The organism is Haladaptatus sp. ZSTT2, assembly GCF_037081775.1.
Lineage (GTDB): Archaea > Halobacteriota > Halobacteria > Halobacteriales > Halococcaceae > QDMS2.
Genome location: NZ_JBAMHQ010000002.1, coordinates 1 through 57671, shown reverse-complemented (window position 1 = coordinate 57671; position 57671 = coordinate 1). Strand labels below are relative to the sequence as shown.

The window sequence follows — 57671 nt, the reverse complement described above, 5'->3', positions numbered from 1 at the left end:
GCTTCGAGTTCGGCGAGCGTGTCTGCGCCGTATCCGGCGCGGTCGAGCGTTTCATCGAGTGCCCGTCCCTCTTCGCCGCCTGTGAGTGGGCTGAACGTGACGGGCAGGCCAAACGAATTCACGATTTCGCCGGTCTGTTCGTCGACGGCGACGAGGTGCTCGCGCGCCGCCACCTGCGGGTCATTTAGGGCTTCGGTCGTCGTCTGGACCGCAGAGACCGGCAACTCTTGGCCGAATTTCTCGACCCATTCGTCGAGCGAGCGCGTCTTGAACACCTCCTGGAGGCGTTTGTAGGCGTCACTCTCCCGCCCACTCGTGGCAAACTGTTCGTCGAGGAGTTCGGGGAGGTCAAGCGAGTCACACAACTCGACCCAGAACCCGCGTTCCATCGCCCCGAGCGTGAGATACCGGCCGTCACCGGTTTCGTAGGTGTTGTAACAGGGGTACTCGCCGCCGATGACGGGGTCGTAGTCGGTTGGCTCGTCGTCGCTCAACACCCACGGCAGGTGGACGCTGTTCCACGACGCGATGACGTCGAACATGGCGAGGTCGATGTACTGGCCGCCACCGCCGCGATTTCGCCCCCAGAGCGCGATGAGAACGGAGAGCGCGAGCATCGTCGCCCCGGCATAGTCTGCAACCGCCGTTTTCGGGGGTGTGGGGTCGTCGGGGTCGAGAAAGCCCGCCACGCCTTGGTAGTTCAAGTCGTGGCCGGGTTCGTTTCGCCGGGGGCCGGTTTGGCCGTAGCCGGACAGCGAGCAGTAGATGAGGTCTTCGTTCGCGGCTCGCAACGTCTCCGGGTCAACGCCGAGTTTCTTCGCCGTCCCGGGGCTGAACCCCTCGATGACGACGTCGGCTTCCGCAGCGACCGCCTGTACGAACGCCTGCCCGCGTTCGTCTTTGAGGTTTACGAGTATCGACTGCTTTCCCTCGTTCAACGCGGCATAGGTCTGTCTGTACTCTTCTGACTCGGGGTCACCGAGGTAGTCACCGCCGGGCGGTTCGATGCTCAACACCTCTGCACCGGCGTCTGCAAGCAGCTTCGTCGCGTACGGTCCGGGAAGCTTCAACGAGAGGTCTACGATGGTGATATCATCGAGCGGTTGCATGTGATTCCTCCCTCGCGTTGGAACGGCGTCTTCGCTGTGAATCGCCAAGCCTCACCACTCCTCGTGACTTCGTGTGCATCGTGCTACCACTCACTTTGGAATCTGCATAAGTGTTTGCTCCCCACCGAGGAATCTATTTGCGCATCCACACTAGTCCGGGCCGACGCAAAGAACTATCATCCAGACGCGCAAATTTCAGGCAGAGTCATGACAGACGTTCCCACGATACCGGATATCGGGGCATACACCTTCTACAAACAGGAGTGGGAGAGCTACGACCAGCTCGTGGATGCCTTTTCCCACGAAATCCCCGACACGTTCAATCTCGCCACCTACCTCGTTGACCGCTGGGCGGCCGACACGGGGAGCGTGGCGATTTTTGGCGACGGCACGACCCAATCGGCTCGCACGTACACCTACTGGCAACTCCAGAAGATAACGAATCGACTGGCGAACTATTTGCGCGACCAGGGCATCGAACGCGGCGACCGCGTCGGCGTCTATCTCCCGCAGAAACCGGAGACGGCAATGGCGCATCTCGCCTGCTGGAAGCTCGGCGCGATTTCGGTTCCGCTGAGTCCGCTGTTTGGCCCCGACGCCCTCGAATATCGGTTGGCCGACAGCGGGGCGAAAGCCTGCTTTGTCGATAGCGAGTGTATCGCGTCGTTGCGAGAGGTGAAGTCACAGCTCGACGCACTCGGCACGATTCTCACGGTTGGTGAGGACGACCGTGAAGCCGACGAACACGATTTTTGGGACGTCCAAGAGACGGCGTCTCACGAGTTCGAAACCGTCGAAACCGACGCAGACGAGAGTGCTACGATTCTCTATACGAGCGGGACGACCGGCGACCCGAAAGGCGTCGTCCACGCCCATCGCTTCCTGCTCGGGTCGCTCCCGAACTACCTCGTTGGCCTCTGTAATTTCGACGTCACTGAATCAGACGTGTTCTGGACGCCTGCCGACTGGGCGTGGATTGCGGGGCTGTTCGTGACGATGGCTCCGACGCTCTATCACGGCCGCCCACTTCTCGCCTACTATCGTGACGGGGGCTTCGACCCCATCGAAACCTTCGAACTCATTGAGCGCTACGGTATCTCTGCGACGTTCCTCCCGCCCACCGCGATTCGCATGATGATGCACGAGACGGACGCGGCCGCGGACTACGACCTGACGACCATCCGAAGCATTGCCTCGGGCGGCGAATCGCTCGGCCCCGATGTGAGCGAGTGGGCGGAGAACGTTTTCGACGGGGCGGTCGTGCAAGAAGTGTACGGCCAAACGGAGTTGATGTACATCGTCCAAGAGATGCAGAAGCTGTTCGCCCGCCGTGAGGAGTCGATGGGCAAACCCGGCCTCGGCCGCGGCGAAGTCGCGCTGATGGACCCCGACACGGGCGAACCAACCGTCGGCGTCGACGAGGTTGGAGAAATCGCCATCAAATACGAGAACGACCCCATTTGCTTCAAAGGCTACTGGAACAAACCAGAGAAAACGGCGGCGGTTCGCAAGAACGGCTGGCACTACACGAGCGACACGGCGACGCGCGATGCGGACGGCTACTACTACTTCGTCGGGCGCAAAGACGACGTCATCATCTCCGCGGGCCACCGCATCGGCCCGGATGAACTGGAGAACGCGATTGCCTCCCACGACGCCGTCGTGAACGTCGGCGTCATCGGCATCCCCGACGAAAAGCGCGGGACGATTCCGAAGGCGTTCGTCGAACTCGGGCCGGGCTACAAACCCTCAGAGGCGTTGAAAGAAGAACTCCAGGCGTACACCAAAGACCGCCTCGCCAAACACGAGTATCCGCGTGAAATCGAGTTTGTCGAGGCACTCCCACTCACCGTCACAGGCAAAGTGCGTCGGACGACGCTCAGAGATTTAGAAGGGATAGAGTAACGCTCACTCAAGCAAGAACCGTTCCGGCGACTCCAGAGCGTGTTTGACGGCGTTAAAAAATCGAGAGGCCATCGCGCCGTCGATCACGCGGTGGTCGATAGACAGCGAGAGATTGACAACATGGCGAGGGACGATGTCTCCCTCGACCACGCGGGGTTTTTGCGTAATCTGGGCGATGGCGAGAATCGCAACCTCCGGGTAGTTGATAATTGGCGTGCCGTGCTGGCTGCCGTACGGCCCGATGTTCGTGATGGTGAACGTTCCACCTTGCATCTCCTCGCGGCTGATTTTCCGGGTGCGTGCGCGCTCTACGACGTCTTCGACACCCGCCGCAATCTGTACCAAGCTCTTTTGGTCTACGTCTTTCAGCACCGGAACCAGCAGGCCGTCTTCTGCTTCGGTCGCAATCCCGATGTTGTACGCCTTTTTCAAAACGATCTCTTCTGCCTCCTCGTCGAGGGTTGCGTTTAGATACGGGAACTGTTTGAGAGCATTTCCGACCGCCATGATGACGAATGGCAGGTAGGTCAGGTTCACACCGCGCTCGGCCGCGGCGTCACGCAACGAGGCCCGGAGTTCGACTAACTCCGTCACGTCAACCTCTTCGACGGTCGTGACGTGGGGAATCGTGAACGCAGAGCGCACCATCTGGCGGCCGATGGAGCGACGAACGCCCCGGTATGGCACGCGCTCGTCGCTCGATTGTTCACCTTCGACTTTTTCAGACCTCGACGCGAACGCGCGGACGGCGTCTTTCGTGACGAACGCTTCACCCTGTCGCGTTTCGACCCGTGGCACGTCGTTGATGTCGATACCCATCTCGTGGGCGATACGGCGCGCGGTGGGCTGGGCGAGCGTTCGCTGTCGTTTTCCGTCTTTGGAAGTCGTTTTTTGCTCCTGTGCTGAGTGCTCGCGAGTTGCCAATTCGCGGGCTGTCGGTTCTGGCTCATTCGTTTCACTTTTCTCGGGCTCTGTCGTGGAGTCCGACACCGCGATTTGCTTCCCATCTTCGTCAGCTACCTCGAATACGACAAACACCGCGCCGACGGGGATGACACTCCCTTCTTCGAATCGCAACTCCGTAACCGTCCCATCGACGGGTGCAGGAATCTCGACGACGGCCTTGTCGGTCTCGACCTCTGCGATAACTTGGTCTTCTTCCACTCCATCTCCTGCATTGACATACCAGTTGAGCAGTTCGCCCTCTGCGACGCCCTCTCCGACGTCGGGGAAGCGAAACTCGTGGGCCGTCATGGGAACGCGACGACCTCTTTGATACCGTCGATGATTCGCGCCACGTTCACCATGTAGTACTTTTCGAGTTCGGGGAACGGGTAGGGGACGTCCCACCCAGTCACCCGTTTGACCGGGGCTTCGAGGTAGAGAAACGAGTGTTCCTGAATCGTCGTGGCAATCTCTCCGGCGAGGCCGCCGGTTCGGTGGGCTTCGTGAACCACCACGACTCTGCCGGTTTTCTCGGCTGAGGTGATGAGTGTGACTCGGTCGAGCGGCGAGAGCGTCCGCAGGTCAACCACTTCGACATCTACCTCTCCTTCCAGTTGTCTCGCCGCTTCGAGCGTTGGCCGGGTCATTGCTCCCCACGTGAACACGGACACGTCCGTCCCGTCGCGGCGAACCGATGCCTCGCCGAGTGGAATCTCGTAGGGTTCAGTGGGCACCGCTTCGCGGAACGAGCGATAGATTTTCTTTGGCTCTAAGAACACCACCGGGTCGGGTTCGCGGATAGAAGCGATGAGCAGTCCCTTCGCGTCCGCGGGCGTGCTCGGAACGACCACTTTCACCCCGGGGTAGTGGGTGAGCAAGGCTTCGGTCGATTCTGAATGGCTTTCTGGCGAGTGGATGCCCCCGCCGTAGGGCGCTCTAATGACGATCTCGGGGACGAAGCGCCCGCGAGTGCGCGACCGAAAGCGCGCGGCATGGCTGAACAATTGGTCGAGTGCGGGGTAGAGAAAGCCCATGAACTGGATTTCTGCAACCGGGCGAATCCCGAGGAAGCTCATGCCAATTGCCGTCCCGACAATCCCGCTCTCAGCGAGCGGCGTGTCGATGACGCGCTGCTCACCGAACTCGTCGTACAATCCCGCAGTGGCGCGGAACACGCCTTCGTTTACGCCCACGTCTTCGCCCATGACGACGACATGCTCATCGCGGGCCATCTCGTTGTGCAGGGCGCTGTTCACCGCTTCGACGAGCGTGAGTCGGTCTGTCTCACCCGCCATCAGAACCGCCACCCCACGTCGAACGCCTCGTCGCCGTACTGCTCGCGGAGGGCAGCCAACTCGTCTGCCTGTCGGCGCAACTCCGGCGTCAACTCGTGGAAAACGTGTTCGAACATCGACTCGGGTTCCTGGTGGAGGGCTTCTGCGGCCACGACGGCATCGTCGACGAGTGCTTCGTTCGCATTCTCAATGCTCTCGATGGCCTCGTCATCGAGCCGTCCCGTCTCGCGCAAAAACACCTCCAATCTACGTATCGGGTCTTTTTGCTCCCACTGTTCGACTTCGGCGGCGCTTCGGTACTTCGTCGGGTCGTCTGAGGTGCTGTGCCCGCCAAGCCGGTAGAGGAGCAGCTCGATAAGCGTTTGTCTGCTCTCGCCTTCTCGCGGCGACTTCGCTCGTCGCACGGCCTCCTCCGTTACCGTGTAGACGGCGAGTGGGTCCATTCCATCGACGTAGACGCCGTCGAATCCGTAGGCGATTGCCTTCTGTGCGACCGTTGCGCTCCCGGTCTGCCGGGAGAATGGAACCGAGATGGCGTACTGATTGTTGTTGCACACGAAAACGCTCGGCGTGTCGAACGCCCCCGCGAAATTGAGGCCTTCGTGAAAATCGCCTTCCGATGTGGCTCCGTCGCCGAAGTGACACAGGAACGCCGTGTCCTCCCAGCCGAGCAGTTGGGCGGCCATCGCCATGCCGGTCGCGTGCGGAATTTGGGTGGCGATGGGCGTCGGTGGCGCGACGGTGTTGTACTCCGCCGGGATGTGGTCACCCGGCTCTTTTCCCATCCAATGGAGAAACAGGTACTTCGGATCGATACCGCGGGCGAGCATCGTGCCGAACTCGCGGTAACACGGAATGAGCCAGTCGGTTTCGGCAAGGGCGTGGGCGGTTGCGACGTGGGCCTCTTGGCCGTAGCAGGACGCGAGCGTGCCAGAGCGGCCCTGCCGCTGTAAACTCACGCCGCGCCGGTCGGTGCGGCGCGTGAGCCGCATATCGGCGTACAGTTTCCGAAACTCCTCGTCGGTCAGGTTTGGAAGCAACTCGTCTGCGACCACGTTGCCGTTCTCGTCAAGCACGCGCACCGCATCGGGCGGGTCATCCGGCGCAGGGTACTGAAATAACTCGTGTTTGCCACTCATGCCAATCGTCTACCTAACGGTTCGCACACCTCTCCCATATACGTTTGCGCTCAGGTTGCCTGTCTGGCCGGTTTGGAGTTGGATTCGTTCTAATCCCAAAACTACAATATCGCTGGCTGTGCAGTGGTGACACGGAACACATCATGAAGTTCTCCGACCTCATCATCAGATACCTCATCGAGGAGGATGTCGACACGATTTTCACCCTCATGGCGGAGGACGTCATGGGCATTACAGCGACACTCAAAACCGACTGGTCCGACGATATCCGCGTGGTCGATGCGAGACACGAGCAACTGGCTATGTCGATGGCCGACGGCTACGCGCGGAGCGGGAGCGATATTGGCGTCTGCGTGGTCGGCCGCGGCCCAGCCATCGCCCAGACTGGCACCGCGCTCGGAACCGCCATGGTCAACGGATCGAAGCTGCTTGTCATCACGGGCGAGACGCCGACGACGACCCTTGGCGGTCTCAAGTATTTCGAGCAGGAAACGTTCCTCAGCACGCTCACCGAAGACGCCGTCTCCATCCGCAGCGAAGAAGCATTTCTCCCGACAATGCGCGACGTATTTCGGCGGCTTCGACGAAACAAGGGCCCTATCGTGGTCCAAGTGCCCTGGAACCTCATGGACGCAGAGGCTGACCTTTCGATTGACTGGGAACACGAACGTTTCGGCACCGACGCAGTAGCCCCGAATGCCGCGAGAGCCGAGCCATTGGCCAAACAAATCGACGCCGCTATCGAGCGCTATCTAGATTCGGATGCGACGCTCCCGCCTCTCATTCTCGCAGGTGAAGGGGCGGTTCAGTCAGACGCGATAGCCGCAATCGAGGCGTTTGCATCGCGCACAGGCGCGCTCCTCGCCACGACCTTACAAGCGCGGGGCTATTTTGGAGATCATCCCTACGCCGTTGGCTTTCCCGGCACGTTCGGGTCACCCCTCGCAAACGAAGTCATCGGCCAGAGCGACTTCATCCTCGCGCTCGGCTGTAGCCTCAACAACCACACCACAGACGTGGGTCGCCTCGTGGACGAAGCCACCATCGTTCACGTGAACGACGACCCAGCACACCTCGAACGCTACACGCCGGTTTCGCTCGCTATCGTCGGCGACGTTCGGACGACCGTCGAACGGCTCACGGCCGAGTTGGAGACACTCGACATCGACTTCTCGGAGAAATTTTGGACCGAATCGACGAAGCGCCGCATCGCAACCGCGACGCCGTGGGGCGACGTGACGTACGCCGACACCTCCGGTCGGATGGACCCGCGCGAACTCATCACGGAACTCGATGGAAGACTGCCCGAGGACCGCCTCGTCGTGACCGACGCCGGGCACTTCATGAACTGGGTCATCGACGGCATCACGATTCGTCACCCGGATGACTACATGTGGACACTCGACTTCGGAGCCATCGGCGTCGGATTCCCGATGGGCATCGGCGCCGCGTGGCGCGTCGACGACCGGACGACGGTGACGTTCGTCGGCGATGCCGGATTCATGATGTCGCTTCAAGCGCTCGACACAGCGGTTCAACAGGACATCTCGACTATCATCGTCATCATGAACGACGACGCGCTCGGCTCTGAGTACCAACAGCTCAAAAACCGCGGTCTCTCACCCGAGTCCGCCGTCGCAAAGACGCCTGACTTGGCGGCCCTCGCTCGTGACTTTGGAGCCGACGCCTACAGCGTTTCATCTGTTGGCGACCTCGATGCGATTGGTGACATCATCACAGACCGACCAAGCGGGCCGGTCGTCCTCGACTGCAAAATCGACCGCGATGTGAAACATCCCTTCTACGACTCTGACCACATGAACTGAGCCCGTTTTCTCTTCTTAGCGGTGCGACGGCGAGAGCAGCGACGAATCGACGGGTTCGTCGTACACCTCTGGATTGACCAGATTTCGGGGAATCTCGTCTGTGAACCGGCTGAGCACGGCTTCGCTCACGATGACGCCCTGTTCGGTCATCGTCTCGATGAGGACACCGGAGATGTGTGGGGTCAGGAAGCAATCGTCGAGTTCCAACAGCGGGTTGCCGTCGACGTGTGGCTCGCCTTCGAACACGTCGATAGCCGCACCTGCCAACTCGCCAGCCTCGAGCGCTGCCGCGAGTTCCGCGTCGTCGTAAATGCCCCCGCGGGTGGTGTTCACCAGATAGGCACTTTCTTTCATTTGCTCGAACTGCTCGGTTCCGAGCATTCCCCGGGTTTCAGGCGTTAGCGGGCAGTGCAGCGAGACGAAATCCGCCTCCACGAGCAGTTCATCGAGACTCACCAGCCTGACGCCGAGTTCTGCCGCTCGCTCTTCTGGCAGGTACGGGTCGTAGGTGATGATTTCTACGTCGAACGGTTCGACCAATTCGACGACTTTCGACCCGATCATGCCGAGGCCGATTGTCCCGAGCGTTTTTTCGTACAGGGTGTTGCCCATGCGCTCGATACGCCCGTCGAATCCACGTTCTCTGATGTGGTTGTTGAACGGCACCGACCGACTCGCACAGGCAATCAGCATGCCAAGGGTCGATTGGGCGACCGCGTTCCTAACTGGCTGGGGTGCGTTTACGACCGCGACGCCGTGGTCAGTACACGCGTCGATGTCGATGTGGTCGAGGCCCGCGCCAAACGCGGAAACGAGTTTGAGCTCAGGTAGTTCACGAATCGTCTCCTCGGTGACCTGCTGTTGGATGGCGATTAGCGCGTCCGCATCGGCCACGTTCGCCGGGTCGATTGCGTCGTTTCCCTGTGCCTCAAGGAACGTGACTTCGATGTCGTCGTTCTCGTAGAGCGTCCCGAGTCCCATATCGTACCCGCGCGAGGGAACTCTGAGGTCGTTCGACACGTAAACCGTAAACTGGCTCATGATACGTTCTCCTTTGCAGGGCCGGTGTAAAATGATTTCGCAGGGGTGGCTCGCACACAGACGAAATTGTTTTGTGGGTGTTAGCGCGTTATGATAGCAAATGCCACGCGACTACCTGAAGTCGGCGGCCGACCCCTCGCTTGAGATTCCTCATGATGTGACCACGTCCGTCCGCGATATCGTCGATACCGTCCGGCAGGACGACGATGCGGGGGTCAGGGCGCTGACCAAGAAATTCGACAACGTCGAACGCGAGCAACTTCGCGTCAGCGACGCCGAACTCGACGCCGCAGCGGACGCGCTCACCGAGGCAGAACGGCGCACTATCGACAACACCATCGAGAACGTGCGCGCGTTCCACGAAGAACAGTTCTCACACGTCGCGGGCTTCGAGCGAGAGTTCGAGGAGGGTATCACACTCGGCACGCGCCTTGTCCCGGTCGAGCGGGCGGGCGTATACGTTCCCGGCGGCCGCAAGCCCCTCGTGGCCGCACCGGCGATGACTGTGGTTCCGGCGGTGATTGCGGGCGTCGAACACGTCGTCGCGTGCGCGCCACCACAGGCTGATGGCTCCATCCAACCCGCCCAGCTCTACGCCATCGATCGCGCCGGAGCGGACGAAATCTTTGCGATTGGTGGGGCACAGGCGATTGCGGCGATGGCCTACGGCACGGAAACCGTCCCGTCAGTGGACATGGTCACCGGGCCAGGCAACGTGTTCGTCATCGAGGCGAAACGGCAGGTGTACGGGCACGTCGGCATCGACTTTCTCGCCGGGCCGACCGAGGTCGCCATCATCGCAGACGAGTCGGCCGACCCCGAACTGGTTGCCACTGACCTGCTCGCACAGGCAGAACACGACCCGCGCTCGCGGGCGATTCTTATTTCAACCGACCGGCATATCGCGGAGGCGTCGATGGCGGCTCTCGATGAGCAACTGCCCACCCTCCGCACCGAGGAGGTCGCACGCGCATCGTGGGACGAAAACGGTGAAGTCGTCGTGGTGGACGACCTCTCGGCGGCCACTGAGGTGGCAAACGACTACGCACCAGAACACCTGCAGGTGATGGTCGATGAACCACGTGCGCTCATCGACAACCTTCACAACTACGGGTCGCTGTTTCTCGGGCACCACGCACCCGTCGTCTTCGGTGACAAAGCCGTCGGGACGAACCATACGCTCCCGACCATCGAGGTGGCGAAATACAGCGGTGGTATCAATGTCACGACGTATCTAAAGGTGTTGACCCATCAGGAACTCACTGCCGAAGGGGCGGACCACATCGCGCCGTGGGCGGCAAAAATCTGTGAGATGGAGGGGACCCACGCCCACCAAATTTCGGCGGAAAAACGCATCACCTCCGAGGCTGGTCGTGACCTTGCTCGCGACCTTGAGTTGGTCACGGGTGGCGGCGTCTCGCTGTCACAGGAGGACTGACTCGTGTTAGAGGACACAACCGCGTTCGTCACCGGGGCGAGCCAGGGGATTGGCCAGCAAATCGCGCTCACCCTCGCAGAGAAGGGGGCGAGCGTCGCGCTCGCCGCACGCGGTGACGGCATCCACGAGACAGCAGCACAGTTCGACGACAACGCGCAGGCACTCCCCGTAGAGACGGACGTGACAGACGAGGCATCGGTGGCAGGCGCAATCGCCCAGACAGTCGAAACGTTCGGCGGCCTCGACTGTCTCGTCAACAACGCGGGGATTGCGGGCCCGACTGCACCAATCGAGGACGTCACCGTTGAAGACTGGGACCAGACCATGGCCGTAAACGTCCGAGGGATGTTCTTGTGTGCGAAACACGCGGTTCCCCACATCCGCGAGAGCGGTCGCGGGAGCGTCGTCAATATCTCTTCGATTAGCGGAAAACGCCCCCTCCCGAATCGCACGCCGTACACCGCCTCGAAGATGGCGGTCATTGGTCTCACCAGGACCCTTGCCTTCGAACTTGGAGACGACGACGTGACCGTAAACGCCGTCTGTCCGGGGGCGACCCGCGGGCCGCGCATCGACAGCGTCATTGAGAAACTGGCTGCACAGAACGACACGTCGTTCACACAGGCAAAGCGCGACGTGTTCACCGACGACACCGCGCTCGGACGACTCACCGATTCGGCCGACGTTGCAGACATGGTCGCGTATCTCGCAAGCGACCACGCGAGAAACGTAACTGGCCAAGACATCAACGTGGACGCCGGAACCGTCTGGTACTGACCGCACATTTCTCCGTTTCCGGCGACAAATTTATTGTGCCTCGGCTCGCGTTTAAATACCAAGAATGATGCACACGACAGTCATACCCGGGGTACGTCCTGCCTCCATGTCAAGTGGTGTCGATTCACAGGGGAGATTCGCGTGACCAACGCTGTCGCGCCATCGGCGGAGCCAGAGCAGGCCGTGTACGACCCCTCAGACGGGGCGCTCGTCGTCAACAACCTCACCAAACGATTCGGGGGCCTCACCGCGGTCGATGACCTCTCGTTTACCATCGGTGAGGAGGAAATCGTCGGCTTCATCGGCCCGAACGGTGCGGGCAAGTCAACGACGTTCAACTGTATTACCGGTACGTTCCCGCCTACGACCGGGACGGTGTGGTATCACGGCGAGAACATCACCGGGATGAAAAGTCACACGCTGGTTCAACGCGGCATCGCGCGGACCTTCCAGAAATTCCGGTCGCTCGAAGATCGAAATGTGGTTCAGAACGTCGCGCTTGCGCTCATGCCAGGTAATCTTGTCTCCTTGCACGGGCTTCGTGGGGAGACGCGCGAGCAGGCAGCGGCGCTCTGTGAGCAAGTCGGGCTTGGCGACCGACTTGACCAGATGCCAGACGAACTCCCCCACGCCGGCCTCTTACGGCTCGAACTCGCCCGTGCACTCGCAACCGACCCCGACTTACTGCTCATCGATGAGCCGTTTGCAGGGCTGACCGAACTCGAAGTGCAGAAGATTTCAGACCTGCTCGTCGAACAGCGAAAGTCGGGGCTGACGATGATCGTTGTTGACCACAACATGCGCGGCTTGCTCTCGCTCATCGACCGGGCCATCGTCATCAACTTCGGGAGCAAGCTCGCAGAGGGCACACCCGCAGAGATTCGTGAAAACAAGCTCGTCCAAGAGGCTTACCTCGGAGGCGAGCTATGAGTCTTGATACGCATTCGGGAAGCGACCCAACCGCTACCGAGTCAGCAACAGCGCTCCTCAAATGTGAGAACCTCGCCGTCTCCTACGGCAAAGTCAACGCGCTCAGGGGTGTCGATATCACGGTGAATCAGGGCGAAATCGTCGGCGTCATCGGGCCGAACGGCGCGGGGAAAACCACGCTCTCAGAGACGGTTACGGGTCTCCTTGGCTACTCCGGCTCGGTGACGTACGATGGCATGGAAATCTCGGATTTCGCTGCGCCCGACCTCGTCGCAGAGGGCATCATCCACTGTACCGAATCGCGCGACCTGTTTGGCTACATGTCCGTAGACGACAACCTCAGACTGGGTGCGTACCGGAATCGCTCGATGCTCAAAGACCGCCTCGCGTTCGTCTACGACCTGTTCCCCGCGCTCAAAGACCGCAAGAGCCAGCATGCGCGCACCATGAGCGGAGGCGAACAGCAGATGCTCGCGATTGGCCGTGCGCTCATGGGCGACCCCGACTTCCTCGTCTTAGACGAGCCAACCCTCGGGCTTGCCCCAGTCATTCTTAACAACATCAGCGACGGCATCGATCGGTTGCAAGAACAAGGACTCACGATGTTGCTCTGTGAGCAGAACGTGCGCTTTACCATCCGCCACGCAGACCGTATCTACCTCATGGAAAACGGCGATATCGTCCGAGAAGGAACCCCGGAAACCCTCAAAGATGACGAGTACATCCAGGAAGTCTATCTCGGCGCGTAAGGGTGCGTGTTCTCGCATTCAAATTTTCGCGGCTCCGCTGATTGTTCTCAGACCAGTGGTTTGATGAGACGAGTTCGAAAAAATTTGGCGCGCTAGTAGTTCCCGTGTGAAACATTCCCACAATGTTTATGTTTTATCACGGTGAACTTTGCTCCAATGTCTTTCATCGAGACGACCATTGTTATTGCCTTGCTCATCAGTGCGCTATATGCACTGTTGTCAGTCGGGTTCACGATGATTTTCGGCGTTGGGGGTGTGCTCAACGTCGCCCACGCCGCATTCCTCACACTGGGCGCGTATCTGATGCTGTATGGGATACAACTGTTCGGGCTTGGACCATGGACGGCCACGCTGTTCTCGCTTGCGCTGGTTGGGCTGTTCAGCGTCCTCGTCTATGCGGGGCCGGTAAAACTCATCGAAGACGACCCGATTATCGTGGTGATTGTCACGCTCCTCATCTTCCTCATTGTAGAGGAGTTCATCTTCGTCATAGAGGGCACGTCACCGAAGTCCCTCCCGGTGTTGGTCGCCGGGCGCGTCACCATCTCAAGCACGACCATCCAGTCGAATCAAGTGTTCATGTTCTTCCTCTCGTGGCTGACCATCATTGCGTTGCTCGTGTTCGTCAATCGCACGACGCTCGGGAAGGCCATTCAGGCAGTGAGCATGACCAAGCGCGGGGCGACGCTCGTCGGCATCAACCAGTTTCGCATTTCGACGACGACGTGGCTCATCGCGGGCGTGTTGGCCGGACTTGGAGGCATCTTCCTCGGCACCTTCCAGACCGCCGTGTACAACATGGGGTTAGGCCCGTTGATTATCGCCTTCTCGGTCGTCATCTTGGGTGGCCTTGGGTCGATAAAGGGCAGCATCATCGCCGCACACATCATCGGCTTCCTCGAAACGTTAACCACCTCGCTCGTGAGCCCGCGGCTAACCGGCCTTGCTCCGCTGCTGTTGTTGGTCATCGTCCTCGTCGTGAAACCAAACGGCCTCTTCGGCCGGGAAGAACTGGAGTGAGTATCCATGTCAACACCAACTGAAGCTGACACCGACCGCACCACTGTGGGGGCGCTCCTCACCAACCTCTCGCTTAGTCCGCGCCACTACGTCGCGCTCCTCGTTGTGCTCGGGCTGGCGTCCGCACCGCTCTGGCTAGGGACGCTCACGTTACTCCAGATGATGTCCGCGTTTTACTTCATCATGTTCGTCATCAGCTGGGATTTTGTCTCCGGCTACACCGACCAGGTGAGCTTCGGTCACACCTTCTTCTTCGCGATTGGCGGCTACACCTCCGTCATCCTCAATCTCGAACTCGGCCTCCCTCCGCTCGTCGGCATCGTGGTCGCCATCGTGCTCACCTCGATTGCGGGCGTGCTGTACGCAATACCAGCGCTCCGCATCGGCGGACACTACCTCGCGCTGTTCACGCTGATGCCACCGCTCATCCTCGGGCAGTTGTTCATCATGTTCTCTGACATCTTCGGCGGCACCCGCGGGCTCCCAACTCCTGACCCACTGCTTCAGGTTGGCGACTTCGCCACGACCGCGCTTGCAAACTACTTCCTTGCACTGGGCATTCTTCTGCTCATCTTCGCCATCTCGTTCGTCATCACGCGCTCTGACACGGGCAAGATTTTCAAGGCCATCCGCGAGGACAAGTACGTCGTCTCCGCGAGCGGCCTCAACCCCGCGAAGTTCAAAATCTTCGCCATGGTCGTGAGCGCCGCTCTCGCCGGGTTCGCGGGCGCGATGTTCGCCCACTCACCGGTGGGAAGTGCAACGCCCGGACAGCTGCTCGAACTCACCATCATCATCGACATCCTACTCGCCTCGATCCTCGGCGGCGTCGGCACGATTGTCGGCCCGGCAGTCGGTGGCTTCATCTTCTGGTGGGCCCGCCAACTGAGCGACAACATTGAGTGGATTGTGCCCGGCCTCGACGTGCCGTTTACGCGCATCAACCTCATCGTGTTCTACGTGCTCACCCTGCTCATCATGCTGTTCATCCCCCGCGGAATTTTCCCCGTCTTGCTCGACTTCGGGCGCTCGATTTGGGCGCGCATCACGGGCGAGTCGTCTGATTCTTCGCTCGACGGGTAGTCGCCCTTTTCTTGCTGTGTTCTCTGACCATCACGCTTATTTCACCACCTGTGTTAATCACTGGCAAGGTGACACAGAGATGCGCGATTCGTTCGACTGGGCGACTACTCCCATTCGCGGTGCCTCCGACATGCCGCGGTGGCGGAAGGGCCGGTGCTGATGCGAGATGACCCACCGCGCCCGGCTACCCTCCCACCGGGCTACGACGAAGAAGACCCGTACGAGGATGTAGACCTCTCTACGTACCCGGCATGGTGGCGCGAGAACATCGAAGAATTTCGTCGCCACGAGATGCGACCCTACCGCCCGCCACGGTTCGCAGACGGGGAGATCGTCCCACCGGCGCTCTTGGAACTCGAAGCGGAGTTGGGCGTCGAAATTCGTCTCCACGCCGTGAATCCGGAGGTGGGGAAAAACTGGGAGATTCTCGTAGACGGTGAACGCATTGGTGAGGTGGGACGGACGCGTGAGGGAGCGGGGTTCACACAGTACGCCATCGATGCGGCTGAATTCGCGGCGCTCGTGCGAGATGGTGTCGCGTAAAATAGTGGCGTATCCGGCTTAGGCGCGGACGTACACTTCGCCGTCTTCGACTTCAACGTCGTACGTCGGCACCGAGTAGCGGTCGTCGTCGATACATTTGCCGCCCTTGATGTCGAACTTCCAGGCGTGCCACGGACACGAGATAATCTCTCCTTCACGGGTCGAAACCCACGACCAGCCGTCGTCCCCGATTTCCGTGTCACCGACGACCCGCCCCTCACAGAGAGGACCTGCTTGATGCACACAGTAGTTCAAGACGCCATAATACTCGCCGTTAACGCGGAACACGGCAATCTCTTTGCCCCGAATCTCCGTGATGAGTCGGGAGCCGTCTGTCGCCAATTCTTCCTCGCTCGCGATGTGGTGTCGTTCGGCCATGTTATAACCCGAATAGCTCAACCGCTGTCTCGCCCATAATGTTCCGAATCGTCTGCCCGTCGAAGTGTGAGTAGATGCGCCCGAACAACTCCCCTGGGAGGTCGAAGTCCGGATGTGGATGGTCAGAGGAGAACAGAATGTTGTCTGGTCCGGCCATCTCGACGGCGTACGCCATGTGCGCCGGGTTCGCTGCGGTGTGTCCAAGGGGTTGGGTCGTGAAGTAGTAGCTCTCGTCTATGTACTCACTCGGCAGCTTTTTGACGTTCGGCAGTTCGTGAGAGGCTTCGAGATAGTGGTCGTCGAGTCGCCACTTCATGTAGGGAACCCACGCAATTCCGGCTTCTTGCATCACGACGTCGATGTCGAATCGTTCGGTCACCCCGCGGAAAATCATCGTTGTGATGTTCCACATGTGCGAGAACGGGTGGGCGATGGCGTGGTCTTCGCTGAACGTCTCGGCCCACTTTCGCTGGTTAGGGAAGTCGAAATGGTTGCTGTTCGACAGGCTGTGCATACAGACCGGGAGGTCGTGGTCTTCTGCGGCCTGATAGATTGGGTCGTACCATTCGTGACCCGGCGGCAGCGGAAGCCCCGTGGCCGGAAGTTGGATAGCAACGAAATCTTTCTCACCAGCGTGCCGGTCGATTTCCTCGGCTGCCTTGTCCGGCTTTTGTGGGGCGACGACGATAGACCCCTGAATCCCGTCGTTGTCGTCGAGGAACGTGTCGAGGAGCCACGAATTGTACGCTTGCGCAATCGACACCGCGTACTGGTCGTTGTTCACCGTGCCAAGGGCGGACGCCAGCGTCGGCCCGATGATGGCTTCGTTGATTCCGTACTCCTCCATGGATTCGTACTTGTGCTCCGGTCTTATGCATCTCGGTATGCCCAGTCCGCCATCTTCTGCAACCAGAATATCTGGGAACGGTGGCGAGGCTAGCGTCGTCGAAAACACGTTATTGTTCGGTAACAACGAGTCGTCGATTTGTTTTCGCATCAGATCGTTCTCCATGTACTCGAGAATTTCGTCGAACATCACCGCCCCGTCCGTGACGTGTGAGTCACAGTCGACCACGACGTCTAGCTGGTCGAGTGAGGTGACGCTGTCGGACTTTGTAGCTTGCGCCATACTGTGTGTGGCATTGTGTCACAATCTATTAAGCGTTCGGGCGAGGAGTTATCCGCGGTGCAGTGGCTCAAGGCGGTCGATTCCGGCGGATATCGCAAACTCGATTTCGATTGACTATAGCGTTGGAAACGAGGACGAAGGAAGCCAAAACGGTGTCTCTGGTCGCCACCGTGTGTCGAGGTCGAACCGGTCTATCGACTGACCCATTCTGGCCACTCGTAACTGCCTTCCGCGAATTTCGGCGGCCACGTGATGACCTGTGTTGGTTCGCCGTCGACTGTCCGCCACTGGTAGCCCGGAGGAATGACGTAGTCCTCTCCGTAGCGTGGGTCGTGGGGGAACTGTGGGTCGTCGTTGTCCGCGTCCTCGTCTGGGCCGAGGTAGTCTACGACACCTTGGGTGCCTTCGAACTCGTTTTCTTCGAGGGCAGTGATGACCGGGTCTACCTCGATGGTCCCCGCTTCGCGCACTGCCTGCACCCACGTCCAAATCGCGTCGTAGGTCGTGTAGCCGGTGTAGAACGGTGGGAGTTCGTCGAACATCTCCATGTGTTGTTCTTGGAACTGCGTCGTCAGTTCGGTCGGTTGGTAGGTGGCGACACAGCCCGGAATCATCCCTAAGAACGACTCTGCCCCCTCGACGTTTTTCCCGAAGTTGGGGTCGGTCGCACTGATTGCGACACCGCCAAGCCCGAAGTTGGGCTGCATTCTCGACCACTGGTTGATCATCGTGGCTCCGGTCTGTGACGACCACATCCACGTGAAGTCCACATCTGCCCGGCTTGCCTGTTCGAGCAGCGGACGGTAGTCTTCTGTCCCTGCAGCGAACTTCTCGTCAACCTCGATGGAGACGCCGTCGGGGATGTTCGCGCGGAACACTTCACCGTTTGCGGCGTACCCCTGGATGTCTTCTTGGAGGAGGGCAACGGACGTGATGCCTTCGTCCTGCGCGAGCTTTTCGTGGATTCTGGCCAAGTTCAGCCCTTGGGTCACGCCCGCCTGGTGCGAGCGGAAGATGTACTTGTACCGGTCGTAGTCGTCGTGGATGCGCTTTGAGAACTCCACGTCACCCGTGCCGCTGGTGATGAAGATTTGTTGGTTGCTTGCGATTTCGTCGAAAATCACTTGCATCGATTCAGACCCGATGATGCCGAAGGTTACATCGACTTCATCCTGCAGAATCAACTCACGATACTTCTCACGGGCGGTCGAAGCGTTGTACTCAGAATCCTTGATGATGACTTCGACATCAGCACCGAGGAGTCCACCGCCGTCGTTGATTTGCTTTTCGAGCAACAGCCCTGCTTGTTCGTACGACCGGCCAAGCGAGATGTTGCGAAGCGGTGCAAGCAAGCCGATTTTAATCGGCCCGGACATCGTCTGTCCGGTTGTCGTGCCGCCACCTCCGTCGGTACCACCATTACCACCATCCCCGTTGCCACCTCCGTTCCCATCGCCGTTGCCGGTACACCCGGCGAACGCCGCTGTGATGGCGCCGGCGCCTGTCGCCTTGAGGAATTTTCGCCGTCGAATCGGCCGTGATGCGTCTGCCGTTGCCCTTGTGGAAGTTGTATTTGACTCTTTCATTTCCGAGTCCCTGTGTAAAGTTACCACACACCACAATAACGTTTGTGTTTTTAGCGTCGCTGACAATTCAACGCAGTGGCTCTCTCCCGCTGTTATGCGCGCAACAGCGCTTGTCTCAGATTCTTCGTTACGCTTCTTTCGACTGGATGAGCACTTTGTGGTCGTAGGCAAGCACTGTATCGCCGGTCTGTTTCTGGACGTCGATTTTGAGCGTCACCAACCCACCGTCGAGTTTTTCTCTGGATTCTGTCTCTCCAACGGTACAGACCACCGTGAGCGTGTCGTCGATGAACACTGGGCCAGGGAACCGAACGCGGTCGAAACCATAGAGGCCAATTCCAGACTCGTCGGTGAGCCCAATCGAAGACAGCAATCCAAGCGCCATCGAGATGGTCAACCCAGCCGGGGCGATTCGTTTCCCGAAGTGCGTCTCGGCCGCGAACTCAGCATCCATGTGCAGGGGATGAAACTCCGCACCGACGCCTGCGAAGTTCACGATGTCCGCTTCTGTGACCGTCCGACCGTGGGATTCAAACGACTCTCCGTGCGACTGCTCGAAGTCCTCGAAATACTTTGAGGCCATACAGGCTGTCACTTGTTCACACAGCTATAAAGCTGTCACCCCCTGTCGCAAAAACGTCGCCCCAGCGCTCACTCGTAGTTGTAGTTCACTTCGATAACGTTCGCTGCTTCGCGAATGCGCTGTGACAGCTCCGTCGTGAGCCGGGTGTTGTCGATGCGTCTTGCCGGGCCGAAAACCGACACGGCTCCGATGACTTCGTCTTCGGTGTTCTGCACCGATGCGCCGACGGCTTTCATTCCTTTGAGCGCCTCATCTTCGTTCGTCGCGTAGCCCTGTTCGCGAACCCGCTCCAGTTCCTCGAAGAGACGTTCGCGGTCGGTAATCGTGTGATTGGTCTGGGCTGGCAAGCCCTGTTCTGCGATGATTTGTTCGACGCGCTCGCGGCTCATGTCGGCGAGGATTGCCTTCCCACAGGCGTTCGTGTGGAGGTACGTTCTGATACCCGCTCGCGTGATGAGTTTCGTCGGATGATTCCCTTCGACGATGTAGTAGATGACGCCGCGTCCTTGTTCTTCGATGATGAGCGTTGCGTGCTCACCGGTCTCTTGCGAGAGTTGATTCAACTCGCTTCTCGCGGCTTGGAACAGCTTGTTGTTGTTCCGTATGCGGGTTCCGTAGTTTAAAAATCGCATCGAGGGTCGATACGTTCCTCGGTCGTTGATGACCATGCCAAGCTCACACAACGTCTTTAGGTGGCCATGAAGCGTTCCTTTTGGCATATCGAGGGTTTCGGTTAGCTCGTTGAGCGACGCTTTTTCGAGTGCCACCAACTGGTCTATGACTTCGAACGACTTTTTTGTCGTCTTCACCGGAACTCCCGTGCTCATAGTTCACAGTACTCTCATCAACAACCATAACAGATTCGGTTATTCCAAACGCAACCTGTAGACCGCCCAACCTTCGATTGCTCCTCCCAATTTCTACGGGCGTAGGCTATCATCACCTATCGAATTGCGCGCTCTGGACCCGAAATCCGACCAACGTTCCACCATCTATTCGGATATGCCGAACATGACTGCGACTCCACGAGAGCCGGTAATCCGTGTGGTTGAACCTCTCCCACCCTCGACGCTGAATCGGCTGCTAGCTGGCAACAGCGTTCTCTTATCCACACTCCCACACGGAACTGTCTGGCTTTCGTGCTGCATTTTTCGGTGCACCTACTCGTGGTGTTCTCATCAGTCACCACGCCTCCCACTCAAGTCCACGTAGTCGGTCTACCATCTCTTGGAGGCTGTACGCTGGCATAGGCATTACAAACATACGCTTGTAATGATTGGGGGTTAATGCAATCAGAGGTTATACTAGAGACTCATATATTTATCTACATTTATCGATGCAATCGAACACTATGTTGCCATTTTTCACAACTTCAGCGAACTTGTTGGACGAATATCGTTTCTTCACTGGCGCGTTCGGAATACCCAAATTCACACTCGCAATACTCGCCGTTTGATCGTCCGACACTCTGTTGAAACCACGAACTTAAAATCTATTAAATATGGTAGAATCTTCTACCTAACAAAACATTTATCTTATTCACCAACCGGACAATATATCTTCGTATGGCCAATTTTCTTCGATATTAATCTACTATCGCATATTCATTCCTGTTTCTATCTACTACTGCTTTCAATCGAATAATTTTTCGACTTTAATATTCCTTTCCCAATTTTTCCTCTGTACATCTGCACCTAACAATATTCGCCCATTTACGGCTTTCAGAGGGTATTAAACGGATTCTCTCGTCCTCTCACAAACTGCCGGGCGAATTCGGAGGCCCTGACCATCTCTGAATCATTCAAATATTTTTCTATACTTGAATATTTATATTATGGTGGTCAGGTTACTTTGTTGGCGTCTCGCCCACATAGGCGAGACATGAATCTATTACGCAGGGGCGTCCTACTACAGGGTGTATCGTGTCTTCCTACGCAGACTCACTTGACACGCGGACGTCCGACTCGTGGCTCGGCTCCATCGCTGAGAACCCCATCGTCCAGACCTTGGGGGCCATGCTCGTCGTCTCGACGCTCACGTGGGCAAGCGTGCTCGTGGGGCTAAGCGGCCTGTTCATTCTCGCGCCCCCACTGTTGAACCCGCCGTGGGCGCTCGTTACGAGCGTTTACGCACACGCGGGGCCAGGCCACCTGCTGTCGAACGCAATCATCATCGTTCTCGCGGGCAGCTTCGTCGCCTGGTCTACGACCCGGCTCAGATTCCACCTCTTTTTCATCACCACTGGCGCGCTTGCGGGCGTTGCAGAGGTCTTGGTCGGTGGTGTTCTTGGCCAGCCCACGGCCGTGCTCGGCGCGAGTGGTGCGGCGTTCGCGCTCGTTGGGTACGTCATCGCGGGCAATCCTGCCTCCGCTGCCGCCCTCGCTCGACTTCGCGTCCCTCCGCGGGTGTTGTTGGTGGTCGTCGCCGTGGTGGCTGGCGCGCTCACCATCGCCTTCAGCGCCCCCGGCAGCGCGCTCATTGCCCATCTCACAGGTGCGATTTTGGGCTTGGTCGCCGGTCGATTCCAGGTGCTCCGTGTTCCGTCCCAACGTCGGTAAGACTCGCGTCTCCGGTGCAACCTTCCTCACCGAACTTCTCAATTGTGTCCTGCCAGTCGGGATGAACGCACTGCGTCGCTCGTAACGGACAAGACTGGAATGTGCCGATGGCAGCCACGGCGCTGCACTGTCCGGATTAACCTCTCGAAAAAATGAGATGCGGCCCACGAGGCCACTCAGCCCGTTCTGACAACCTTTCGTAATACCTTGTTATTAATTATTAGGATAATACACTGTTAATGTCGTCGACACTCATTCGTGATGCAAGTCTGCTGTTTCCGGGGTGGTTTCCGTTCGACGAACTCCCAGACGCGGGGGGTCTGTTTGACCATCTCACGTTCGACGACTTCGACGAAACGTGGACCGCGGACACGGTCACGCTCTCGACACAAGTCGAACTTGACGCTTCACTTACCTTCGACCTGTTCGGGTTCGACGTTGGCTTTGGCGCGCTCGATGCTGACGTGACGACGGCGACCCTCGAACTAATCCTTGCCTCAGAACCGGTCGTAACCGCAATAGGGACGCTCCTGCTTGGGGCGAGTCTCGCCACCGCCGAGGATGTTGCGGACGCCGCAAACGCCCTCGGTCTCGAAGCGATGACCGCTGCGGACATCGACGCAGCACACACTGCGTTCGAGACGAGCGGTGACGACCAGCCGTCTCTCGGTGACATTCGAGTCGAACTCTCGAACCTCACCGCGTCCATCGGGCTGCCCGAAGAGACGTTCCAAGTCGGCAAGCTGCTCGAAGCGAACGGCGAGGTCGTCGGCATCGAACCACACCCAGACGACCCGCGAGCCATGGTGGAACTGGGCGAGATTGAACTGTACGCCGACACGGCCGAAGGTGTCGGCATCGACCTCAAACACCCGGATTCGGTGTCGCTTCCGCCACTGCTTTTTCGTGATACACAAGTCGGCTTCGAACTGCGCGATCTCGTGGCTGACCTCTCTGCAACGAGCACGCCCGAACCGGTTGCGTCCCTGCCGGGCTACGATGCCTCGTGGCGCGGGCTGTACATCGGCGAACTCACCGTGTGGGGCCTCCAGACGTGGCTTCCGTTTTTCCCTGCCGACCTCGACTCTGACGCCGCAGACGGCACCAGCCTCACGTTCAGTGAGTGGCTCATCGACCACCGCGGCCTCGTCGGCGCGGTGACGCTATCGCTCCCCGAAAATCACCCGAGCCATGCAGATGCCGTGTGGAAACTCGATGAACTGACGCTCGCGTTCGACCGCGACTGGGTACCGGAAACCCTCGCTGCCACCGTCTCCCTCGCGCTCTCGGAACTGAGCGACGACCTCGCGGCCATCGGCAGCGACGGCGACGTAACGCTCGCGGTGGACCTTCGCTACGACCCAGCGCGCCCGCCCGCCGCCCGCTTCGGGTTCAACCTCGTCGCGCGGGCCACCGAAGACGGACCGCTGCTCGACCTCACGAGTGACGACCTCGGAAGTGCGCGCGGCGTTATTTACACCGCACTCGCGGGACTTGCCGTCGCTGGCGGCACCGGGGCGTCGCTGTTCGTTGGAGCGCTCGCCGCCCTCGAAGCCGCCGATATCCTCACCACCGACCGATTCGCCATCGAGAACCTCGACTTTTCGTACGACGCTGTGCAGATTGGCCAAACCGACTCGTGGAAGCACGTCCTCGCGGCGCACCTCGACCTCGCGGCAGAGTTCACTCTCGACGTAGACGCCGCGGATTTGAACACGCCTCTCGGCCTCAAAGGAAGCGGCGTCACCATCGAGTACGTCACGAACCACGCGGCTCTCGAAGCCGCGGGCGTCTCCACAGCCCCCGTCAGCGTCGATTGGAATTTAGACGACGTGGCGGTGAGCCTGCAGGCAGATGCGAACATCGGGAATGCCATCACCATCTCGACGGTCGAACTCAGGACCGAAGATTCGGACTTTCTCATCGAACTCGGCGTCGAGACAGAAGGCGCAGGCGACGTGGCAATCGCCGGGGTTCCAGACGCCATCATCATTGTCGTCGCGGCCGACGGCACCATCTCCATCCGACTCGGTGGCGGAATGCCGGTCACCCTTCTCGTCCCGGGCGTGCTCTACGCTCGCGGCGAACTCCAGACCGGTGCGGACGCCGTTTCGCTCCCGCCGGCGGGCGACGGGCGCTCGTGGGACGGCGCGATGGCAGGATCGTTGCGTGGCTTCCTCATCGGCAACGGCACCGCCACAACCCCCGCAGACCACACGAAACGCGAGAGCTACATGCTCGGATTGGACGTTGGCCTCCTCTCTGCGGCCCGCTCAGACGGTATGACGACGCTCGTCGTCACGATTGACGGCTCGTTCAACCCCGGCATCCCGCTCGGCACCTCCGGCATTGGCCTCTACGGGCTTGGGCTGGTGTACGCACAGAACGCCAAACCCGCGCTGCCTGCTCCAAACGACTACGCTGGTTGGTACATGGACGAGGCTCCGGCGTACACGACACACGCCTCGAAGTGGGTGCCCGCCCTCGACGAGTGGGGCTTTGGGGCCTCGACCATCATCGGCTCAGCGCCGGACGACGCCCGGTCCTGGAGCGCAAAGGTCGGCCTCATCATCCTGCTACCGGGACCAGTCATCATCCTCGCCGGGACGGGCGACGTGTTCTCGGAGAAACCTTCGATGGGCGGTGGGGACGAACCGCCGTTCGCAGCCGTCGTCGTCCTCGACTTAGAAGACGACGTGTTGACCATCGACCTCCGCGTCGCACTCGCCATCCCGGAAGGCGACGGTCCAGACCTCGTGACGGTCACGATTCCCGTCGAGATATTCGTCAACTTGGCCGACGCAAGCGACTTTCACCTCTACATGGGTCGCTACGCCCCGCCGGAGGCGCGCGTCATCGCGGAGGCGCTTGGGATGCTCGACCTCTCTGCGTATCTGATGCTCGATGGCTCGCCAATCACGGGACTCCCGACGGTTGACCCGCTTCCCGGACTCGCGCTCGCACTCGGCGGTGAGGCGAGCATCGACTGGGGCCTGAAATCGAGCGTCCTCAAAATTTATTGGTACGCAGAGGCGGGCTTCCACCTCGGCGTCTCGCTTGCCGACCCGCCGCTGTTGGTCGGCTTGGTCGAAATCGAGGGCGGCATCGTCGTCAAGGTGTTCGGCTTTGGCTTCGACCTCGGTGTGTTCGCCCGGCTGGCCGGGCGCGCGCCCACCCCGTTCGAACTGACGGGCGAAGTCGGGGTGAAAATCGACCTCCCGTGGCCGTTCGACGACATCAACACGAGCGTCTCGGTGACGTTCGGCCCCGGCGGCGACCTCCCCGACGCGCCGAACCCACTCGTCGATTGCCAGCTCAGACCGCGAAATCGTCGGGAAGCACACTCACTGCTGGACGCGGCGGCAGACGGCGGCCTCACTGACGTGCCGATAGACCCCGTGTTCGCCCTCTCCTTTGACGCCCCAATCAACGGCATCGGCTCGGTTGGTTCGTTCACGGCGGCGACGGCCGACGGCGGGGCGGACGTGTGGAAAGTCGTCACCACGGAGCAGGCCGAAACACAGGGTGTCGAACGCCGCCACCGCATTGGCTATCGCTACGAACTCACCGACTGCACCGTCAAAAACGTCGAAACGGGCGATACGGTCGCAGACGCTCCGGCGACGTGGACGCCCGGTGGCGACGCCGCCTCGGCTTCCGGCGCGGCTGCTGCTTCAGGGGGCCAACCCGCCCGGAAAGACCTGCTCTTGTTCACCCACGAGGCGACCTACCTCAACCGAACCGTCGGCTTGGGCGGCGAGTTGTCGAAACGACAAACCCGCGAGTGGGACCCGTGCTTCCTGAAAAAACCACAGGCTCGCTTGGCTTACGACGCCACCGGCTTACCCGCGGGTGACGACCTCACCACGCCCCTGAAACTCACCGAAGCGTTCCGCGACACGGTGGGCGACCCGCCCGTCTGGGGACGCGTCGCTCCCGAGGGGTCTGCGGCCGCGCGCCGCATGGTCGATGCCGCTGTGGTAGAGGGGAGCGTCGTCCGGCCACCGTTCGAGCCAGCCCAAGCACCGCGCCAACCGCTCCAACGCGACCGCCTCCTTGGCGTCCCGCAGGTGCTGCCACGGAGTGCACAGGGGTTGGCATTCGTCAATCACCTCATCGGCCCGGAACCGCAGGTGAACCGCCTGTCGGCAGTGGAGGGGGAACCAGCGGACATCCCCTCGCTCGTCGACCCGCTCGACATCGTCCTCCCCGCCCACGAACACGCCGAAGTGCAGTTGCTCGTCGCAGACGACGTGCAGATAGTCGCGATTGGGCTCGTTGATGGCGACCCTGCGACTGGGCGACTGCCACTCACGCCACTCGGGCAGTCGTTTCCGTTACAGGGCGTCACTGGTACGCCACCCGACACCGACAAAGGCTGGCGATTTTACGGCTGTGCGCCACCGCGCCCGGTCGATGCGATTCGCCTGTTCGCGGTGCGGCCGCCAACCCTCCCGCACGTCCCCGCTGCGCTCTCGGCGATGGCTGCGTCAGTCCTCTCGGTCGAGGTTCGCTACGGCGACCGCACGAACCGCGCAGAGCGCGACACGCTGACCGAGTTGACGGCCGACCTCGTGGATGCGACGTTGCGCGGCGAACACCTCGACATGCTCGCGCCGGGAACCGAGTACGAACTCTCGATGACCGTCGAGGCGACCCACGCAGAGCAGTGGGGAGACGATCCGGTCAAAGTCGGTGACCCTGCTGGTTCGTTTACGGAGACCATCTCGTTCACGACGGCGGGCAACCCGCCCTCGACCCTGCGCGGAACCGACGACCCAGACCGCACACGCGACGACTGGGACATCCACGCGCTCCCGGATGGGTCAGTTCCCCACTACACCGAGAGTCCGGCAACAGTCACCTTCCGTTCTGCGCGCACGCTCGCCACCTACACCGCCTACGGCGACGCGCTCGCGCTCCGATTCGTCGATGAACACGGCGTTGACTTATTCGAACGCGCCGACGCCATCGCAGAACGTGCGGCAGACCTCCCCGCAGAACAAGCGGTCTGGCGCAGTACGCTCGAATCGCTCAACTGCGTCGACGACCGCGTTGGGGAGTTGTGGCGCGAGGCCACGGCCACCATCGCCTCGTTGCTCGAACCAGCCACCCGATACGTCACTACGCTCCACCGCATCGATGCGGCCGCGCCTCTCTCAACCATCGATTGGGAGACCGCACCAGCTGTCTACACGTGGCGATTTACCACCTCGCGCTGGGCTTCGCCGGGTGCCCATCTCGCCTCCCATGAACTGGTCGATGAACTCACCGACACGCTTCCGAACGCGGCCGGGCTTCGCACAGCGACCACCGCGGCCGCCACGCCCGAGACGACGGTGGGGGAGGTTACCATTGACGACGGCGCGCTCGACCACTTACTGTTCGAGACGCTCGGGTTGCCGCCACGTCGACCTCCCGAAACGCCCGAAGCCATCCGCGTCTGGCGGTGGAATCCGACGACGGACGATGCTGCCCCCGTCGCGCTCGTCCTCGACGGTCCAGAACCGTTACTCCGCGACGGGGTGACGCTGACCGTCCGTCAGGGCAGCCGTGCCCTCACCGGCCGGTTCGTCACCGGCGAATCGGGCGCTCGAATTCTGTTCGTCCCGGATGCTGGCGAACTCGTGGCTGGCCAGCCCGCTCGCGTGACACTGTCTTCGACGACACAGCCGCTCAACGTTCCGTTCCCGATGCGTCCGTCGGTTCTTTCACCTGGAGGTGCTCCATGACCCGATACGTCAACCCAACTCTGCTCCAACTCGCCGCACTCGGTATCGAAGCCGACGATTACCTCGCTGACGGCCACCACCTTCGGTGGACGTTCTCGTCCGACCTTGGTTTTCCTCGCTCGGGGTTCAAACTGGTTCGCCGTCCTTCTCCCCTGCCATGGGACCCAAAGCGACGGGACGTGCGTGTCCGGCGCGCACACATGCTCGGGAGCGAGATTGCAGACGGCGAGTTCCGCGACCAAGAGGGCCTCCACGCGACGGCAGCCGATGGCCTCACACCGGGCAGTACACAACACGCTATCAGCGTCGGCACCGACACGGTTCGCCTCCGATTCACTGAAGACGAGAGCGAGACTGCGGCGTCAACTCCAGCCTGCTGGGCGTTGGTGCGCTATCGCCACCGCAAAGCGGGGTCCATCGCCGCGAGTGCCGTGTTCGTGGATGGCGACACCGTCCGCGTCCAAGACCGTGGCGCAAGCGGCCGCAACCTCGCAGATACGCTCGGCCGGCTCGTAGACACGTTCGACCTCGACACGCTACGGCGCATTCGAAACGTCGAGTTCCTGCCGACACTGACCGACGTGCACCTCGACACCGACCAACTCGAAGCCAGAATCGAGGCGTCGACTCCGGAGCGCGAATCGCCAGCGGCGCGTCTGCGAGGCCGCGTTTCCGGGCGGCGAACCGGGCCGTTCGGCTCCCAGCCGCAGTTCCGTCGCATCCCGAACCTCAACCTCGGGTCGGTGCTCGACCGCGGGCGATTTGGCGGTCGGCTTGGCGGCCGGTTCGGGGGCGGCCTTCCCGACACCGACGAGTGGGTCGAAGGGACGTTCCTGCTGAACGGCACCGTCATCGACGAGGTGCGGCTCACCGGTCGGCTCGCAGAGGTCGAACTGGTCGAGTGGATTACGGTGGACGACTACGCCGACGCGAATGGCTGGCAGCCAGTCGAGACGTTCTTCCTCCCAATCGACGGCGACGACGTGACCTATCCGGCACAGCCTCGCTCGGGTTTGCAGGTGGCCCGCGACCGGCTCTACCGTGCAAAACCGCAGGCACTCGGGCCGTGGGCCAACGCCGACTGGCCGCCCGACCCGGCGACCGACACAGCGCTTGAAGCCGACATCGACAGGCGGTATCTCGCAGACTACGACGACCTCGCCGACGCGCTCGAAACGCTTGTCACGACTGAAGTTACCGAAGCCAAGCCACAACGGGCGGTGCGCTACGGCGGCGACGAACCGCTCGAAGCAACCGACGGCACCAACGACGACCTCTCGGGGTCTACGGTGGACGTGCCGCTGCTCGACATGCTGCAAGTCGCGTCGCTCGACCCCGGCGTTGCCCACCTGCTTGGGCTTGCAACGACGGCCGACGAGCCACAGCAAGCCCCTGTCGATTACATGGTGAGCGCCGACTGGTGGACGCTGTGGCTATGGGGCGTGCTCGCCCCCGAGATGCGCGACCAAGCGCTCGAACGGTTCGGAGAAAACGCCGACGGGGAAAACGTTGCCCTGCCGCTGCCGGGGCTCTCACAGTCTCGAACCCACCGCATCCCGAGTTCGCAAGTCGGCACCGTCGTCTCGGTTGCGACGAACGTCCAGGTCGGCGCACGCGAGGCAGTCACTCCCCCACACGGAGTGACGGGCCACGTCGAATCTCGAAGCGGCGTCACAGGCACGCAGGCGGTCGTAGACCTCTCGTGGGACGCGCCGGATGCGAACCTGTTCACCGACGACGCCCACGTCGCCTTCGCGGTTCGCCGTCGTCACGGCACGGCAGACGAGTCACTTTCGAGCACCGAACCGGACTCAGGACTGCCGCTCCCGCGACTGCCCGCGGCCGGTGGCGTAAACACGTTCACCGACCGCGAACCGCCGTTGGGCGACTCGACTTACCGCGTCGCTGGTATGGACATCTGGGGGCGGTGGAGCGACTTTGCGGAGACGACTGAGACGGTCGCTGACACCGTTTCGCCGCCTGCCCCGACTGGACTCCGCGCACGCCTGCTCGGTGACCAGCCGACGTGGGAACTCGAACTATCGTTTGACTGGACTGCTGGCCAACGTACGCTCGCCCCGGACACTGCCCGGTTCGAGATTCACTGCCAACAGGGGAAAGTTGACCGCGACTTTACCGGCTGGAATGGCTGTGAGACGGAGGCGGGCGTGTTCAGCCCGCTTTCGATATCGTGGCCCGACTTGCAGGTAACCTCGCCGCTGGCTGGGGTAACAGCGTCGGTGGAACCGCCAAGTGCAGCGAGCGACCCCACGAGGGACGCGCGCCTCACGGTCACGATTCCGGCTGTTACCCGGCCGTACGATGCAACCCACCGCGCCCGCATCTCGACGACGGTCGTCGCCGTTGACGACAGTGACAACGCCTCGAACCCGGCGCGGAGAACGGTCGCAGAGCGCGTCGACCCGGTCGAACCGACGCCCGAGACGCTGACGCTCGAACCGCAGGTCGCGACGTGGCCGGACGCGCTGGGTACCTGCTACTGGACGGTTTCGTGGACGCCACAGCCGCCCGGGTCGCGCACGCAGGTGCTTCGTTCGCCAGAGGCCCGCCTGCTCGCGGCTGTCGATGAATCGCGCGCGACGTTTACGAGTAGAGACACCACCGCGCGCGTCCAACGCCTGCGCGAGATTGCGAAAAACCCCGCGAATCAACACGCCTTCTCACCGGCACACGAGACGCCGTACGACGACGGCGAGACGCGCCATCAGGTTGCCTTGCCCGCAGAAGACCGCGGCTGGACGGTCGTCATGGTTCGCCACACCGGCCCGACCGGAACGCGAAGCCCGTGGCCGAGCGACGACGAGGCATTCGCCGTCGTGAGAACTCCTGAGACTGCACGGCCACCCACGCCACAGCTCGCAGCGACGACGGACGCGGCCGCCCCCGGTGAGATACACCTCACCGTCGCCCCTGACCCATCTGGAGCCACCGAGACGGTGCGCCTCTACCGGACGCCAGACCGCGACGCGGTCGAAGACCTCCGCCGAATGCGCCCGCTTACCCCGCAGGCAGGGAGCGAAACCGACCCACTCCTGGTTCAAGACGCCGTGTCGCCCGACCGCTGGTTCGCATATCGAGCCGTCGCGGTCGCGGAATCGGGGTTGCGCTCTGCGCCGACCGCGCCCGTGTGGGTGCGTGCAGGGACGACTCAGCCACCGGCTCAGCCAGACATCGAAGCGGTTGCGCAACCGAGTGCGAACAGCCGCGAGCGCGACGTTTCGGTTCGCGTCACCGGCTACGGCCTCGCCCTCAGCCTGCAGCGACGCCCGCTCGGAACCGGTCGATGGACGCGAACCGAGTCGGTTTCGGTCGAAGACCTCGGGCCGACGCTCGTCGCACCCAACGTTCAGCGCGTGACCGTCTCAGACCGCGTCCCGGTCGGAACCGCGGCTGTGCGCTACGAATATCGTGCCGTCGTCACTGACCGACGCGGCGCGACTGCAACCTCCGGAACCTTCATTCAACCATGACAAACGGCACTCCCACGCTCGACCCCGACGAACCGACCCTCGCAGACCTCGTCTGGGAGGTGCTGTTCGACGGCATCCGCGGCGGTCTCCAACTGCTCGGAATCGAAAACGCGCTCGACCACATCCCCGCAGAACGAACCGCGTTCGAACCGGGCGACCGAACAACTGGGTCTGCGTCACTTGGCGACACCTCCGGCGTCATCGAACTCGACGCCCAGTTCGAAAATGCGGTTCCGTCGAATCTCCGATGGGCGCTCGACCTACCGTACCGGGTCGGTACGGCGGTTCTCGAAGCCGACCCGACCGACCTCACCATCGACCTCTACGCGGGCAAGCCGGGCCTCCACGAGTTCCGCCTCGAAGCGATTTCCGGCGACGACGTGATTCCGCGTGGCTTGGCGATCCTCTCCGTGCCGTGGTTTGCGAACGTGACGGTGACGCCGTCGTTCGACACGCTGGTGGCCGATACTGGGATGGACCGCGACCGGCTACTCCGGCGCACTCGAACGATTGCAGACCACCTCCTCAGGTTCGCAAACGTTCGAACCGTGTGGCAGGACCCACCGTTTTCTGAGACGCTCCCGCCGCAGTTTCGCCCGGCGTCGTCGAGTCCAACGACGGGAACGTTCCTCGTCACCGGTCGCACAGAACCGCAATCCGAACTGGAAGGTGCCGCTCGTGACGACCTGCTCACTATCGAGCTGAAAGGCTCACACACCGTCGAAGTTGGCGAACTGGCGAGCGGAGCGAGCCTCTATGTTGGCGACACCCCGCCACAGGAAGGCACGCCGTTCGAAACACTGCTCGATGAGGCGCTCGCGCGGCCTCGCTTCGAAGAGGAACTCACGGCGCGCTACCTCGGGGTCGAAATCGCAAACCACGTTCTGCTCGGCATGGGTATCTCACCAGCCGACGACCCGCTCGAACGGTTGCTTGGCGACCTCACGTCGCCCGACTTACACCTTGCTGATGACCGCCACATCATCGAGTGGCATCTATTCGGCGTCCTCATCCACGCACCGGAAGCGTTCCCACAGGAGGTGAGCTATCTCGACCGCGTCCGCACCGCGCGCGAACGAGACGGCCTCCCGCTCGACGACGACCAACACGGCCTGCCAAAACCGCCGTACACGCCACTCGACGTGCTTTCGTCGCCGCTCGCAGACGCCCGCGAGGAAATAGAACGCACCGCACCGCTCACCGCCCCGCTTGAGATACCAGATCGCGGCCCAGCGCAGGTCGTCTACCGGGTCGTGAAAGACGATGCGTGGCTCCGGAATCCGGGGGCAAACTACGCGGGTGCCCGGCCGCCCGAATCGTCCGCCTCGCAGGCCGAGCAAGACCGGTACCAAGACCTGCAAGGGCGGCCGAACGTCACCTTCGATTCAGGCGATAACGTGCTCCTCATCGACGACTGGACGGCAGTGATAGTCGCCCAACGCCTGACTCACGCCACCGAGGGCGAACTCGCCTTCGTCACGACGACGGGCGGCGACGCCATCGGATGGACTGCCACTTCGAATCTCCACTGGTTCTTGGCGGACAACGACCCCGGTGTCGACCTCGCCCCAGCACAGACAGCGACGCTCACCGCCCCAGATTCGTTTGAGCGACAGGTCGCCACGATTTACAACCGCGTCGGCGGGCTGTTCGAGTATCTGAGCGACGAGTTCGGCATCGACGTGCAGGTTCCGATGGCGTTCTACCGCAACGAGGGTGGCAGCTGTGACCTCTCAGCCCGCGATGACCCGATGCTCCGCTTCGAAAATCACGTCTTCTGGCGGAAGTGGGGACAGGCCAACCAAGTACAGTACGACCAGTTTTTCGACCACGGAACCACCGTGAACTGGCGTAATCACCGATTCTGTGAGTCAGGTACCTGCCCACCGGACAGCTGGGAACTGCTTCACGGCGACCCGGTCTGCGGGGATGCGTTCCAAGACCTCCAGTACGCTGCCCTCGCGCGTGCGGAGACGCTTGCCGACCGAGACACGGCCATCGAAGCGGCGAGCGTTGGGTACCCCCAGATTATGGGCGGCAATCATCGCGAAATCGGCTACGAATCTGCGAGCGCCATGTTCGACGCCTTCGACGCGAGCGAGCGCGCACAGGTGCTGGCGCTGTTCGACTATCTCCGCCAGCGTGAACTCGACGGCGAGACGGGCCTCGAACTCGCCGCGCTCGAAGCGACCGAGACGCGAGACGACCAGTACTGGGCGGACTTGAGCGAGATGTACAACGGCGAGACCGCCCTGCCGGTTGTCCGCGCAAGCTGGCCGTCTGGCGTCCCGCCGAACTATGCGAGTGGTTTGCAGGTAGGCTTCGACGCCGGGACGACGGTGCTCGCAAACCGTGGCACTGCGACCACGACGGGCTTCACCCTGAGCGCCAGCGTTGGCACCGGCGGAACGAACAACCCAGACGACGTGCGCGCGCTGAAACAGCGGCTCGTCGACCTCGGCTTCGACTGGCTCACGGTCGATACGACGGCCGATGCCGCCTTGGTAGCCGTCATCAACTTGGTGCAGTCCATCAAGAACGGGCGAAACGATGTCGCCGGAGACGGCCGGGTTGACGTGCCGGGTGACACCTACGACTGGCTGCGGGCGACGAACGCACCCCACTGGCAGTTGATGCCCCTCGGCGGTGCCGGTGACGGCTTTTTCAACTTCGAGCGAAACGACCCCGCAGACACCCACGACTACGGCACCGACTGGATGGCAGAGACGGTGACGGACGCAGGTGCCCACTACCGCGACAACTACCTGAACACGAACCCTGACGCGGCGCTGTTGACGGTCAACGACGTGAGCCTGCCACACGGCGGCGATACGCCCGACCACGCCGGCCACGAGACGGGCATGGCGTGCGACCTCCGGCTGGCCCGAACCGACGGGAACACCGGCGGAATCACGTGGACTTCACCCACCTACGACCGGGACGCGATGCGCGCCGTTTTGGAAGCGTTCGGCGCTCAACCGCTGTTCTCACGCGCGCTGTTCAACGATACCACGCTCATCGCTGAAGGCCTCTGTCAGCAACACGCCGGCCACGACGACCACGTCCACATCGACATCGCACCGCCAACGCGTAGTATGCCCTGAGGATGCTTTCGGTCGTCTCAGTGCTCGCCGAGCGTGACCGGCTCTGCCGCCTCCCACTGTTCGGTGAACAACTCATCAGCCCACGTACGGACAACTGCGTCGTCGGTGTCGAGGGCGGCCTGCACCAGCCCTGAGTCATCGCGCAAAAAGAGGTGCACCGCTTCGTCTGCGATGGTCGCGGCGAGCGGGAGGTCGTCGTCGGTCATCCGGATTTCGACTCCCTCGGTGGCCATGAGGGCTTCGAGGCGCATCCGAAGCTGTGAGTCGTCTGCGAGCGCGTCGATGGCGCTCTTTGAGAACACGCCCTTGAACTGCTGGTCGCCCGCACCTGTCCGTTTCTGGACGACAGCCAAACTCTGTTCGTTGAACGCATAGGAGACGATTCGCACGTCAGACGCGTTCGAAAGGAGGGAAACAACCCGTTTGACCGGCGCGTTCGGTCGCACCTGCGTTGGCATCGTAATCGTCGCCTCTGCGAGGTGGCTCAGGTCGAAGGTGAGCACGTCCGCTGGCAACCACCGAACGACTGGCCGGAGTTTCGCTTCAGTTTCAATGACCGAGAGCAGTTCGCCGAAGCCGTTTGCGACGAGGCGGCCGGTCGCCGTTGCTGTGTAATCGCTGTTCTCGCGGGTAATCCAGTTTCGCTCCTCGAAGTCGCTCAGAACCCGGCTGAGCGTTGGTTGGGACGCACCCGTTTCTGCGACCAACTCGCGGCGCGTGTGTGGTTCAGTCGCGAGCAACGAGAGGATTCTGACCCGGTTTGGAGAAAGCGTGAGAAACTCGATTTCTTCGAGCGCCGATTCCATGGCTCTCCGTTTTGCCCGGTCGCCCTTAGCAATTTCGTGGCGTGAAACAGTTTCACCGCGTGACAGCCCCTGCTCCACTCACTCGATTTCCTGCGATGAAATGATTTCTGAACCAACGTATGGCGCTTGCGTGCGTGTGGTCTACTACGTGCGTTCAATCACTCTCATTTCGGAACGGTCAGTTGCTGTCGAGAGCCCTGCGCTCGCGGGAGGGCCGCGCTGATGGGTCGTCGGAAAACCTTCAGCATGTTCATCCTCGTGAGCGTGTTCTTTGGCGGGACGTTTGTCGCCGCCAAAGCCGGACTTGCCTACTTCCCACCACTGCTGTTCGTCGCTTTTCGCTTCGACATCGCCGCAGTTGTGCTTGCTGCATACGCGTTTTCGGCCACCTCACGAGAGAACTTACTTCCGAGGACTCGCCGCGACGTGGTCGGCATTCTTGCAACCGGGCTGTTCGCAATCGGCCTCGCAAACGCCCTCCTGTTCGTTGGCCAGCAGTACGTTTCGAGCGGCGTCGGGTCGATTATCTTCAGTCTGAATCCGATGCTCACGCCGCTGTTCGCCGCCGGATTCCTCGCGGACGAACGCCTCTCTGCGCGTGGCGGGGTTGGCCTCCTTATTGGCCTGCTCGGCGTCGCGCTCGTGGTGCAGCCCGACCCAGCAAACCTCCTCGGTGGCGGTGGGCTTGGCAAGGCAATCATCTTCGGCGGGGCGGCGAGCGGCGCGCTCGGAACCGTCCTCGTTCGGTGGGCTGACACCGACCTCTCAAGTACCGCCCGCACCGCGTGGGCACTCCCCGTGAGTGCAGCGCTCACCCACGCTATGAGTGCCGCCAGCGGCGAGTCGCTCGCGGCGGTCACGTGGACGCCGACGGCACTTCTCGCCCTCGGTTACGTCGGTATCTTCGCCGGAGCCGTGGCGTACATCGCCTACTTTGGGTTACTTGACGACGTGGGAGCCATCCACGGAAACCTCGTGTTCTACGCCGTCCCCATCGTCGCCACGCTCCTCGGGGCCGTATTCCTCGGAGAGTCGATCTCGTCGCTCACCCTCGCTGGATTCGCGACGATATTCACTGGCTTCGCGGTGCTCGGAAGCGCCTCGATTTCGACGAACCTCCGTGGGGTGCCCGGTACGCTTGCAGACCGGTGGCTTCCGAGCACCATTCGCTAAGCTTAGACCAGACGACCGCCAGTTCACACCTATTTCTCACAGCCAATCTAGCAAATCTATCAAAAACGTCCAAACTACCTAAACCATCCAATCTGTCTGAGCTGTGTTCCAGCCGCGAAGGCTGTCTGCGTGTGTGGGTTTCGCAACACTGTGTGAGCGCGACTGCGTTCGGTGACACTCGACTTACCCTCAAAATGAGTTCAGTAGAAACTCCGTAGCAACTTCGTTGCGTGGCGCGGTCAAAACTGTTCGGGTGGTCTCCCAGTTCCCTCGCCGTGGGAGGAAACCGAGTGACTGGATTTGTGGCTGCGTTCGTCAGTCGTGCCGTTCGACGAGTTCGACCTGCAAGCCGCCGGTGTACCGTTCTTCGACGAAGATTATCTCCGAGTTTCCCGCCCCGGCCATTGGCTCGTCACTTTTGAACTCGACGCCCGCGTCTCGAAGCGAGACTACGGCTTGCGCGATGTCCGGGACGCGGTAGGCGACGTGTTGGATGCCCGGGCCGTGGGTTTCGAGAAACGTTTTCACGTTCCCCGGCCCCGTCGGTTCAAGGAACTCGACGTACACGCCGTCGATGTCGAGGAATACGGCGCGGATGTTGTACTCGTCTAGCGTCTCGTCTATCACAACGGAGACGCCCGCGTGTTCGTAGAACGCCGCCGCGCCGTCTGCATCCCACACGGGTATTCCGAGGTGGTCAATCTGGGTGAACTCTACGGCTGCCATCGCGTTAGCTCAGGTTTTCGCTCGCGGCGCGAATCGTGTCGAATTCGAGCAGCGCCTTCTCTTGGCCGCCGTCGACTTCGACCACTGCACCGTTTACGAAGCTCGCTGGCTCGGAGGCGAGGAACGCAACGACGTTTGCGACCTCTTCTGGCGTGCAGATGCGGCCGAGTGGAATCGAGTTCTCTGCGACCTGCATCGCCTCGTCGAAGGTCAGCTCTTGTTCGTCGGCCATAATCTCGACGAGGTAGTCCCAACGCTCTGTGGCGACGGGGCCGGGGTTGACGGCGTTTACGCGAACGCCTTTCCGCCCGTACTGCTTCGAGAGCGCGAGCGTCATGTTGATGTCCGCGGCGTTCGCCGCACCGGGGGCGAGTTCGCCGGGACTCGGCTTTGAGCCGTCGTTCCCGATGAGGTTGACGAGGTTGCCCCCGCTTTCGACCAGATACGGCATGGCCTCTGTTGCGCCACGGACGTGGCCCATCAACTTGAGGTCGAGTGCTTGGTACCAGTCGTCCTCGTCGAGATTTTCGAGTTCGCCACCGGGGGCGCTCCCCGCGTTGTTGACGAAGATATCGATGCCCTCGAAGTGCTCTGCTGCCTCTTTGACGAACGCGGCTGCGTCTTCGCGCTTCGTCAAGTCAGCGGTTATCGGGAGACACTCGATTCCGAACTCCTCTTCTAAGTCGGCTGCGGCCTCTTCGAGCGGGCCAGCTCGCCGCGCACAAATGGCGAGATTCGCTCCTTCCGAGGCGAGATTTCGCGCAATCGCGTTCCCGATACCTTTGCTTCCGCCTGTAACAACTGCAGTCTTTCCAGCAATGCCTAGCTCCATATGGCTAACACGGATTGACCATATTCGCTATCGTATATAAAACGTCATGCTATGTGATGTCAATATGGTATGTTTTGGGGTCGAAGAAAAGCCGCGCTGTCGCTCATTCTGGGCGAATGAGGGGTGGTTTCGTTTCGAATGTATCAGTCGTCTGATGCTGAAGTCTCGATTGTCGTATCCTCGACCTGCGCCGCGGCATCGAGGATGGAGTCGTAAATCTTGGTGTAGCCCGTACACCGACAGAGGTTGCCTTTGATACCCTCTTGAATCTCGGTTCGCGTGGGGTTTGGGTTCTCCTCTAACAGGGCCACTGCAGCCATCGCCATCCCCGGCGTACAGTAGCCACACTGCATCCCGAAGTTGTCGATGAACCCCTGTTGGACCGGATGCAGGTCGTCGTCATCGCCGGCGTGTTTGGCCAGCCCTTCGATGGTGACGACGGTGCTCTCTGCGGCCTGCCCCGCGAGGCGCTGACAGGATTTGGTTGCCTTCCCATCGACCAAGACGGTACACGCGCCGCACTTACCTGTTTCACAGCCGCGTTTCGTGCCTTTCAGTTCGAGGCCATCGCGCAGCAGCTCTGAGAGCGGTGCCATCGGCCGTGCCTCTACGACCTCGTCGGTTCCGTTGACAGTGAGTGGTACTTTCATCAGTTCTCCGTTGCCCGCTCGATGGCGGTACGAATCGTTTTTCTCGTGAGGTTGGTCGCGATGCGGTTCTTGTACTCGACTGAGCCGTGGGCCTCGGGAACGGGTTCGGTGAACTCACCGACGCGGTCTGCGACCGCCTGCTGGTGGGATTCATCGCTGGGGTCGCTCCCGACGAGTTCGGCTTCGAGTTCCGTGAGCCGAAGCGGGGTTGGCCCCATCGCACCGACCGCGATGCGTGCGGCTTCGATTTCGCTTCCGGTCTCATCGACGGTCACGCTCGCGGCGACGTTCACGAGCGACATATCGCCGCGTCGCCACGCGAACTTCTCGAAGGCGACGCCCGTGTTCGCAGACGGCTTTGGAACGCGGACCCCGATGACGATTTCGTGCGGTTCGAGCACGGTGAAGTACTGGCCGAGGTAGAACTCGTCGATGGGCACTTCCTTCGTCTCGGAGCCATCCGTGTACTGCACCACCGCATCCAGTACAATCATCGTCGGCGGGTAGTCGAGTGAGGGGTCTGCGTGGGCGACCGACCCGCCGATGGTTCCCCAGTTTCGTACCTGCTTGTCTCCGATTTCTTTTGCCGTCTCCGGGAGCGCGCGATACGGCGTCTCCCAGAGGTCTGCCTCGATGAGGTCGCGGTGAGTCGCAAGCCCACCCAACTGGAGGCCGTCGTCCGTGACGGCGATGTCGGTGTGGTCGTCGATGCCCGAAATATCGACGATGACGTCGCGGTCTATCAGCCCCTGTCGAATCAGCGGCATGAGGCTTTGCCCTCCTGAGATGAGCGCGGCGTTGCGCTCTTCTAGGAGTGTGACGGCCTCCTCGATAGATGACGCTCGATGGAACTCACCCTCCTCGGTCAGCTCTGTTGCCATTCTACACTCGGCTTTCGAGTGGAGTCACATAAGTCTATGCGAACGCGGCACACACGACAATTCCTGACACTGCACACGCGGAGGCGACCCCTCCTGGTGATCTCATCCAGTTGTTACACGGCGCGAGCGTCACGATGTGTGACACCACTCCCGTCGCGTGTCGCCGCGACAACTGGTTTGTCGGTTCGTACCAAACATTATATGGCGTACCATTCAATACGCGGTTGGTATGAGTCAACAAGAGCCAGTGGCCAGTCACCGTGAGGACTCCACAAATCTCGATACGAAGGTGGTCGGTTCCTCACGGCAACGCCTCGACGCCGTCAGTAAAATCGTCGGCGAGGCCGAGTACACCTACGACATTGACCTCCCGCGGATGTTACACGTCGAGACGGTCAAAAGCCCACACGCCCACGCACGGATTCTCGATATCGACACGAGTGCGGCAGAAGAGATGAACGGCGTCCACGCGGTCGTCACGGGCGATGACGTACCTGACGGGCGCTACGGTGCGGGCATTCTCGATGAATCTATCCTCCCGAAAGAGAAGGTTCGGTTTGTGGGTGAGGCCGTCGTCGCCGTCGCCGCAGAGAGCGAAGAACTCGCGCGGAAGGCCACTGACGCGGTGGATATTGAATACGAGAAACTCCCTGCTGTCTTTGATACGCGAGAAGCACTGTCTGAAGACCCACCCTCAGTCGTTCACGAAGGACTCGGAGAATACGAACAGACGGGCGTGCTCGAACCACGGCTCGACCCCGAGCGGCCGAATCTCCACGCGAACCACCGGATTCGCACCGGCGACATCGACGCTGGCTTCGACGAAGCAGACCACATCTACGAAGGTTCGTTTTCGACGGGGATGATGCACCACGTCCAGATGGAACCGCACGTCACCGTCGCGAAGTGGACGACCGACGGCGAACTCCGCGTCTGGACCTCGACGAACACGACCTACCGCGTGAAGAACATGCTCGCAACCGCGTTCGACGTGCCCTCTTCGAAGGTGCACCTGAAGGTGCCCTACGTCGGCGGAAGCTTCGGCGGGAAAGAGGGCGTCACCGAGCCGATTGCGGCCGCCGTGGCCCAACACACCGACGGGCGGCCGGTCAAACTCGCCTTCTCCCGACAAGACCAGTTCATCGAGGGCACCTACCGGACGCCCTTCGAAATCGACCTGAAAATCGGCGTCACCGACGACCAGCGCCTCGTGGCGATGGAAACCCAAGCCTACCTCGGCGGCGGCGCCTACGCCGGCACGGGCTTCCTCGTCACGCGCAACTGTGGGTTCGCTGCGGTCGGGACCTACGACATCCCCCACCTGAAATTCGACTCCTATGGGGTGTACACCAACCTGCCCGTCGCGGGGTCGTTCCGCGGCTTCGGGAACTCACAGCTCATTTTCGCCATCGAATCGCTGGTCGAAGACGCCATCATGGACCAGGGCTGGGACCCGGTCGAATTCCGCGAGAAAAATACGATGGAGTCCGGCGACGTGAACCCGGCGGGAGAACAGATGAAGAGCATGGGCGCGAAAGAGTGCCTGCGCCGGGCGGCAGCGGCAGTCGAGATGGACGGCGCAGAAAGCGACGACGACGAGTGGATTCGCGGCGTTGGCCTCGCACAGGGGAGCAAGTACAGCATGGCGCCAACCGCCTCAAGCGCGTTCGTTAAGGTACACGAAGACGGGCGCATCGAGGTGCGCACCACCGCAGAGGAGATCGGCACCGGTTCGATGACCGTGCTCGCCCAGATCGCCGCAGAGGAGTTCGGCGTTGACTTAGACGACGTGCGCGTCCTCAAGGGTGATACGGAAGTCACGCCCTACGACGACGGTTCGATTTCGAGTCGGCTCACGTTCAACACGGGCAACGCGGTGCGGAAGGCCTGTATCGACGCCAAAGAGCAACTCTACGAACACGCCGCCGTCAAACTCGACGCCGAACCCGAGAATCTGGAGACCGACGGCGGGTTGGTGTACGTCGAAGGCGACCGTGACAACGGAATCACCTTCGACCAACTGTTCGAGCCGACGGTGTTCGGCGGCGGTGGCTTCCTGATGGAGGGCGGCGAGATTCTCGGGAAGGCGACGTGGCACTCGCCGGTCGAGAACGTAGACCCGGAGACGGGCCATGGCGACCGACTCACCGCCTTCTACACTCACGGCGCACAGGCCTGTGACTTAGAAATCAACCGCTACACCGGTGAGGTGCGCTTCAACCAGTTCGCTTCAGTGTACGACGTGGGCCGCGCGCTCAACCCGAAGATGGTCGAGGGACAGCTCGAAGGCGGCATTAGTATGGGCATTGGCTCGACGCTCTACGAGGAGTTAACTCACGACAATGGTCGCTTCGAGAACGCGAATCTGCTCGACTACAAGGTGCCGTTCTCGACCGAGCACCCGCTTGAGGTGCACACTGAAATCGTCGAAACACACGACGAAGAAGGTCCTTACGGCGCGAAAGGCGTCGGTGAAGCCGTCCTCATCCCGAGTGCGGCCGCCATTGGCAACGCTATCAAAGACGCGACCGGCGTGCGATTGACGCACATCCCGTTCACGCCAGAAGAGATTCTGAAGGCGGTCGATTCGGACAACGACGCCTGAGCGGTCACGACTTTTAGCGCGATCGCTGCTTTCCTGCGAATTTTCGAAAAATCGAGGCCGATTAGACTTCGGCTTTCGGCGTGCCGAGTGCTTCTTGGATGTTGTTTACGGTCTTTGTCGTCTGACGCTGGCCGACGCTTTTGACGATGCGACTGCCCATGTTCATCACCCGGCCGGTCACGTCCACGGCGTTCACGTACTTGATGTCCGTCCCGCCATCCTCGCGTTCGCTCATCCACATCTCGCCGGTGGCTTCCATCCGACTATCGCCTTCCGAGGCGTCGCCGGTCAGGTGTACTTTGAGATACTCCTCTTCTTCTTGCTCTGCAATCTCGACGTTCGTGTCGAACGTCGCCGAGATGTACGAAATCGAGATGCCGATTGTTGCGGTGTACGTTTCGTCGTCGATGACGGTCACGTCTTGGCAGTTTGGAATGCACGAACCGAGTTGGTCTGGGTCGAGCAGGAACTCCCACGTTTCTTCAGGGCTTGCTGCTACGCTGAACTCTCCCTCGAACTTCATACTGAGAACCACTCTCTAGCATTCACTTAATTCTTCGCCTCCCCGCTGTGAGCGGATTGTCAGGTTCGCACACCCTCGGATATATTCAGACTTCTGACAATAAAACACACGCCCTTAGGGCGTGTTTTCATATCATAGTTCAGAACAAAAATCGGTTGCGCTTACAACCTATCGAGGTCTGGTAACAACTCCGCACGAATATCGTTTAGGTGTTTCGTTGTTCGCCGTACTTGCGAGACGTGGCTAGGGTCCACCTCTGCAACGAGGGTGTCTGGCTCTGGCCCGAGTCTCCCAAGCTCCTCGCCGGTCGGGTCTGCGACCATCGACGCGCCAAAGTGCGTGCTGTCGCCTTCTGTCCCCGCCCGATTCACGCCCGCGACGTAGACGGAGTTCGAGACGGCCATCGCCCTCAGTTCGGCGCTCCAGACCGCATCGCGGTTCTCCTCACCAAAACTGCACGTCGGCACGAACACGATGTCCGCCCCCCGCAACGCTTGTACCCGCGCAATCTCGGGGAAGTGGCGGTCGTAGCAAATCATGACGCCGACCGTCAGTCCTGCCACCTCGAACACGGGTGCGCCGAGGTCGCCCGGCGAGAAGTAGTACGTCTCGTTGTAGCCCGGCCGCTGGAATGGGTGGAGCTTTCGATACTTGCCGACAATCTCACCGGCCTTGCTCACCACCAGCGCCGTGTTGTAATAGCGGCCGCCGGGGTGACCCTCCTCGAAGATGGGGAGAATGAGTGCCGTCTCGATTTCGGCTGCCACCTCACAGAGCGTTTCTACGAGTGGACTCTCCTCAGTTACGGCGAAGTCGAACGCTTCTGGATTCTGCTCTTTCGGGAAGTACGGCGTCGCAAAATACTCCGGCAGGCAGGCGAGGTCTACGTCTGCGACATTGGCTCTGAGTACCTCGCTTGCACGCGCGACGTTTGCTTCGGGCGTCGCATCCGGCCCGGCTTCGAACTGCACGGTGGCAACGCGCACCATCTCACTCCTCGTCGAGGACGACGAACACTCGCGCGGGTGCGCCGTCGCCGTTTTTGAGCCGCATTGGAATCACCCACGTCGTGAACTCGTCTGGGAGGCCGTCGCAGTTGACGACGTTCTCGACGATGACTTTGTCCGCCTCCAGTAAGGTGTAGTGGTTGCGGTACCCCTCGTCGCCGGGGTCGATGGCGGCGTCGGTGATGAGTCCGCGGGCACCTGTCTCCACGACGTACTCTGCGATGTCTTCTGCGTAGTACGGGTTGTTGCCGTAGAACTCGGGCGTGTTCACGTGTTTGTCCGACCACCCGGTGTGGACGAACAGGAACTCACCCTCTTCGACGGGCGACGGCAGGCGCTCTTTTACCTGTTCTAAGGTAATCTCGGCGTTCGGCTCTGCAATGTCGCGCACGTCGGCTCGCTTGGTCGGCCGGATGGTCTCTTCGAGGTCGATGTCACCGATTTTCCGCCCGTCTGCGTCGAAGTGGTAGGGCGAGTCCATGTGCGTCCCGATGTGGGTGGTCGTCGCCATGAAGTCGCTCTCGTAGTTCGACTCCTCGTGGCGGACGACCCGCCCTTGTCTGAACGTCGGGAGTTTCGGTGGGACACTCGTCTCTTCGTCGACTGCGATGGAAAGGTCTCGTATCCGCATACGACTCTCACTCTGTGGGTTGGGCACATATAGCTTGGTGCCTGAACTGACAATTGGCGATAGCTTAATGCAGACGGGTCGAATCGTGTGTGGTATGAGTCAGCAAGACACTGAGCGAGACCCAGCGGTGCACGCAGACACCGCGCCGCCAGGGCCGGTGGGGGATTCACACCACCGCGTTGACGCCCTCGGGAAGGTGACGGGGCAGATGGACTACACCGCGGACATCCCCTTCGACGATTTGGCCCACGCGCAGGTCGTCCGCAGTAGCGTTGCCCACGCGCTCGTCCTCGACATCGACTGTAGTGACGCCCTTTCGATGGACGGCGTCATCGATGTCGTCCTCCCCGAGGACATCCCGGGCGAGTCGAACATCGGCGTCATCACCCCCGACCAACCTCTCCTCAATGGTGAGAAGGTACGGTATCTTGGCGACCCCGTCGCGATCGTCGTCGCAGAAGACCCGACCATCGCCCGCCGCGCCGCAGACTCCATCGACGTCGAGTACGAGCGTCTCGATGCGGCGATTACCGCAGCCGAAGCACTTGCAGATGACGCAGCGCCAATCCACGAGTCGGGCAACCTCATCGATGAGTACGCCTTCGACCGTGGCGACCCGGACGCAGCCTTCGCGGATGCAGACATCGTCGTCGAAGACGATTACGAGTCCTCGATGATAGACCACGTTGCGCTCGAACCGGAGGCGAGCGTCGCCTCGCGCGCCTACGACGACACCGTCGAAGTGTGGACGAGCACCCAACATCCCCACGGCGACCGGGCGAACATCGCGCGCGTGCTTGGCATCCGCGAGCGCGATATCGAGGTGAACCGCCCGGCGGTCGGCGGCGGCTTCGGCTCGAAGCTCGAACACAACCAACCGTGTTACGCCGCGCTCGCCTCGTGGGTGACCAAACGCCCGGTTCGCGTCCAGTACAAGCGCGACGAGGAGTTTCAGGGGACGGTCAAGCGCAACACCCTCCACCTCGATTATCGCGTCGCCGCCGACGCGGACGGAACGATTCGCGCAATGGAAGCCGACGTGACCGTCGATGGCGGCGCGTACGTTTCGTTTTCGAGCGCGGTCGCGGTTCGCGCGCTCGTCCATTGCACCGGCCCCTACAACGTCGAAGCCGTCCGCGCCTCCGGGCGTGCGGTCTACACGAACAAGCCGTGGGGCGGCGCGATGCGCTCGTTCGACATGTTCCAGACGACGTTCGCCATCGAGTCGATTCTCGACTCTGTGGCCGACGAACTCGACATGGACCCCGTCGCGCTCCGCCGGAAGAACGCTTTCGACGGGTCGCGGCCGGTCACGACGACGGGCCAGGAAATCGAGGCGGTCGGCCTGCTGGAAACCATCGACGACGTGGGCGACGCACTCGCGGCGCTCACGATTGAGCAACCCGACGACCCGGCAAAACGGCGCGGCGTCGGCGTGGCGAGCATGTGGTACGGCTGTGGGAAAACGGGCCACCATCACCCCTCCAGCGCCTTCTGTGAAATCCACCCCGATGGCAGTGCCACCGTCCAAAGCGCCGTCTCGGAAATCGGGCAGGGCTCGCAGACCGCGCTCACGCAAATCGCCGCAGAGACGCTCGGCCTCGCCGTCGAAGACGTGCGCTTCGTGAGTGACAGCACGACAGCCCCCGAAGCCGGGAAAACCTCCGCCAGTCGCCAGACGTTCGTCTCCGGAAACGCCGTGAGCGACGCGGCGAGCAACGCCCTCTCGAAGGTGCTTGACCACGCTGCCACGATGTTCGCTGAAAAGTTCGATGAGCAGGTGTCGCCCGGTGACTTGTCGGTCGCAAACGGCGTCGTCTCTGCGAAAAACAGCGACCAGGAACTCGCCTTCGAGGAGGTGACCCGGTCGTGTACCCACGAGGGCCATCTCATCACCGGAACCGGGACGTGCCGGCCACTCTTCGATTTCGACCTTTCGACGTTCGAGGGCGCACCCTACCCGACGTTCTCGTTTGCCACCCACGGTGCGGTGGTCGTGGTCGATATCGAAACGGGCGTCATCGAAGTCGAGCGCATCATCGCCTCCCACGACGTGGGTCGGGCCATCAACCCGTCGCTCGTAGAGGGGCAAATCGAAGGCGGCGCAATCATGGGCATGGGCCACACCGTGATGGAGGGCGTCAAGTTCGACGGCCAAGGCCAGATTCTCAACGCCTCGCTCATGGATTACCACATCCCGACGAGCCTTCACACGCCGACGATTGAAACGAAATTGGTCGAATCCGCCCCCGACGGAGACGGCCCCTACGGCGCGAAAGGCGTCGGCGAATCTGCGCTCATCCCGATTGGCCCGGCGATTGCGAACGCCGTCAAAGACGCCACGGGTGCGCGCATCACGAAGCTCCCGCTCTCGGCTGAACGCGTCGTCGCCTCGCTCGACATCGATATTTGGGAGTAAGAAGCCTGAGTGCTGACTGGCTTATCGCTGTTTTTCTGCTGCCGCTTCCACCGCGTCGAAGATTTTCGTGTAGCCCGTACACCGACAGAGGTTGCCTTTCAGGAACTCTCGAATCTCTTGGCGCGTTGGGTCGGGGTTCTGGGAGAGCAGCGCCACGGTGGACATGACGAAGCCGGGTGTACAGTAGCCACACTGCAGGCCGAACTCCTCGATGAACGATTCTTGGACCGGGTGCAGGTCGCCGTCCGTGGCGAGGCCTTCGATTGTCGTCACGGCAGCGTCTTTCGCCTGATGGGTGGGCACCAGACAGGACTTGACTGGGACGCCGTCTACGAGGACGGTGCAGGCTCCGCACTTGCCGACCTCACAGCTGTCTTTCGTTCCCGTCAGCCCGGCTTCGCGCAGCGAATCTCTGAGCGGGACGCCGGGGATGGCGGGTAACGATTGTTCGGTGCCGTTTAGCTCAAGGGTGATTTCGTTCGGTTCGGCTTCGATGTCGTGTGTGCTCATAGGTCTACCTCCGGACCCGCCGAGCGCTCGGCGGCCGTCGTGAGTGCGCGCTTGGTCAGCACGCGAAAGATGTGTTCGTTGTACGATTCGTCGTAATCGCCCACGTCACCGACGTTATCGAGGCTTTCGACGATTGCGTCTGCCGCCTCGTGGATGGCGTCTTTCGTGAGTGCTCCGGTGAGGGCATCCTCAACCGCTTCGGGCACTCGCCGCGGGACGGGTGCGCCCGCACAATAGGCGAGCGCCACGTCTTCGTAGCCGTCACCGGATTCGTCGGGCGTTAGGAGTGCGGCCACGCCCGCTTCAGAGAAGCCACCCGGCGTCCGGGCGTGTTTTGCAAACGCGCCACCGGCTCGTTCCGGTGGGCGCTGAATCTCGATGCCGGTGACGATTTCGTGGGGCGCGAGTTCGGTGAAGTAGAAGTCGATGAAGAAGTCGTTGATGTCGTGGGTGCGCTCTTGCTCACCGTCGGTGATGATGACGTTCGTGCCGTAACACTGCAAGGCGGGCGGGAAGTCTTGGGCGGGGTCTGCGTGGGCGACACCGCCGCCTACTGTCCCCGCGTTTCTGACCTGTACGTCGCCAATCGCTTCGAGCGAGTCTCGCAACAGCGGCAACTCGGCTGTAACCTCGTGTTCGAGCAGCTCTTGGTAGGTCAGCAACGCGCTGACGCGCACGGTTGACTCGGTCTGCTCGACGCTACCTTGGAGTTCTTCTACGCGCGTAATGTCTACGAGCGCGTCGGGTTTGACCATCCCCTGTCGCAACAGCGGCATCATGCTCTGCCCGCCGGCGATTATCTTCGCTCCCGGCTCGTCTTGGAGGAGGTTCGACGCTGCTGAGACTGTCTCTGGTTGATAATATCTCACACGACCACCACGCAAACCGACCTTGTGCAGAAATTTAAAACTACCGGGGTCGCTCGCGTGGTGAACGATTATTTCGCGCTGAAACATGCGAAAATCGGTGAGTATGCGGCAACACTTATGTGGGAATAGTTGAAATCTGGTCGTGTTCCATGGCACCAGATGGCAAGCCGAATGCAAAGCAGAGCGTATCGAATCGCAGTATTTCGCGGCGTAGCGCCCTGAGAGGGCTCGGCGCCGCATCACTCGTCGGGCTCGCAGGATGTACCGGAGGGTCGAACAATGGCGATGGTGGCGACGGTGGCGGCGCAAGCGGCCCCGACAAAATCACCATTGGCCTGCAAGCCGACATGACGGGCGTCCTCGCCAGTTACGGCTACTGGCACAAGCGCGTCCTCGAAGGCTACGTCGAAGAACTCAACGCCAACGACGGCATCAACGGCGCGGAAGTCGAGTTGGTCGTCGAAGACACGGCCACCGACAGCAAACAGGGCGTCCAAGCGATGCGCAAACTCGTCCAACAAGAGGGCGCAGACTTCGTCATCGGGTCGCAGTCCTCGGGCGTAAGCATCGCAACGAACCCGCTTGCAAAGCAGTTGAAGGTCCCGTACTTCCCGATTGGCGAAGCGCCGTCGATTACGGGCGCAGACGGCACGCGCTGGACGATTCGCAACAACCACAGCACGAACCACGCGGCCATCCTCGCGGTCCAGTACGGCCTCGAAAATCTGGGCAAAAACTGGACCATCATGTACCAGGACTACGCCTTTGGCCAGCAGTACACCGAGTGGGTAAAACGCGAGGTCGAAGGCTCGGGTACGGTGCTCACCGAAATTCCCGTTCCGGTCGGCACGAGCGACTTGAATTCCTATCTCAACAAGGTACCCGACGATACCGAAGTCCTGTTCAACGCGCTGGTCGGCCCCTCGGCACTGAACTTCCTCAAACAGAGCGCAGACCTCGGAACGTCCGGGGCACGTCTCGGCCCAATCGCCTCCGTCGAGGGCGTTGACGTGAGCGGCCTCGATGCGGGTGCAGACGGCGCGGCATACGTGACGATGCTCCCGCGGCGGCTCGAAGAGGCGGACAACGAGTACAACCGCCACCTGCGAGACATTGCACGGGTCGATGAATCCGACCAAGTACTAAACGGCGGCCACTACTTCGTCTCGTACGAGGCACTCTCGTGGATTAAAGACGCCGTCACCGAAACTGGGTGGAGTTCTGAAAGCGACAACCAAGCGTTCATCGAGTGGTTCGAAACGGGTCCGAGCGTCGAACAGTCGAATGCCTACCCACAGGGGAAAAAGATGTTCCGCGGAACTGACCACCAAGCGTTCATGGATATGTACATAGAAGAGATTTCAGGCGGAAAGCTGACCGTCGCGGAGCACATCGAAGTGTCCGAGCCAACATTCGACGCGCAGAGTGACCTCTCTGCGATGTCGTTCTGAATCATGGCGCTCGCAAGCGACCTCACGATTGCATTGATAAACGGGCTGTCGTGGGGCATTACCATCGCCCTGATTGCTCTTGGGTTGAACCTCATCTTCGGCCTGCTCGAAATCGTCAATATGGCTCACGGGTCGCTGTACATGCTCGGCGCGGTGACAGGCTGGTTCGTCGTCGATGCCACAGGGAGTTTCTTCCTCGCGTTGCTCATCGCCCCGATCGCGGTGGCTGTCATCGGCGTCGTCTTAGAACGCGTGGTGTTGCGCCCAATCGAAGACGATATTTCGATTACGCTCATCGCCACGTTCGGCTTCTTGCTCATCTTCCAGCAACTCGCATTGCTCACCTTCGGGCCGGGGACGCGCACCATCGAGGCACCCATCACGGCGACGCTTCAGTTCGCCGGCCTCTCGTACTCCGCCTACCGGATCGTCGTTGCCGTCGTCTCGGTGTTGCTCATCGCCCTGCTCTATGCGTTCCTGTTCCGCACGCGGATGGGGATGTGGATGCGCGGGGTGCGCCAAGACTTAGAGACCGCAAGCGCCCTCGGGGTTCCGACCTCGCAGGTGTACATGCTCACCTTCGGACTTGGCGCGGCCTTTGCCGCCCTCGCCGGTGTGTTGCTCGCGCCCATCGTGAGCGTCAACCACCTCATGGGCCTCGACATTCTCGCCGTCGCGTTCATCGTCGTCATCGTCGGCGGGCTTGGCTCGCTGCAAGGCGTGCTCGTGGCGAGTCTCCTGTATGCGTTCCTCGAAAACTTCGGCGCCGTGTTCATCGCGCCGGTCGAGGCGCGCATCCTGACGCTCGTCATCATGATCGTCTTCGTGCTGCTTCGCCCTGATGGCGTCTTCGAGGAGGGGGCCATATGAGTACCGCTGTCTCGACTGCGGGCAGAACGCTCAAACCACGCCATGCCATCTGGGTGCTCCTGCTCATCGCCGCCGCCATTGTCCCGTTCGTCGCTGGAGAGTTCGGGTTATTCCTCGGCGCGTCGATTCTCGCACTCGGGCTGTACGGTGCGTCGTTCGACTTGCTGTACGGCTACACCGGACTGTTGAGCTTCGGTCACTCGGTGTTCTTCGGCGTCGGTGCCTACGCCGCGACGTTCGCCATCAACGACTACGCCATCGGCGCAATCACGTCGCTGTTGATTGCGTTCATCATCACTGGCATCGTCGCCATCGGCCTCGGCCTCATCGCCGTCCGGGTGTCCTCACACGGTTTCGTCATCGTGACCATCCTGCTCGCGCTCATCGCGCATCTGGCCGCGTCGTCGCTGACCGGCTTGACCGGCGGCACGGACGGACTCACGGTGCTCGTCCCGATGGTGAATCTCCCCGTCCTCGGTGAGTTTACCCTGTTCGACCCGATGTTCAGGTACTACTTCACCCTCGTCGTGTTGGTCGTCTCGCTGTTCTTGATGTACCGCGTGACGACCTCGCCGGTCGGGCTTGCCTACCGGATGATTCGCGAGAACGAAAAGCGCGCACGGCTGCTTGGCTACAACGTGACGCTGTACAAACTCTCGGCGTTCATGCTGAGCGGGGCGTTTGCCGGACTCGCCGGTGCGCTTTCGATGTACATCAGCGGCTTCGTGAGTGCCTCTGAGTTCTCGCTTACCGTCTCCGGTGACGCCATCATCTTCACGCTCATCGGCGGGCGGGGGACGCTCATCGGCGCGGTCGTCGGCGCGGCGCTCATCGAACTGGTCGCAAACCAGGTGAGCGAACTCACCGACGCCTATCCGCTGTTCATCGGGGTGTTGCTCGTCACTACGGTCATCCTCGAACCGGAGGGCCTCCTTGGCCTGCTCAAACGGGTCAAAGAACGGGTGCTGAGCGACGACTCGGCGGAGCAAACTGAGTCGGCTTCCTCACGGGAGGTGCCCGGCAATGAATGAGACTGTCGTCCTCAAAACGGAGGGCCTCACCAAACGCTTCGGGGGCTTTACCGCCGTCGAAGACGTTGACTTCGAGATGTACGAGGGCGAAATCCGCGGGCTCATCGGCCCGAACGGTGCCGGGAAGACGACGTTCTTCTCGATGCTCTCGGGACAACTCGACGCGACCGAGGGAACCATCTGGTTCAAGGGCAACGATATCACCGACGTTCCGCCACACAAGATTGCGCGACAGGGGATGTCGCTCGCGTTCCAGATTACGAGCGTCTTCCCGGACATGACCGTCATCGAAAACGTGCTCGGCGCAATCAACGGCCAGAAGCCGATACTGACGCCGTTTTCGCGCTACGACGCAGACACCGAAGGCCATGAGAAGGCCCTCAAAATCCTGCGGCGGGTCGGTCTCGAAGAGCACGCAGAGGCGACCGTCGAAAACCTCTCACACGGCGACCAGAAGGTGCTCGAAATCGCGCTCGCACTCGCGAGTGACCCCGACATGCTGTTGTTAGACGAGCCAACCGCAGGGCTGTCAGCGAGCGAAACGTCGCAGGTCACGGCGCTGTTAGAAGAACTCCACGGGGAGATAACCATAATGCTCATTGAACATGACATGGAAGTCGTGATGCGCGTCGTCGATAGCCTGACCGTCCTGCACCACGGCCAGATTATCGCAGAGGGCACGCCAGACGACATTCGCACCGACGAACAAGTTCAGGAAGTGTACTTCGGGAGAGACCAGTAGATGATATTAGACGTAGACAACATCGACTCGTACTACGGCAAGAGCCACGTCCTCCACGACGTGAGCTTCGAGGCAGGCCGCGATGAAGTGGTTGCCTTGCTTGGCCGAAACGGCGTTGGCAAGACCACGACGATGAAGTCCATCATGGGTCTCGTCCCGCCGAAATCCGGAACCATCTCGTTCGACGGCGAGGACATCACCGGCGACAAGCCGTACAACATCGCAAACCGTGGGATTAGCTACGTGCCCCAAGACCGCGGGATGTTCCCGGAGCTGACGGTTGCAGAAAACCTCCGGATGGGACTCGGAACGGGCAACCTCGCAGATGGCCGTCTCGAAAGCATCTACGAGCGCTTCCCGCGCGTCGAAGAACGCCTCAATCAGCGGGCAGGCACGCTTTCTGGCGGCGAACAGCAGATGGTCGCCATGGCCCGTGGGCTGATGCGCGACCCGAAACTCCTGTTGCTCGATGAGCCGACCGAGGGGCTGATGCCCGCGCTGATCCCGGAAATCGCCGACATCACGCTCGACATCGCAGACGCTGGCTACACCATCGTCATCGTCGAGCAGAACGTCGACCTCGTGCTCGACATCTCAGACCGCATTTACCTCATGGATAACGGTCGCATTCACGAGCAGGCTACCCCGGACGAACTGCGCGAAGACGAATCGCTGCTCGAACACTACTTAGGCGTCCACTGAGCCGCGCGCTCTGGGACACCCCACCCCCATCAGAAAACTCAAATGATTGATTTCGAACTCAGTCCAGTCGCACGACGTATCGTAGAAGACCTCTCAGACGTAACCGCAGACGAGGAAGTGCTCGTCATCTCAGACCCCGAAAAGGTGTCCGTTGGCCGGGCAATCACCAACGCGGCCCGCGCCGTTGGCGCGACGGCCATGTTTACGGTGATGCCCCGCCTCGACGCCCACGGCAACGAGCCACCCGCGACGGTCGCGGCGGCGATGAAGGAGGCGGACGTTGCGGTGACGGCGACGACACACGCCATCACGCACACCCAGTCGCGCCTCGCCGCCTCGGAGGCTGGCACGCGCGTCATCGTTCTTCGGGGCGTCACCGAGGAGATGATGATAGAAGGCGGCATGAACACGGACTTCGAAGACCTCCGTGAGGTGACGGCCGCCGTCCGCGACGTTCTTGACGCCGCAGAGAGCGCCCACGTCACGAGTCCGGCGGGCACCGACATCGAGATGAACTTGGATGGGTCGTCTGCGTTCTCGCTTGACGGCTACTTCCACGAGTACGGCTTCTCCGCACTCCCACCGGGTGAATCGCCAACGTGCCCACAAAAACCAGGGACGAACGGCACCGTCGCCATCGACTACTCGATGGACAACGTCGGCCATCTCGATGAACCAATTCTCCTCACCTTCGAAGACGGCACGGTGACGGACATCGAAGGCGGCAGCGGCGCAGCAACCTTGCAAGCGATTGTCGACGAAGCGGGCGAGAACGCGGGCAACCTCGCTGAGTTCGCCATCGGGACGAACCCGGACGCACGGCTCATCGGGAACCTCGCAGAGGACAAAAAGAAACGCGGAACGGTTCACTTCGCCATCGGCGACGACACGAGCCTCGGCGGGGTCCTCCAGAGCAACATCCACTTAGACGGGCTCGTCACGAAGCCGACGGTCAAACTCGATGACGAACTCATCTTAGACGACGGCGAGTTGCTCGTAGACCGCGTCCGTGAACTCGCAGAATCGCTTCGTTGAGCCGCTAACCCGTCGATTTTCTGGCTCATTCCACCGAACAATTATATAGTTTCTCTACAAGGATGAGACATAGGTCCATGACCCACGATAGCGAATCACATTCGTGGTAACGGGTCGAACATGCGATAAGCGGGCAAGGAGAGGAACATGACGTTAGACACGGATACTATCGACAGACGAACAGTTCTGAGAACACTCGGTGTTGGCGGCATCGCGGGCATTGCTGGTTGTACGAGCGGCGGTGGTGATGGTGATGGCGGTGGCGACGGAGACGGTGGCGATTCCACGACCGCGTCGAACGACGGCGGAAGCGGCGGTGGTGGCTCGTCTGGTGATGCGGAAATCACACTCGGCCTTCAAGCCGACCTCACAGGCCCGCTTTCGACCTACGGCTTCTGGTTCGAACGCGTGTTGAACGGCTACGTCGCAGAACTCAACGACGCCGACAACGGCCTCAACCTCGAATTGGTCGTCGAAGACACCGCGACAGACGGCAAACAAGGGGCAACCGCGTTCCGAAAGCTTGCCCAACAACACGAAGCCGACTTCGTGATTGGGTCGTTCTCGTCGGGCGTCAATCTGGCGACCAACCCCCTCGCAAAGCAGCTGAAAGTTCCCTACTTCCCGAGTGGCTCTGCCCCATCTACGACGGGAGCCGATGGTAACCGCTGGGTCGTGCGGACGGCACACAACATCACCCAGCAGGCCTACCTCGGCGTCGAGTGGGCGGTCGAAAACCTTGGCACTAAGTGGACTGTTGTGTATCAAGACTACGCGTTCGGCCAGCAGTGGCTCGCCGCGCTCAAAGAGTTCCTCTCGGGCAAGGGAGAAATCATCGCGGAGATTCCTGTGCCCATCGGGACGACCGACCTGAACTCCTACTTGAACAAGGTCCCAGACGAGACTGAGGTGTTGTTCAGCGCGCTCATCCTTCCGTCGTCGATTAACTTCCTGCAACAGAGCGCCGACTTGAACGTCCCCGGCCAGCGCTTTGGCGACATCTCCTCGATTGAAGGTGTCGATATTGCGGACATCGAATCGGCCGGACAGGGCGCATCGTTTCTCACGGGGTTGCCGCCGGCACTCGATTCGGAGGCGAACGCTCACCTCAGAGAGGTCGCCCAAGTCGAGAGCGCAGAAGAAAATCTCGTGCGCCAGTACTGGGTCGCCTACGAGGCGTTGTCGTTCATCGTCAAAGCCGTCATGGAGTCCGGCTGGCAGTCGAGCGACGACCACCAATCGTTCATCGAGTGGTTCGAAACCAGCCCGTCGGTCACAGAAAGCATGGAATTCCCACAGGGTGATAAGTTCATCCGGGGAGCCGACCATCAAGCTTACATGAACCGGTACATCAGCCGGATTTCTGGCACGGAGCTCGAGACCCTGGCCGAACTCGAACTGAACGAAGCGCCAACCGAAGCCGAGGTGGACTTCACCCAAGAGAGCTTCTGACGGCGAAACCGCGTCGAACGTCGATACACTGAAGCCGGGTAGGTCCGTGGGTTCTGGTATCGCGCTTTTCCCACAGGAGCAGCGACGGCGTAACACCGTTAGGGTGTGTTTTCATGTCTGATGTTTTTCCATTGCGAGGGGCGACTGTGTTACCAAGGGCCATAGTTAAGCGCCTGCTCAGAGAATAACGGCGTATGCGAAAGCGACTCGACACAGCCACACTGAGTGTTGCCGACGTGGTTCCCCCAGCGTGGGACGGCGACGTAGAAATCACGCGAGAGAGCGAGACGGCGTACCTCGTCCGGCAGGTTGCTGACGACGGCACGGTTCCGCCTTCCTACCTTCCGGCGGGCGAACGTCCCATCCTCGTTGACGTCCACTACGGGCGAAGCGCCATCGCGCGCGACCGTATCGAAGCCATCCGCTATGGCTTTCAAGAGAGCGATATCTACACCGAGTTCTACTACCTCCAACTCATCGAGGAACCAGAGTGGGTTCAGATTACAGAGGAGAGCGCAGAACACGACCTCGCTATCGTTTCGAACCTTGATGACTGGGTCGCAGATGGACTGCTCACCGAGGCGGAAGCCGAGTGGGCGGACGACCAGTTCGATTGAGTGTGTTCGGGGCGAAGACGACGGAAAACTGGCGTCTCCGGTAATGCTAAGGCACTACGTGAAATTGTAACACATGTCATGGCAGTCGATAGCAAAGAGTTTGCAAAGCAAGTCATCGCGGAGTCAAATCGGCGGGGGAAGAAACTCGCAGACGAAGTGTTCGATGCGGACGACACGATAACCGGTGACGACCTCATTCCAATGCTTCAGGGGTTCATGTGGTCTGAGTTCTACCTTGGCGTGTTGCCACCGGTGCGGGCAATGTCGATGCTCTACGACGGCGCGCGAAATTTAGACCAGACTGACGCAGACGTGTTGCTCGGATTAGGCGACCAAATCAGAGACGAAGTGAAACACTCAAAGCTGTTCTCTCGGCGGGTCGAAGAACTCGGCGGCGACCCGAATCTCACTCACTATCAACCCACCGAAGAAGACCTGTTCTTGCTCGAACGAACCGCAGATTGGGACGACCCACTGAGCATTATCACGGCGCTCAACTGCGCGGGCGAACCCGCACTCGCAGAGGCGTTCAAGGCAATCATGGAAAAAGACATCGTCGACCCACGGACGCGCGACGTCATCCACAAGGCAAAAATCGATGAGGGTAACCACATCAACCTCGGGAAGAAGATTTTGGCGCGATATGCCGTCGATGACGAAACCCAAGCGCGCGTCTGGGAAATTGTCGATGCGAAGTTCGAGGCAGCCTACGCCTTCCACGGCAAGCAGATGGATTCGATGTCGCATCCAGACCGCTACGAACAATCGCCGAAGAAGTAGCGTCGCAACGCAGATGCTCGCGTCTACCGGAGGTACTTGAGCCGAACGCGTGGGTTCCAACTCGTTTCTCGCCAGTCGTTGCCCATCTTTCGCTCGACAACGTCGAGTTCACCAACGACCGACGCAAACGCGGTCATATCAATGGTACAGTCGGTGACGACCGTTTTCCCGTCTTTCTCCGTCAGCTCGACAGACAGGATGTCCATTTTCTCCATGTCTTTTACGTCGAATTTCGACACGGCGTGTCGGTCAGTGAGCGTGAAGGTCGTCTCTTCCGGGTCGAACACGTAGTTTTCGTCAACCGCTTCGGTCGGTGCGTCGTCTTCGCTCCGCTCGCTCGAAGGCATGTGCTATGTTTGAACGTGCCATGGCATAAATATAGGCGCTGGCTCCCGCACGCGACTCACCGCCAAACCGGTGTCAGACTGACGCATGGACGGGTTGACACGATTCGCGTGGGGTGCCGGTACGATTATTACACAGCACACAAATCCATGATGTATGTTAGACTTTGTCGGCCTAGAGGAGGGTCTCTCCTCTGAAGAGCGAATGGTCATGGAGACCGCCCGCGAATTCGTCGAAAAAGAGGTCAAACCAGATATTGGAACCCACTACATAGAGGGGACGTTCCCGACGGAACTCATCGAACAGCTTGGGGAACTCGGCTTTTTCGCCCCAAACCTCGACGGCTATGGCCTCCCCGGTATCAACGAAACCGCCTACGGCTTGTTGATGCAGGAACTCGAAGCGGGCGACTCCGGACTCCGGTCGATGGCCAGTGTGCAGGGCGCACTCGTCATGTATCCCATCCACAGCTACGGCAGCGAGGAACAGAAGGAAAAATGGCTTCCTGATATGGGTCGTGGCGAGGCAATCGGCTGTTTCGGCTTGACCGAGCCAAACCACGGGTCGAATCCGACGGCGATGGAGACGTACGCCGAAAAAGACGGCGACGAATACGTCTTGAACGGCGCAAAGACGTGGATTACGAATTCGCC

The 57671-nt window shown here is 60.9% G+C and carries 47 protein-coding genes (1 of these 47 running past the window's edge); 26 read left to right on the top strand and 21 right to left on the bottom strand.

Translation table 11 applies throughout. From position 1 onward, the window contains the following. Window positions 1-1109, bottom strand: partial view of a CaiB/BaiF CoA transferase family protein gene (locus V5N13_RS15180; protein WP_336361479.1) — the 5' portion only. 34 nt of this gene lie to the left of the window's left edge; the window shows 1109 of its 1143 coding nt (coding positions 1-1109); it begins with the start codon at window positions 1107-1109; its stop codon lies off the left edge, out of view. Window positions 1110-1316: 207 nt separating this feature from the next. Between V5N13_RS15180 and V5N13_RS15175 the strand changes: the two genes are divergently transcribed. Then, window positions 1317-3014 carry an acyl-CoA synthetase gene (locus tag V5N13_RS15175; RefSeq protein WP_336361478.1) on the top strand — a complete coding sequence of 566 codons (1698 nt, stop codon included), beginning with the start codon at window positions 1317-1319 and terminating at the stop codon, window positions 3012-3014. Between the two features lie 3 nt (window positions 3015-3017). On the opposite strand, the gene V5N13_RS15170 is transcribed toward V5N13_RS15175, so the two are convergent. The 3 genes from V5N13_RS15170 to V5N13_RS15160 are packed head-to-tail and all read right to left on the bottom strand — an operon-like array spanning window position 3018 to window position 6393. Then, window positions 3018-4268: a dihydrolipoamide acetyltransferase family protein gene (locus tag V5N13_RS15170; RefSeq protein ID WP_336361477.1), complete on the bottom strand. Its 1251-nt coding sequence runs from the start codon at window positions 4266-4268 to the stop codon at window positions 3018-3020. Beyond that, on the bottom strand, window positions 4265-5254 hold the full coding sequence (locus V5N13_RS15165; protein ID WP_336361476.1) for an alpha-ketoacid dehydrogenase subunit beta: 990 nt from the start codon (window positions 5252-5254) through the stop codon (window positions 4265-4267). The genes V5N13_RS15170 and V5N13_RS15165 overlap by 4 nt, the downstream gene beginning before the upstream one ends. Continuing rightward, on the bottom strand, window positions 5254-6393 hold the full coding sequence (locus V5N13_RS15160) for a thiamine pyrophosphate-dependent dehydrogenase E1 component subunit alpha (protein WP_336361475.1): 1140 nt from the start codon (window positions 6391-6393) through the stop codon (window positions 5254-5256). Before V5N13_RS15160 ends, V5N13_RS15165 begins: the two co-directional genes overlap by 1 nt. Before the next feature lie 143 nt (window positions 6394-6536). Between V5N13_RS15160 and V5N13_RS15155 the strand changes: the two genes are divergently transcribed. Beyond that, entirely contained in the window at window positions 6537-8219 is a 1683-nt protein-coding gene (locus V5N13_RS15155) for a thiamine pyrophosphate-binding protein (protein WP_336361474.1), read from the top strand. 15 nt (window positions 8220-8234) lie between these two features. Here V5N13_RS15155 and V5N13_RS15150 read toward each other — a convergent pair whose 3' ends face one another. Then, a complete protein-coding gene (locus V5N13_RS15150; protein WP_336361473.1) occupies window positions 8235-9260 on the bottom strand; it encodes an NAD(P)-dependent oxidoreductase in 1026 nt (341 codons plus the stop codon). Window positions 9261-9360: 100 nt separating this feature from the next. Here V5N13_RS15150 and hisD point away from each other — a divergent pair, with 100 nt between their 5' ends. From hisD to V5N13_RS15115, 7 genes are all read left to right on the top strand, one after another. Beyond that, entirely contained in the window at window positions 9361-10698 is a 1338-nt protein-coding gene (gene hisD / locus V5N13_RS15145) for a histidinol dehydrogenase (protein ID WP_336361472.1), read from the top strand. A gap of 3 nt (window positions 10699-10701) precedes the next feature. Further along, window positions 10702-11475 carry an SDR family NAD(P)-dependent oxidoreductase gene (locus V5N13_RS15140; protein WP_336361471.1) on the top strand — a complete coding sequence of 258 codons (774 nt, stop codon included), beginning with the start codon at window positions 10702-10704 and terminating at the stop codon, window positions 11473-11475. A 141-nt stretch (window positions 11476-11616) separates the two neighbouring features. Further along, window positions 11617-12405: an ABC transporter ATP-binding protein gene (locus V5N13_RS15135; protein ID WP_336361470.1), complete on the top strand. Its 789-nt coding sequence runs from the start codon at window positions 11617-11619 to the stop codon at window positions 12403-12405. Next, window positions 12402-13154, top strand: a complete 753-nt coding sequence (locus V5N13_RS15130) for an ABC transporter ATP-binding protein (RefSeq protein WP_336361469.1) — start codon at window positions 12402-12404, stop codon at window positions 13152-13154. The genes V5N13_RS15135 and V5N13_RS15130 overlap by 4 nt, the downstream gene beginning before the upstream one ends. A gap of 156 nt (window positions 13155-13310) precedes the next feature. Then, window positions 13311-14174: a branched-chain amino acid ABC transporter permease gene (locus V5N13_RS15125; protein WP_336361468.1), complete on the top strand. Its 864-nt coding sequence runs from the start codon at window positions 13311-13313 to the stop codon at window positions 14172-14174. Between the two features lie 6 nt (window positions 14175-14180). Then, on the top strand, window positions 14181-15257 hold the full coding sequence (locus tag V5N13_RS15120) for a branched-chain amino acid ABC transporter permease (RefSeq protein WP_336361467.1): 1077 nt from the start codon (window positions 14181-14183) through the stop codon (window positions 15255-15257). Window positions 15258-15416: 159 nt separating this feature from the next. Beyond that, a complete protein-coding gene (locus V5N13_RS15115) occupies window positions 15417-15800 on the top strand; it encodes a hypothetical protein (protein ID WP_336361466.1) in 384 nt (127 codons plus the stop codon). Window positions 15801-15818: 18 nt separating this feature from the next. Here the strand turns inward: V5N13_RS15115 and V5N13_RS15110 are convergent, their stop codons facing one another. The 5 genes from V5N13_RS15110 to V5N13_RS15090 all read right to left on the bottom strand — a co-directional run bounded on the left by V5N13_RS15110 (window position 15819) and on the right by V5N13_RS15090 (window position 20303). Beyond that, window positions 15819-16178 (bottom strand): Rieske (2Fe-2S) protein, encoded by a 360-nt coding sequence (locus tag V5N13_RS15110; protein ID WP_336361465.1) that lies wholly within the window; start codon window positions 16176-16178, stop codon window positions 15819-15821. Between the two features lies 1 nt (window position 16179). Beyond that, window positions 16180-17307, bottom strand: coding sequence for an amidohydrolase family protein (locus V5N13_RS15105; RefSeq protein ID WP_336361464.1), 1128 nt, complete (start codon window positions 17305-17307; stop codon window positions 16180-16182). 191 nt (window positions 17308-17498) lie between these two features. Continuing rightward, complete coding sequence (locus V5N13_RS15100; protein WP_336361463.1) at window positions 17499-18893, bottom strand: ABC transporter substrate-binding protein; 1395 nt, start codon at window positions 18891-18893, stop codon at window positions 17499-17501. A gap of 127 nt (window positions 18894-19020) precedes the next feature. Beyond that, window positions 19021-19476, bottom strand: a complete 456-nt coding sequence (locus tag V5N13_RS15095; protein WP_336361462.1) for a MaoC/PaaZ C-terminal domain-containing protein — start codon at window positions 19474-19476, stop codon at window positions 19021-19023. 68 nt (window positions 19477-19544) lie between these two features. Further along, window positions 19545-20303 (bottom strand): IclR family transcriptional regulator, encoded by a 759-nt coding sequence (locus V5N13_RS15090; protein ID WP_336361461.1) that lies wholly within the window; start codon window positions 20301-20303, stop codon window positions 19545-19547. A gap of 1188 nt (window positions 20304-21491) precedes the next feature. On the opposite strand from V5N13_RS15090, the gene V5N13_RS15085 reads away from it, so the two are divergent. From V5N13_RS15085 to V5N13_RS15070, 4 genes are all read left to right on the top strand, one after another. Then, entirely contained in the window at window positions 21492-22034 is a 543-nt protein-coding gene (locus tag V5N13_RS15085) for a rhomboid family intramembrane serine protease (protein WP_442905109.1), read from the top strand. A 239-nt stretch (window positions 22035-22273) separates the two neighbouring features. After that, the gene (locus V5N13_RS15080) at window positions 22274-27766 is read left to right on the top strand and encodes a hypothetical protein (protein WP_336361459.1); all 5493 of its coding nucleotides are present in this window, start codon (window positions 22274-22276) and stop codon (window positions 27764-27766) included. Continuing rightward, entirely contained in the window at window positions 27763-31257 is a 3495-nt protein-coding gene (locus V5N13_RS15075; RefSeq protein WP_336361458.1) for a hypothetical protein, read from the top strand. Before V5N13_RS15080 ends, V5N13_RS15075 begins: the two co-directional genes overlap by 4 nt. Then, window positions 31254-34361, top strand: a complete 3108-nt coding sequence (locus V5N13_RS15070) for an N-acetylmuramidase domain-containing protein (RefSeq protein ID WP_336361457.1) — start codon at window positions 31254-31256, stop codon at window positions 34359-34361. Before V5N13_RS15075 ends, V5N13_RS15070 begins: the two co-directional genes overlap by 4 nt. 17 nt (window positions 34362-34378) lie before the next feature. Here the strand turns inward: V5N13_RS15070 and V5N13_RS15065 are convergent, their stop codons facing one another. Beyond that, the gene (locus V5N13_RS15065; protein ID WP_336361456.1) at window positions 34379-35167 is read right to left on the bottom strand and encodes a helix-turn-helix transcriptional regulator; all 789 of its coding nucleotides are present in this window, start codon (window positions 35165-35167) and stop codon (window positions 34379-34381) included. A gap of 222 nt (window positions 35168-35389) precedes the next feature. Between V5N13_RS15065 and V5N13_RS15060 the strand changes: the two genes are divergently transcribed. Then, entirely contained in the window at window positions 35390-36340 is a 951-nt protein-coding gene (locus V5N13_RS15060) for a DMT family transporter (protein WP_336361455.1), read from the top strand. Window positions 36341-36655: 315 nt separating this feature from the next. On the opposite strand, the gene V5N13_RS15055 is transcribed toward V5N13_RS15060, so the two are convergent. The 4 genes from V5N13_RS15055 to V5N13_RS15040 all read right to left on the bottom strand — a co-directional run bounded on the left by V5N13_RS15055 (window position 36656) and on the right by V5N13_RS15040 (window position 39429). Further along, window positions 36656-37066: a VOC family protein gene (locus tag V5N13_RS15055; RefSeq protein ID WP_336361454.1), complete on the bottom strand. Its 411-nt coding sequence runs from the start codon at window positions 37064-37066 to the stop codon at window positions 36656-36658. A gap of 4 nt (window positions 37067-37070) precedes the next feature. Then, window positions 37071-37898 (bottom strand): SDR family oxidoreductase, encoded by an 828-nt coding sequence (locus tag V5N13_RS15050; RefSeq protein WP_332900264.1) that lies wholly within the window; start codon window positions 37896-37898, stop codon window positions 37071-37073. 143 nt (window positions 37899-38041) lie between these two features. Beyond that, window positions 38042-38548 (bottom strand): (2Fe-2S)-binding protein, encoded by a 507-nt coding sequence (locus tag V5N13_RS15045; protein ID WP_336361453.1) that lies wholly within the window; start codon window positions 38546-38548, stop codon window positions 38042-38044. After that, window positions 38548-39429, bottom strand: a complete 882-nt coding sequence (locus V5N13_RS15040; protein ID WP_336361452.1) for an FAD binding domain-containing protein — start codon at window positions 39427-39429, stop codon at window positions 38548-38550. Before V5N13_RS15040 ends, V5N13_RS15045 begins: the two co-directional genes overlap by 1 nt. 229 nt (window positions 39430-39658) lie before the next feature. Here V5N13_RS15040 and V5N13_RS15035 point away from each other — a divergent pair, with 229 nt between their 5' ends. After that, on the top strand, window positions 39659-42034 hold the full coding sequence (locus V5N13_RS15035; RefSeq protein ID WP_332900267.1) for a xanthine dehydrogenase family protein molybdopterin-binding subunit: 2376 nt from the start codon (window positions 39659-39661) through the stop codon (window positions 42032-42034). A 61-nt stretch (window positions 42035-42095) separates the two neighbouring features. On the opposite strand, the gene V5N13_RS15030 is transcribed toward V5N13_RS15035, so the two are convergent. From V5N13_RS15030 to V5N13_RS15020, 3 genes are all read right to left on the bottom strand, one after another. Then, window positions 42096-42557: a CoxG family protein gene (locus V5N13_RS15030; RefSeq protein WP_332900268.1), complete on the bottom strand. Its 462-nt coding sequence runs from the start codon at window positions 42555-42557 to the stop codon at window positions 42096-42098. A gap of 161 nt (window positions 42558-42718) precedes the next feature. Beyond that, window positions 42719-43546, bottom strand: a complete 828-nt coding sequence (locus V5N13_RS15025; protein ID WP_336361451.1) for a carbon-nitrogen hydrolase family protein — start codon at window positions 43544-43546, stop codon at window positions 42719-42721. A gap of 1 nt (window position 43547) precedes the next feature. Continuing rightward, on the bottom strand, window positions 43548-44195 hold the full coding sequence (locus V5N13_RS15020) for a cyclase family protein (RefSeq protein WP_332900270.1): 648 nt from the start codon (window positions 44193-44195) through the stop codon (window positions 43548-43550). Between the two features lie 94 nt (window positions 44196-44289). Between V5N13_RS15020 and V5N13_RS15015 the strand changes: the two genes are divergently transcribed. Continuing rightward, complete coding sequence (locus V5N13_RS15015; RefSeq protein ID WP_336361450.1) at window positions 44290-46614, top strand: xanthine dehydrogenase family protein molybdopterin-binding subunit; 2325 nt, start codon at window positions 44290-44292, stop codon at window positions 46612-46614. A 21-nt stretch (window positions 46615-46635) separates the two neighbouring features. On the opposite strand, the gene V5N13_RS15010 is transcribed toward V5N13_RS15015, so the two are convergent. Both V5N13_RS15010 and V5N13_RS15005 read right to left on the bottom strand, forming a co-directional pair. After that, a complete protein-coding gene (locus V5N13_RS15010) occupies window positions 46636-47124 on the bottom strand; it encodes a (2Fe-2S)-binding protein (protein ID WP_332900272.1) in 489 nt (162 codons plus the stop codon). Further along, the gene (locus V5N13_RS15005; protein ID WP_336361449.1) at window positions 47121-47993 is read right to left on the bottom strand and encodes an FAD binding domain-containing protein; all 873 of its coding nucleotides are present in this window, start codon (window positions 47991-47993) and stop codon (window positions 47121-47123) included. The genes V5N13_RS15010 and V5N13_RS15005 overlap by 4 nt, the downstream gene beginning before the upstream one ends. A 149-nt stretch (window positions 47994-48142) precedes the next feature. Between V5N13_RS15005 and V5N13_RS15000 the strand changes: the two genes are divergently transcribed. The 9 genes from V5N13_RS15000 to V5N13_RS14960 all read left to right on the top strand — a co-directional run bounded on the left by V5N13_RS15000 (window position 48143) and on the right by V5N13_RS14960 (window position 56673). Next, on the top strand, window positions 48143-49444 hold the full coding sequence (locus V5N13_RS15000; protein WP_336361448.1) for an ABC transporter substrate-binding protein: 1302 nt from the start codon (window positions 48143-48145) through the stop codon (window positions 49442-49444). A 3-nt stretch (window positions 49445-49447) separates the two neighbouring features. Continuing rightward, window positions 49448-50314 carry a branched-chain amino acid ABC transporter permease gene (locus V5N13_RS14995; RefSeq protein ID WP_332900275.1) on the top strand — a complete coding sequence of 289 codons (867 nt, stop codon included), beginning with the start codon at window positions 49448-49450 and terminating at the stop codon, window positions 50312-50314. Continuing rightward, on the top strand, window positions 50311-51345 hold the full coding sequence (locus V5N13_RS14990) for a branched-chain amino acid ABC transporter permease (protein ID WP_332900276.1): 1035 nt from the start codon (window positions 50311-50313) through the stop codon (window positions 51343-51345). Before V5N13_RS14995 ends, V5N13_RS14990 begins: the two co-directional genes overlap by 4 nt. Beyond that, complete coding sequence (locus V5N13_RS14985; RefSeq protein ID WP_332900277.1) at window positions 51338-52087, top strand: ABC transporter ATP-binding protein; 750 nt, start codon at window positions 51338-51340, stop codon at window positions 52085-52087. The genes V5N13_RS14990 and V5N13_RS14985 overlap by 8 nt, the downstream gene beginning before the upstream one ends. Continuing rightward, window positions 52088-52789 carry an ABC transporter ATP-binding protein gene (locus V5N13_RS14980; RefSeq protein ID WP_332900278.1) on the top strand — a complete coding sequence of 234 codons (702 nt, stop codon included), beginning with the start codon at window positions 52088-52090 and terminating at the stop codon, window positions 52787-52789. 42 nt (window positions 52790-52831) lie between these two features. Beyond that, complete coding sequence (locus V5N13_RS14975) at window positions 52832-53824, top strand: aminopeptidase (protein WP_332900279.1); 993 nt, start codon at window positions 52832-52834, stop codon at window positions 53822-53824. A gap of 147 nt (window positions 53825-53971) precedes the next feature. Further along, a complete protein-coding gene (locus V5N13_RS14970; RefSeq protein ID WP_336361447.1) occupies window positions 53972-55276 on the top strand; it encodes an ABC transporter substrate-binding protein in 1305 nt (434 codons plus the stop codon). A 194-nt stretch (window positions 55277-55470) separates the two neighbouring features. After that, window positions 55471-55893 carry a hypothetical protein gene (locus V5N13_RS14965; protein WP_332900281.1) on the top strand — a complete coding sequence of 141 codons (423 nt, stop codon included), beginning with the start codon at window positions 55471-55473 and terminating at the stop codon, window positions 55891-55893. A gap of 78 nt (window positions 55894-55971) precedes the next feature. After that, window positions 55972-56673, top strand: coding sequence for a ferritin-like domain-containing protein (locus tag V5N13_RS14960; RefSeq protein WP_332900282.1), 702 nt, complete (start codon window positions 55972-55974; stop codon window positions 56671-56673). A gap of 23 nt (window positions 56674-56696) precedes the next feature. Here the strand turns inward: V5N13_RS14960 and V5N13_RS14955 are convergent, their stop codons facing one another. After that, entirely contained in the window at window positions 56697-57020 is a 324-nt protein-coding gene (locus V5N13_RS14955; RefSeq protein ID WP_332900283.1) for a hypothetical protein, read from the bottom strand. A 154-nt stretch (window positions 57021-57174) separates the two neighbouring features. Here V5N13_RS14955 and V5N13_RS14950 point away from each other — a divergent pair. After that, window positions 57175-57671, top strand: a 497-nt coding sequence (locus V5N13_RS14950) for an acyl-CoA dehydrogenase family protein (protein WP_336361446.1), incomplete at its 3' end; no start/stop codon positions are given.

Bases quoted from the DNA above. Each gene is read 5' to 3' on its own strand.
- V5N13_RS15120 (WP_336361467.1), top strand. From the start codon at position 14,181: ATGTCAACACCAACTGAAGCTGACACCGACCGCACCACTGTGGGGGCG.
- V5N13_RS15080 (WP_336361459.1), top strand. From the start codon at position 22,274: ATGTCGTCGACACTCATTCGTGATGCAAGTCTGCTGTTTCCGGGGTGG.
- V5N13_RS15170 (WP_336361477.1), bottom strand. From the start codon at position 4,268: ATGACGGCCCACGAGTTTCGCTTCCCCGACGTCGGAGAGGGCGTCGCA.
- V5N13_RS15010 (WP_332900272.1), bottom strand. From the start codon at position 47,124: ATGAGCACACACGACATCGAAGCCGAACCGAACGAAATCACCCTTGAG.
- V5N13_RS14995 (WP_332900275.1), top strand. From the start codon at position 49,448: ATGGCGCTCGCAAGCGACCTCACGATTGCATTGATAAACGGGCTGTCG.
- V5N13_RS15065 (WP_336361456.1), bottom strand. From the start codon at position 35,167: ATGGAATCGGCGCTCGAAGAAATCGAGTTTCTCACGCTTTCTCCAAAC.
- V5N13_RS15095 (WP_336361462.1), bottom strand. From the start codon at position 19,476: ATGGCCTCAAAGTATTTCGAGGACTTCGAGCAGTCGCACGGAGAGTCG.
- V5N13_RS15050 (WP_332900264.1), bottom strand. From the start codon at position 37,898: ATGGAGCTAGGCATTGCTGGAAAGACTGCAGTTGTTACAGGCGGAAGC.
- V5N13_RS15105 (WP_336361464.1), bottom strand. From the start codon at position 17,307: ATGGCGCAAGCTACAAAGTCCGACAGCGTCACCTCACTCGACCAGCTA.
- V5N13_RS14970 (WP_336361447.1), top strand. From the start codon at position 53,972: ATGACGTTAGACACGGATACTATCGACAGACGAACAGTTCTGAGAACA.
- V5N13_RS14980 (WP_332900278.1), top strand. From the start codon at position 52,088: ATGATATTAGACGTAGACAACATCGACTCGTACTACGGCAAGAGCCAC.
- V5N13_RS14965 (WP_332900281.1), top strand. From the start codon at position 55,471: ATGCGAAAGCGACTCGACACAGCCACACTGAGTGTTGCCGACGTGGTT.
- V5N13_RS15155 (WP_336361474.1), top strand. From the start codon at position 6,537: ATGAAGTTCTCCGACCTCATCATCAGATACCTCATCGAGGAGGATGTC.
- V5N13_RS15060 (WP_336361455.1), top strand. From the start codon at position 35,390: ATGGGTCGTCGGAAAACCTTCAGCATGTTCATCCTCGTGAGCGTGTTC.
- V5N13_RS15045 (WP_336361453.1), bottom strand. From the start codon at position 38,548: ATGAAAGTACCACTCACTGTCAACGGAACCGACGAGGTCGTAGAGGCA.
- V5N13_RS15025 (WP_336361451.1), bottom strand. From the start codon at position 43,546: ATGGTGCGCGTTGCCACCGTGCAGTTCGAAGCCGGGCCGGATGCGACG.
- V5N13_RS15075 (WP_336361458.1), top strand. From the start codon at position 27,763: ATGACCCGATACGTCAACCCAACTCTGCTCCAACTCGCCGCACTCGGT.
- V5N13_RS15150 (WP_336361473.1), bottom strand. From the start codon at position 9,260: ATGAGCCAGTTTACGGTTTACGTGTCGAACGACCTCAGAGTTCCCTCG.
- V5N13_RS15115 (WP_336361466.1), top strand. From the start codon at position 15,417: ATGCGAGATGACCCACCGCGCCCGGCTACCCTCCCACCGGGCTACGAC.
- V5N13_RS15100 (WP_336361463.1), bottom strand. From the start codon at position 18,893: ATGAAAGAGTCAAATACAACTTCCACAAGGGCAACGGCAGACGCATCA.
- V5N13_RS15070 (WP_336361457.1), top strand. From the start codon at position 31,254: ATGACAAACGGCACTCCCACGCTCGACCCCGACGAACCGACCCTCGCA.
- hisD (WP_336361472.1), top strand. From the start codon at position 9,361: ATGCCACGCGACTACCTGAAGTCGGCGGCCGACCCCTCGCTTGAGATT.
- V5N13_RS15015 (WP_336361450.1), top strand. From the start codon at position 44,290: ATGAGTCAGCAAGACACTGAGCGAGACCCAGCGGTGCACGCAGACACC.
- V5N13_RS15160 (WP_336361475.1), bottom strand. From the start codon at position 6,393: ATGAGTGGCAAACACGAGTTATTTCAGTACCCTGCGCCGGATGACCCG.
- V5N13_RS15030 (WP_332900268.1), bottom strand. From the start codon at position 42,557: ATGAAGTTCGAGGGAGAGTTCAGCGTAGCAGCAAGCCCTGAAGAAACG.
- V5N13_RS15055 (WP_336361454.1), bottom strand. From the start codon at position 37,066: ATGGCAGCCGTAGAGTTCACCCAGATTGACCACCTCGGAATACCCGTG.
- V5N13_RS15020 (WP_332900270.1), bottom strand. From the start codon at position 44,195: ATGCGGATACGAGACCTTTCCATCGCAGTCGACGAAGAGACGAGTGTC.
- V5N13_RS14975 (WP_332900279.1), top strand. From the start codon at position 52,832: ATGATTGATTTCGAACTCAGTCCAGTCGCACGACGTATCGTAGAAGAC.
- V5N13_RS15040 (WP_336361452.1), bottom strand. From the start codon at position 39,429: ATGGCAACAGAGCTGACCGAGGAGGGTGAGTTCCATCGAGCGTCATCT.
- V5N13_RS15090 (WP_336361461.1), bottom strand. From the start codon at position 20,303: ATGAGCACGGGAGTTCCGGTGAAGACGACAAAAAAGTCGTTCGAAGTC.
- V5N13_RS15085 (WP_442905109.1), top strand. From the start codon at position 21,492: ATGCTCGTCGTCTCGACGCTCACGTGGGCAAGCGTGCTCGTGGGGCTA.
- V5N13_RS15130 (WP_336361469.1), top strand. From the start codon at position 12,402: ATGAGTCTTGATACGCATTCGGGAAGCGACCCAACCGCTACCGAGTCA.
- V5N13_RS14955 (WP_332900283.1), bottom strand. From the start codon at position 57,020: ATGCCTTCGAGCGAGCGGAGCGAAGACGACGCACCGACCGAAGCGGTT.
- V5N13_RS15125 (WP_336361468.1), top strand. From the start codon at position 13,311: ATGTCTTTCATCGAGACGACCATTGTTATTGCCTTGCTCATCAGTGCG.
- V5N13_RS15165 (WP_336361476.1), bottom strand. From the start codon at position 5,254: ATGGCGGGTGAGACAGACCGACTCACGCTCGTCGAAGCGGTGAACAGC.
- V5N13_RS14960 (WP_332900282.1), top strand. From the start codon at position 55,972: ATGGCAGTCGATAGCAAAGAGTTTGCAAAGCAAGTCATCGCGGAGTCA.
- V5N13_RS14990 (WP_332900276.1), top strand. From the start codon at position 50,311: ATGAGTACCGCTGTCTCGACTGCGGGCAGAACGCTCAAACCACGCCAT.
- V5N13_RS15110 (WP_336361465.1), bottom strand. From the start codon at position 16,178: ATGGCCGAACGACACCACATCGCGAGCGAGGAAGAATTGGCGACAGAC.
- V5N13_RS14985 (WP_332900277.1), top strand. From the start codon at position 51,338: ATGAATGAGACTGTCGTCCTCAAAACGGAGGGCCTCACCAAACGCTTC.
- V5N13_RS15000 (WP_336361448.1), top strand. From the start codon at position 48,143: ATGGCACCAGATGGCAAGCCGAATGCAAAGCAGAGCGTATCGAATCGC.
- V5N13_RS15175 (WP_336361478.1), top strand. From the start codon at position 1,317: ATGACAGACGTTCCCACGATACCGGATATCGGGGCATACACCTTCTAC.
- V5N13_RS15035 (WP_332900267.1), top strand. From the start codon at position 39,659: ATGAGTCAACAAGAGCCAGTGGCCAGTCACCGTGAGGACTCCACAAAT.